We start from the raw sequence: 51048 nt of genomic DNA on the forward strand, positions 1-51048 counted from the left end.
ACCCGTTCCCATGTCGAACACGGAAGTTAAGCTCTTTAGCGCCGATGGTAGTTGGAGGTTTCCTCCTGTGAGAGTAGGACATTGCTACGCAAACGAAGAACCACTTGTAGAGTGGTTCTTTTTTTATATGCTTTTATGTTTTTAAGATAATAATATTGAATGTCCGCAGTATTGCTATGTGGGAAGCGGACAACTCCTTAAACTCTATGGTTTTCGTGATTTAGAACATAGTAATCATCCTATAGCCAAATCTTCAGCGTAGTGGAAAGTAACGACATGATCTCTGCAGAGAATCATTAATGAGTATTTTCAATTGAATTATAATTAGTTAGAATAAACTTACACATACGTCCTTTATAAAGCTTTTGATTGACACAATTCGTAGCGAAGTAGATATTTGAGTCTTGTATCTCTAGTAAATTTCGAATATCATGGTTAATAGACAAGTGATTTTCCCCTTAGTTTATTGTTTCGAGACTTTTATTCTATAGGGAAACTTCATGAACATTATTTATTGTAGAACCAAACAAAAAAGGACTTTGGCATGTGAAAATGCCGAAGTCCTTTTACTATTAGCTAAGATATTACCACTAATAATTTTTGAGATTCAATTAAACTTTAAGTCTTTGCTTCTCTTTTTTCATTTCAATAACAGTAGGTAGTGTCATACCAACCAGCACAACAAGGATCCCAACGATTTGAAGTGTAGAAAGAGATTCGTTAAGTACAATTACTGATGCCATAATAGCTACCGGTAATTCAGTTGCACTTAAGATTGAAGCTGTACCACCACCAACTTTAGGTACGGCAACGGTGAATAATAATATGGGAAGGATAATCCCGAAGAATCCAAGAGCTAAACCGAAGTAAAGTAGTTCACTTGTGAATAATTCACCGTTCCACATAACCTCTGGAGTTTGGAAAATCGAAACGATGATTAACGAGACAAGAGCCATAAATGTTAAACGAGAAATAGTTGTAATTCCTTCAACATGTTTCGAGTTGAATTGCATAAAGACTGCGAAACTAAATGCTGCAGCAAAACCGAATGCCCAGCCTTTCCAGCTTAGTCCTGATAAATCTACGTCTAATACACCTGCAGCTAATATAGTACCGCCTACTAAGAATACAAGGCTGATTAATTCGATACGCTTTGGCAAACGTTTGTGTAACAAGCAATCTAAGAATAATCCAATCCAAGTGAATTGGAAAAGCATAACGACTGCTAATGAAGCAGGAAGATACTGAACAGATTTACCGTAAACAATACCTGTAATACCGGTGAATAAACCAGCGCCTACTATGATGAAGAATCCCTTCATTGTGATTTTAGGTAGAGATCGTTGGGTAAATACAAATAGTATTAGCGCCAATAAAAAACCGATCGCATACTGACTCTGTACAGCCTGAGCTGTTGTAAAGCCATGTGCCATCGCTACCTTAACGATTGTAGAAAGTATCCCATAACTACTGGATGCAATCACAATTAAAAGAGGAAATATTAAATTTTTGTTCATAAAGCCAACTCCTATAGTAATTCTTTTTATAGTGTAACAAGGTGAGTTATAATAACATAGGACATATGTCCAGATTGGGGTTAATTCATGAAAATAATTGAAGATCCAGTTATTTTAAATCAATATATTCGACTACATCGATTTGAAGAAGTATTTAATATAGAAGAAACACCTTTTAAAATTATGGAACTCGCTGAAGGTGAGACATTAATGAATGAGGGAGAGGAATTAAATGAACTCTACTACCTAGTAGCGGGTAGAGTGAAAGTAACTTCCAGTGTGCATACAGGTAAATTTCTATTGCTTCGATTCAATCATCCATTAACAATCCTTGGCGATTTAGAATTAATTAGAAATGTTCCAGTGCAATCCCAAGTTACAGCGGTGATAGATAGTATAATTATGACTCTACCATTCGAGTATATTCGGAAAAATGAAATGGACAATCCAGCATTTTTAAAGCAAATGTTAAAGCATATCAGCTATAAACTTCAAACGAGTACGATTGCCTCCCGTGTGAATTTATTAGAGTCTGTAGAAAGTCGTTTTGCTAGTTTCTTATTATCGACAGTGAGTTCTGAACCAGACAATGATTTTGGTCAAGAGTTACAAACGATGCGTATTGCTGAAATAGCAGACTTACTAGGTACTTCGCATCGACATTTGAATCGGGTTGTTAAAAAGCTAAGTGAAAAAGAAATAATCGCGCGTGAGAAAAATCATTTAATCATATTAGATGAAGTGCGACTTGAAGAAGTATCTCAAGGCATACGATTTGAATAAAAAAAGTTGAATAGCGATAGATGCTATTCAACTATAATATGAAATTAAATGGGTTTAACCATATGGTCGAATTCTTCGCCAATGATCATCCACGGTTCAGAATAAACAAAGCCTCTTTTTTCATAAAGGTGGCGCGCACGGCCTTTCTCTAATTCAACACTCAGTGAAAGTTTGTGATAGCCCTTTTCTTTGCAAAGTACCTCTGCATATTTTAATAATGATGTACCAATACCTTTTCCTCTGAAATTAGCATCGACACAAACTGTATCAATATAATATTCATCAGGACGAGCTTCAAGTTCGATTGTTTGAATTGGAGCATTTTTAGCGGTAAGCCATCTCTCTAATTGCGCATCTAACTGAATCGCTTCATCACCACCATATACGATCATCATACCTGCTACTTCATCATTACATTGGGCGATGAATGTTTTTAGATAGGAGATCCGGTTATCTTGACGCTCAAATAATTCAATTAATTTTTGAATGATCAAGTCAGGTGAATCTTCTCCAGTAATGCGGTTTGCAATATCCCCAATCGCGTCAACAATTAATGGCGCGACAGCAGGACCGTCTGCTAATTTAGCTTGTCTAAGTTGGACTTCCATTTATATCAATCTCCATTTCTATTGTACAGTATATCAAATGTGTTTAATTATTAGTTTAATAAAGGTATTTTAATAAACAATTAAGTGTCATTTCTCAAATTATTTCCCGAAATAGTCTTTTGTGTTGTCAGACTTCATGGTACGATAGAAGGAAGATATTTTATGGAGGAGCTTATATATGTTAGAACCAACGAGAGAATTCATCTTGATTTATGGAGATGCATTCGTAGATTATATTGCCAATGATACGACAAATACATCATTCACGAAGTTTTTAGGTGGTACAACAATTAATGTAGCTGCAGGCATTAGTAGAATTGGTGCGCCATCTGCGATTATTACGGTTACAGGTGAAGATGAGACGTCTGAATTCGTCCGAAATGAATTGAAAAACGAAGGTGTAAATACAAATTACGCGAAGATTATTCCTGAAAAACGTGTAACGAGTGTAGAAGTACATCTGACAGAAAATCATGATCGAATCTTTACAAATTATCAAGATGAGCAGCCAGATATTCAAGTTGAATCGAGTCATTTAGTCGATGAAGCGTTTGAAAAAGCGTCAGTATTCAGCTTTTGCTCGAATACGATGTTCCAAGAAACGGCTTTAGAAACGACGAAAGTAGCTGTTAAAAAGGCGATTGAAAAGGATTGCTTAATTGCGATGGATGCGAATATTCGTCCATTGCGTTGGGAAAGCCCGCAGCAATGTTTAGATACAATTAGCGAATTCTTACCGTATGTAAATGTCATGAAATTAGCAGATGAAGAGTTATTCTTCATTACAGAGTCTAATTCAATTGAAGAGGGAATCGCAGCACTTGCGAAGTATGAGATTACTTTGTTAATGATTACTGTTGGTGCTGAAGGAACTTATGTAGTATTCAATGGCGAGATGCAACATGTACCATCAATTAAAATCGATTGTGTAGATACTACAGGTGCAGGAGATGCATTCATGTCAGGTATTTTACGCTCAATCCATTTAGATGGACTACCAAAATCAATGGATGAAGCCTATGACTATATTTACTTCTCAAACCAATTAGGTGCGATGGCGGCGACGAAAGCTGGAGCAATTACGGCTATGCCACATCTTCATGAAATCGAAAGTTTAATTAAACATAGATTATAAAATAAGCTCAAAAAATGCCCATCTTTCTATTTTGAAAGAAAGGCATTTTTTTAATACAAATAAATCTGAATATTGGTATAATAAAACGATTCATACATATATTTTAATGAGGAAGTGGAGAGATGTCATCAGCTACAGTAAAGTCTTCTGTACTAGGAAATCCGGTGTATCCAATTATGTTATTGATTGGCGTAAGTCATTTATTAAATGATACATTGCAAGCGGTTGTACCGGCGATGTTCCCGGTGTTAAAAAGTGAAACAGGCATTTCATTTACGCAGCTAGGGTGGTTGTCATTTGCATTGAATATGGTCGCTTCTGTATTCCAGCCGATTGTTGGCTTGATAAGCGATCGTAAGCCGAAACCATATGCATTACCGATTGGTATGTGTCTATCGTTAATCGGCATTGCAGGATTGGCGTTCATGCATAATTATTGGATGTTACTAGTGTCGGTCATCTTTTTAGGGATGGGTTCAGCAATTTTTCATCCAGAAGGGTCGAGAGTATCATTCATGGCAGCTGGCTCGAAAAGAGGGCTTTCACAGTCTGTTTATCAAGTAGGTGGGAATACAGGACAGGCATTAGCGCCATTAATAAGTGCATTTGTCTTAGTGCCTTTCGGACAAATTGGCGCAGCTTGGTTTTTAATTGTTGCTTCCGTTGGTATATTCACACTTTCTAAAATTTCGGTTTGGTATAAGAAACAATTGGAAATTGAGAAAGAAGCGAGACGAAAAAACCCGATTTTATCTTCATTGTCAAAATTGACGAAGAAGAAAATTGCTTATGCACTCGTAATTTTGATGTTAATCATCTTTGCGCGTTCATTCTATGTAACGAGTATTACGAATTTCTTTGTTTTCCATTTAACAGATCAATATGGATTAACAATTAAAAATGCACAGTTATTTATTTTCTTATTTTTAGCAGTGGGGGCAGTTGGTACGTTCTTCGGTGGTCCGATTGCTGATAAAATTGGCAAGAAGAATGTCATTTTATTATCAGTTTTAGTGCCGTTACCATTCGCTTTGTACTTACCGTATACTTCATTAACGTTACTACCGATTTTCATCATAATTATAGGCTTTTTCATTATGTTGAGTTTCTCCGTTACTGTCGTTTATGCACAAGAGTTAGTGCCGAATAAGATTGGGACGATGTCTGGATTTTCAGTTGGTTTCGCATTTGGTATGGGGGCAGTTGGAGCAGTTGTCATCGGTAGTTTCCTTGATCAAGTGGGCGTCATGACGACAATGACGTATATTTCGTACTTACCGATCCTTGGAATCATCGGATTTTTATTGCCGAAAGATCGAAAAATCGCATAAAAAAAGCGTCTTTGCATGGAGCAGAGACGTTTTTTGTATGTTAAAGATTTAATTGTCGTATAGTTTCATCGTCATGGATATAGCCGTCATTCACTTCAATTTCGTAGGATTTACCTTCGTACATAAATTTGAAGCGGCCATTATCGAAATCTGTTCCTAACTCTTTGAAGAATAGTCCTTCATATAGGAATTTTTCTGGTAGGTCAAAGTAGATGCGATAAACGCCAGCGTCATCCACTAAAAATGCACGAATCGCTTTTTCATACATATCATCTTTCGCCATAACTTGTCGTTCAACAGAGACAACATGAATGTCTACGTAAGGAATGGCCTTTAGAAGTTGATTAATGAATGAACCTTTTGTGATTTCTTCCCAACGATTTTGAGCAGTTTGACCAATCACTACTTGTGTAATATTTAAGTCATTACACACTTCAGCAACTACTTGTTGAGTAGGGCGATCTTCATTTGATTTTAAAATAAATTCATCTATACCAAGTTCTTCGACTAATGACTGCCAATGTAGTAAATCGGCTTGTTGAGAAGAGTCGAATTCGTCAGCTGATTGTCGGCTAATGTTCAGTACATAGAGAGGACAATCTAACATATTGGCAATTTTATGTCCTCGTCGAATAAGACGCTCACTGTTTGGACCATAATATACGCATACTAGAATGCTTTCATCCATACGCCCGTGCGATTTCAATAAAACCACCCATCCTTTTTCAGTAAAAATTATTATAGTTTCATCGTATAAAAGTTGATGATTACTTTGGTAAATTACATTTTAACATACATAGGAATTTATTGTATATTTCTTTCGTAGTGAATGAGTATAAAAAATGAATATAGACTGAATAATTGGTTAATATTTCTAATATTGTGGAGAATTTATCGGAAAAATAAAAAAACATTGCTATCGCAGGCTTACGAGCATGAAACAATGAGATGTATCGTGTATAATTTAGAAATATAGATGACTAAAATAGAATTATTAGTATACGACCCTTGAAATGAAGTTTTTCTTAAAATAGATTATTTTCTGGAGGTATTTAATCGCTTGATTACAAAATTGATGATCATCATTCCTTTGATTGCTGCAATAATTGTTCCCTTGCTACATAAAAGGTTTAAAACAATCCATATCGGTTGGTTTGTTTTAATTATTCCTACAATTCTTTTCGTTATGTTACTACGTTTTATCCCTTTAATTTCATCTGGAAGGACATTTACACACACGTGGGATTGGATCCCTTCCTATAATATTTCCTTTACAACATATTTAGATGGGTTGAGTTTACTGTTTGCGCTGCTTATAACAGGTATTGGCTCACTTGTCGTTCTTTACTCCATTTTCTACCTTTCAAAAAAAGAATCATTACACAAGTTTTATTGTTACCTTCTATTGTTCATGACCGCAATGTTAGGTGTAGTTTTTTCAGATCATCTCCTCGTTCTCTATTTCTTTTGGGAATTTACCAGTGTTTCATCCTTTTTATTAATCGCATTTTGGCATCACCGCAAAGCATCCAGAAGAGGTGCACAAAAATCAATGCTCATCACTGTTTCAGGTGGAGTAGCGATGTTAATTGGTTTCTTGATGGTTGCCGAGATGACGGATAGTTTTAGCATAAGAGAAATCATTTCGATTATGCCCACTGAATTAGACCACCGTTTATTTATGCCCGCTATGATTTTTATTTTATTAGGCGCTTTTACAAAATCAGCGCAATTTCCATTCCATATTTGGCTGCCAGATGCGATGGAAGCTCCAACACCAGTCAGTGCGTACTTGCATTCAGCAACAATGGTGAAAGCCGGTATCTACTTAGTAGCGCGATTTACACCCATTTTCGCGATGAATATGAATTGGTTTTGGATTGTTAGTATCGTGGGGCTTATTACGCTTTTCTGGGGTTCATTTAATGCTGGAAAGCAAAAGGACTTGAAAGCCTTACTAGCATTTTCTACGGTCAGTCAGCTCGGTCTAATCATGAGCTTACTCGGCATCGGTTCAATCGTATATGTTTTGGGCTATAGTGCGGAAACGGCGATTTATACACAGGCCGGCTTTGCTGCAATCTTTCATTTAATGAACCATGCGACATTTAAAGGTGCGCTATTTATGACGGTTGGTATTATCGATCATGAAGTTGGTTCACGTGATATTCGAAGACTAGGTGGATTAATGCGCGTCATGCCAATCACCTTCACAATCGCGTCAATCGGTAGTATGTCGATGGCCGGATTACCTTTCTTCAATGGTTTTTTGAGTAAGGAAATGTTTTTTGAAGCGACTTTAGCAATTAGACATTTAGACCTTCATTATGCAGCTTCACTATTCGTTGTCGTTGCATGGGTTGCTAGCGTGCTAACTTTTGTCTATTGTGCCATTTTCGTTGCTCAAACCTTCTTTGGCACGCGTGATTTATTGCCGAAGGATCGTGTCATCCATGAAGCGCCAAAAGGAATGTTAATTGCACCGAGTATTTTAGCTATTTTAGTTGTGCTAATTTTCATTTTCCCGAATTTCTTCGGAAAATATATTTTAGGAAGCACCATGTTAAGTATTTATCCTAATATGGGCTCAATCCAAGAAATGACGCCAACAATTTCAGCATGGCATGGTTTTAACACTGCATTAATTATGACAATTGGCGTGATAATCCTCGGAAGTATCCTGTATGCGACACGCAAAAAATGGTCGGGCATTTACGGCGTACTACCTGAAAAAATGACATTCAATTATTTATACGATCTAATAGTAGAGGAAATTCAAATTGTCGGTAAATTTGTGACGGATTTATATATGACGGGTTCTTTAAGACATTATTTAATCTATATTTACTTATTTATTTTCCTAGTAGTAGGCGGGTATTTCGTGAAAAGTAATAGTTTCGCGATCGATTTCTCTCAAAATGCACCCGTTGAATGGTATGAGATTATTTTAATGATTGTGATGGCTTTGGCAGCGGTTTTCATTATTTTTGCAAAGTTGAGATTAACGGCCGTCGTGTTAAATGGTGTTATAGGTCTTGGTGTAGCGATATTCTTCGTGTTATTTAGAGCGCCGGATTTAGCATTGACGCAATTAGTCGTTGAATCTGTAACAACGGTTCTTTTCCTCCTTTGTTTCTCGTATTTACCGGAGTGGAAAGTGGAGAAATCAGCGAAAATCACGAAATTGATCAATGCTGTAATTGCCATTGGAGCAGGCGTGTTAGTCGTAGTTATTTCATTCACAGTTCTTGAATATAGTGAATTCAAAACGATTTCAGGATTTTTTGAAAATGCGTATGAATTAGTTGGAGGGGCCAATATCGTCAATGCAATATTGGGTGACTTCCGCGCATTTGATACAATGTTAGAAGTGGTTGTTTTATTAACAGCTGGTTTAGGTGTTTATATATTAATCAAATCTAAGAGTAAAAAGGAGCGTAATAATCATGAAAATAAATGATGTAATATTACGCACAGTCGTACAAGTTGTCGTGTTTATAATCTTGACGATTGCCATTTACTTATTTTTTGCAGGACATTATACACCGGGTGGAGGTTTTGTTGCGGGCCTAGTATTAGCGTCAGCAGCAGTGCTTCTCTATTTAACGTATGATGCTGAAAAAATTAAAAAAGGTCTTCCGTTAGACTTTAAAGTTGTTGCGGCAATAGGTGTTACACTAGCATTAACAACAGGCGTCGCTCCTGTATTTTTCGGGCAGCCTTTTCTTAATATGAGTTCAATTTCAGTGCCGTTTCCTTTAATCGGGGAGAAAGAATTAGCTACTGTCATGATCTTTGAATTAGGTGTAGCATTAACGGTTGTCGGAGTTGTTATGACGATTATTTTGAGTATTAGCGAAGGAGGAGAAGACTAATGGAAACATTGATGGTTTTATTAATTGGTATTTTCGTATCAGTTGCGACCTACCTCCTTCTCTCTAAAAATATTATTAGAATCATAATCGGCACAGCATTACTTTCCCATGCCGTCCATTTATTGATTTTAACAATTGGTGAAGTAAAAAAGGGTGATGTTCCACTATTAAAAGAAAAGCCTGGCCCCTATACGGATGCTTTACCACAAGCATTGATACTAACTGCAATCGTAATTAGCTTTGCAGTGACAGCTTTTGTGCTTGTGTTAGCGTATCGAGCGTATGCCAAAAATGGAACAGATGATGTTGAAGAAATGAGAGGCGATGAACTTGAATAATCTAGTAGTCATGCCGATGTTCATTCCTTTATTTGCAGCAGTTATTCTCGTCTTTTTAAGATCGAAAGTAAGGTTACAAAAAATTATTTTATTTCTATCGATGTGTGCATTAATTGTTGTAAATATAGTGCTACTCGTGACAATAAAAAAAGAAGGAATTCAAACATTGGCTTTTGGAGGTTGGGAAGCGCCATTCGGAATATCGTTCGTAGCGGATTCATTTGCGATGTTATTCGTTACGACAGCAAGTGTTGTGTCCTTGCTCTGTATTTTATTTGCCTTCCGATCTTTTGAAGAATCTTTTGAAAAAATGTTTGTTTACCCGTTAATTCTATTGATGATTGCTGGGGTAAATGGTTCATTTTTAACCGGCGATATTTTTAATCTATTCGTATGCTTTGAAGTGATGCTTTTGGCTTCGTATGTGTTAATCACGATTGGTGGCGGTAAGGAGCGATTAAGAGAATCGTTGAAGTATGTCCTAATAAATGTGTTAGCTTCATGGGTGTTTTTAGTCGGACTTGCGATGGTTTATGGAAGTCTTGGTACTTTAAACTTTGCGCATATGGCGGAACGTGTAGATTTAGTACACCAAGGCCCCGTATTAACAACCATTTCATTAATGCTTCTAGTCGTTTTCTCATTAAAGGCAGGACTATTTTTATTTTATTGGTTACCGGGTTCATACCGTGTACCAACTGTTCCGATTGCCGCAATGTTTGGTGCGTTACTTACGAAAGTAGGTATTTACGCGATTTTTAGAACATTTACACTGATTTTCCCAATCCAAGAAGATGTGACACATACATTAATTGGCCTTTTAGCTTTAGCTACAATTATTTTAGGGATGTTTGGTGCAATTGGCTACCGAGATTTACGCCAAATTGTAGGCTATAACGTCATTATCGGCGTTGGTTTTGTGCTGATGGCTCTGTATGCGAACAATGCCACAGCTTTCGAAGGATCTATTTATTACTTAATACATGACATGATTATTAAAGCATTACTATTCCTAATGATTGGTACGATGATGTACATTACAGGTCGTACAAGTTTCGATGAAATAAAAGGATTGATCCACCAATTTCCGTTATTCGGATGGTTGTTCTTCATGATGGTTCTAGCATTGACAGGGATTCCACCATTCAGCGGCTTTTTAGGGAAGGTTTTAATCGGTCAAGGTTTGATTGAAAGTGGTTATTTAGTGGGCGCAGTAATTGCGATGTTATCAAGTATCGTCGTTTTATATTCATTAATTCGCGTATTTTTAAAGTCCATTTTTGGAGAAGCGACACTTAATGAAAATTATAAGAAAAAAATTCCGAAACAAATGATGTTTGCGATGACAGCATTAGGCGCTTTATCAATATGTTTAGGGCTTGGCGCAGAACTTTTAGCACCTTATGTGAAAGACGCTGTCAATGTCTTAGTCAATCCAACGGTTTATATTGATGCCGTATTATACAAATAAGGAGGGCGCATTATGCTACTACAATTATTGTTGAATATCGTAATTGCCGTCCTCTGGATGCTTTTAAAAGACGAAGATACGGTAAATGTTTCAACTTTTTTCACAGGATATTTAATTGGCATTATCGTTATGTACTTAATGCACCGCTTTTTCGGAAAACCATTTTACATTAAAAAAATGTGGGCGATTTTTAAATTATTCCTATTATTTAATAAAGAATTAGTAACATCGAGTGCAGTAGTACTCAAACAAATTTGTAGTCCGAAGCTAGCGATTAAACCTGGGATTTTCACATATGAAACGGCTTTGAAAGGAGATATTGAAGTAACGGTTTTAGCGATGTTACTGACATTAACTCCAGGATCAGTCGTCATGGAAATTGATGAATCAGGCAAAGTTTTTTATATTCATGCGATGGATATTGAACAATCAAAAGCGGATGTAATTCGGTCGATGACTCAATTTGAAAATGCCATTATGGAGGTGACAAGAACATGATTTCGCTCGTATTAAAAATTGCATTAGTGTTTTTCTCATTAACAATCGCCATTTCATTTTATCGAGTTGCGAGAGGACCATCGATGCCGGATCGAATTGTCGGATTGGATACAATTTCGGTTAATTTATTATCAATGGTAGCCATCATCTCCATTCTTTTTGAAACGACTGCTTATTTAGAAGCGATTTTAATCATTGGGATTTTGTCATTCATTGGCACGATTGCATTCAGTAAGTTTTTAGAGAGGGGTGTCCTCATTGAGCGGAAGTCAAATAAGTGAATGGATGGGCGCGGTTATTATTTTACTGGCAAGCATTATGGGGCTAGTTAGCGCACTTGGATTAATTCGAATGCCTGATGTTTATACACGCTCACATTCAGCAACGAAAAGTTCAACACTAGCTGTTATGCTTGCCTTACTTGGTGCATTTATATACTTTTGGGCGCATGAAGGTATCATTAGTGTTCGATTGCTTCTAGGCATCGTCTTCGTCTTTATGACTGCACCAGTAGCAGGACATTTAATCTGCCGAGCAGCATATCGCTCAGGAGTCCCACTATCAAAACAATCGGGCGAAGATGCATTGAAAGATGTCATTACGCCGAAGAATACTGGAGGAGAAAAATGAAAATCGCGGTATTTGGTAGCACAGGTCGTGTCGGAGCTTTTTTCACTCAAAAAGCAATAGCAGGTGGTCATGAAATTGTGGCACTCGTTCGGCAGGAGAAATTTTCAACCGATGAAATTACTTTTCATGTAGGTGATGCAAGAAATGAAAAAGACGTCGATCAAACGGTTGAAGGCTGTGATGTCGTTTTCGTCGCATTGAATACGGATAAAACGAATACTTTGTCAGTTGCGATCAAGTATATTATTCAAGCAATGGAGAAACATAATATTTCAAGAATCGTCACTATTGGCACAGCAGGTATTGTTGAAAGTCGAGTTGAGGCAGGTAAGTTACGCTATCAGTCTTCAGAGTCGAGGCAGAAAGTGAAGTTTGCAGCGTCTGAACATGAGTACGTTTATCGTGCATTGCAAAAAACAGCACTGGATTGGACGATCATTTGTCCAACTGCGTTAATAGATGATGAAAATATGGGTATATACAGATATGAAATCGATTATTTACCGAAAGATGGACGTAAAATTTCAACTTCACATACCGCTGAACTTAGTTATAAAGCTTTAGTTGAAAATTTATTTCATCAAAAAAGAGTAGGAATCGCCTATTAAAATAGGGAGTGTGAGTAAATGGAGAAATTAGGTTTTTTGGCAATACTGAAGCAATCTTTGGGTGGTGCTTTTGGTGGCGGCAATGAAAATCAATCTGTAAAAGCAGAGAAATTAGAGGATTGGTTCAAAGCGGCTCACACAGGCGATCGAGCATTACTTCGAAAACTACTTCGTTCGGGTATTCAAATCGATAGCCAATCTACTCAAGGGCGTACGGCACTTATGGTAGCGACCTATAATCGAGATGAACAAACAGTCGCGTACTTAATTGGTGAAGGTGCAGATGTTAATCTTCGTGATCAAAGATTAAACTCACCATTTCTGTTTGCAGCGGCGGAAGGATATGTAGAATTATTAAAGTTGATGACGGATACTGGAGACACAAAAATTGTTAATCGTTACGGTGGAATTGGCATAATTCCTGCGAGTGAGAGGGCACATTTTGAAACACTAGAATGGCTGCTCCTGCATACGGATAGCGATGTGAATCATTTAAATAATCTTGGGTGGACTGCATTACTTGAAGCTATTATTCTTGGGGATGGAACAGAAAAATATGTAAAAATCATTGAGCTTTTAGTCGCAAATGGAGCCAGTATAGATATTGCTGATCGAGATGGTGTGACACCAATTGAACATGCTGAGAAGCAAGGGTATCACAAAATTTTAGATGTTTTACAAAAATAAAAATCTTGTACAAAAGGACAGTTGTGAACCTTTTGTACAGGATTTTTTTAAGTTGCTTTACAAAATCACAGAAAATCTGTATAGTACATTACAACAGTAATGCACTGAGGAGGATGTGCGATGGATGAACAAAAACCTCCTATTTACATTCAAATAGGAGAATGGTTGGAAAATCAAATTATCGATGGTGAGCTTGAAGCAGATGAAAAGGTTTATTCACAGTATCAATTAGCTGAAATATTTAATGTGAATCCAGCAACGGCAGGAAAAGGGATCACAATTTTATTCGAGGAAAATCTTTTATATAAGAAAAGGGGATTAGGCATGTTTGTTGAAGCGTCAGCGAAAGAGAAAATTCTTGAGAAAAGAAGAACCTACTTTTTACATGAAAAAATCGAAAAACTGGTTGTTGAAGCAAAACGCCTTAATGTTTCGGAACAACAATTAATCAATATGATGAAAAAATTATATGGGGAGGGATGAAAATGAAAGTTGTCGAAGCAAATGAACTCAAAAAGAATTACGGTAAAAAAGAAGTTTTAACAAATGTTTCTCTATCGATTGAAGGCGAAAAAATCATCGGATTAGTCGGTCGAAATGGTGAAGGTAAGTCGACATTACTAAAATTAATTTCAGGTTTAATTGCTAAAGACAGTGGCGAATTATTCACATTCGGAGAAGAACCGTTTGATCATTTATTCGTATCTGCAAATACCATTTACATTCATCCAGAATTAATATTTCCATCAGGATTTACTGTAGAACAAATTTGTAAAACAGCACAGGAATTTTATCCATTTTGGAATCAAATAATTGCGACAGAACTAATCAAATACTTTGGCATCTCTTTGAAAAGTATTCCATCTAAATTATCTACTGGTGAGCGTCAAGCATTCTTCACAATTTTTGGTCTGGCGACACGCAGTGCATTAACTATTTTAGATGAACCTGTAAATGGTTTAGATGATGCAAAACGTAAAGATATTTACCGTGTCATTTTAAAAGATTATATGGCAGAACCGAGAACGATGATTTTATCGAGTCATTTAGTCGATGAGATGGAGCATTTGTTAGAGGAAATTGTGATTTTAAATGATGGAGAAATTGTCGAACATTGCACAATTGAGGAATTAACGAATAAATATAAGTGGCAGCATGGCGCAGCGGAAACACTTGTAGATGGCATTGGCCCAATCGAGCAAAATGCATTGGAAGGTGCGAAACGAATCGTAGGATATAGTGGTCAAAATAATACTCAAATGGCTACAGTGAAGGAAATATATTTAGCTGTGACGAGTAATGAGGATGGTGGAATCGATGGCATCTATAATAAGACCAAGTAAACGTCAGTTATTCCGCCCATTATTGAAAGTACAACTAAAATCAGCGACACGATTAATTAATATTACATTTTTAGTCTTATTAGCGGTTACACTTATTTTTAATAATAATTTTGCGACAGGAAGCATGGGAACTAGTGACGGATTTGGACTAGATTTCTACTTAATAACACCTTATAGCTTTAGCTTTATTCTACTAATCCCCGCTCTTATTATGGGCTATGATTTTGGAAAAAAAGCGAATGATATTTCTATGAATGCATTCATACAATCGAAAGTATTAAATTTCTTCGTGCAAATTGTTGTTATGCTAATTACGACTGTGATTTTAACGATTATCGCGCTTGGTATTTTATATGCGCAACAACTCGTCTACGACATAATTGGTCGAACGAATGTAAATGATCTTGAGTTAAAAGGAACATTTATTTTTCTAGGTTACTTTATTTTAGCCGTGTATTCAGTGATGATCGGTGGTTATTTACAATGTCGATTAGTCGAGAAAGGCACTGCTTACGGATTAATACTACCAGGAATAATCATTGGCTTTTTCGTAATAAAAAGTCTTTTAGGCATAGTAATTCCGACTGTAGTTTATATCATTGGAACGATTTTCTTAATTGCTATTATGTTGTTAGTCATTCGGAAAATGATTGAAGGCGAGGTAGATTAGATGATTTGGATTATTGTTATTGCGGTAATTATTGCAATTTTATTTTATTTTAGAAAATCAGTTTTATTTGATATCGGTTTAACAGTAAGCATTACTTTATTAGCGATCGTGGCAATTGTTGCTGGGACAATCATGAATTCAAAAGTTAAACCGATCGAAGCAATGACTGAAATGAAGGCCTTACAAACACTTCAAAGCAATCAAGAGTCCGATTTTCAAAAATATTTAAAGAAAACAGAGCAATTTGAAGCGAAAACTGGTTTTGTGAAATTCAATTTAGATCAAATCAATCCACTGTCAATTTACTTCGTTGAATCGAATCGACCAGGTAGCACAGTCGAAGTTCGCCAATATAATTTCCCTCTAGTAATAAATAATAAAGCAAAATTAAAAAATGACTTACTTCCCGCAAATGTGAAATTGAAAAAAGACGAAGAAATTGAAATCATTTTGGATGAAGAAGAAGTAAGTAACGAAGTGACATTTTTCTCAACGAAAGAATCAAGTTGGAATGAACTTTTTGATTTTGATAAAGACCTTTCATATACACGTTTAATCGTGATTGATCTACCGAAGGACGTAAAGGCGTTTTATGATGAAAGCATGTCTTTGAAAGGAGTATTTGAAGATGAATAGGCAATTAGCAGATGGTAAGGAATTAAAATTTAACCGATTTTTAAAATGGAAGTGGAAAATGAGCACACCACAAATGAAAACAATTTTTGTATTACTAAGTGTTCTAATCACTTTTATTGGTGGTGCAGGTGTTTCATTGTATCAAAGTGATCAAACGATTAATTTTTTTAGTCCTTTATCAGCGGGTATTCTGATTAGTATAGCGTTACTTTTTATTGGATTTGAATTTTCGAAAAGTAAAACACAAAATGAATTAGCACCTTTTTTAATCTCTCGAAAACGAATTTTCATACTAGATTGTATTATGATTTCGGCATACGGCATCTTATTTACATTAATGATGATATTTCTACCATATGTACAATTGACGATTGCATTAATCATTGATTCTTCGCCAGTTGTATTTGTGGATACAATTTTTAGCGCACCATTAATCGCTTTGAAAAATAGTGCGGAAATCTTTTTAATCATCATCAGCTTAATGTTTGCGGCATACACATTGGGCATTATGTATCGTGCGAATCAACTCGCAATGGTCATTGGATTACTCTTATTTATTTTCTATGCGAGTTTAATGAGTAAAGTAGATTCAATGCCTTTTGAAAATACGTTATTAATTTGGTCGACAATTTTATTAATTGTAACAGTTCCACTTAGTTACTTCATTCAAAGAAAGTGGGGTGGCCAACAATGACTACGATTTTAACGATGATCGTGTTCCTAGTTTTCTTTACTTTGATTATTTTCCAGCGTAAATTTACGAAATTTGTGTTGTTGAAGTCATGGATTACTGTTGCTGTATTAATAATCGGCTGCGTTGTCTATGTTGAAGCATTTGTAAAACCTGTTGGCGATACAGAGAAGATAGAAGAAAAAGATGCGACAGCTTTGAATAAGCAACTCATTGAGCGCATTAAAACTGCTTCAACGACTAAGGAAGATGAAAAAAATCTTGTGCAACAATTTGAATTTGACGCGCCTTCAAAAATTAAGATGAAAATTCCAGAAGATTCGTATATTCAAGTAGTTGTTCATCAAGATGCACAAATTGAAAAATCACGTGTCCGCGTATTTGCGACGGATCAAGTTTTTACGAGCAAAAAAGTAAAAAATTCGATGATCAAAAAAGTAAGTTATGCGGATGGTAAACTGAAAGTGCATAATACGGATGATTGGGATCGTTTATTTATTCTCGGTTCTACATTATTCGTATTCGACGAAGTAAACACGGAAGAAAATGAATGGAATAATAAACAAATCATTGAAATTACCGTTCCAAAAACGACGACTGTGCAAGTGAAAGAAATTGAATAATAAAGCAAAAGGTCAGCACATTTTAAATGATGTGCTGACCTTTTTGTTATTTTGAAAATAAAAACTTTAATCTTTTTAATAGAAGTGATGAAGGTACAAAAGGAAAAGCTACATCCCGCGCTTTCGCTAAAACTGGATTTTTCCATTGTGCGATCGATCCAATCTGGCGTGATAAAGTCGTTACTTTTTTCGTTTTGGGCATTCTTTTTTGCTCATAGGCAGCAGCGGCATCTTCGAAAGAATCATGCAAATCGAACATCTGAGAAAGTGCTAAAGCATCTTCAATCGCTTGCCCAGCACCTTGCCCCATATTCGGTGTCGTAGCATGAGCAGCGTCGCCAAGTAGGAGAATGCGGTTGAAATGGAATTGTTTCAACGGTGCAAGGTCATATAAATCATGGTGAAGAATCGTTGCTTGTTCGGTTGCTTGAATAATCTTACCAACTTGCTTCGGAAAATCTTTAAATAAATGAGCGATTTGTTCTTTTTCAAGTCCATGTAAAAATATGTCCTTTTCAGCAGCGTTTACGCAAGCAAACCAATATACCTTACCATCTTTCAGTGGCGCATAGCCAAAGCGTCCGATTGTATCCCAAATTTCAACAGAAGTATTTGGCTCGATTTGATCCGTTATTTCAGCAACACCACGCCAACACATATATCCGGCAAAACGAGGTTTACTAGTTGGTACGAGCTGTTGGCGAATGGGCGAATGAATGCCGTCCGCAGCAATGACATAGTCGAAGTTCACAATATTACCATCTGAAAAGGTGATTTGGCAATTTGAATCATCTTGATTTACCGCTATACATTTTTTATTTAGATGTAGGAGGTGTGCAGGAATCGCTTGGAAAAGTGAGCGATGGAGATCAGCTCGCTGAATCGTAATATTCGATTGATTATACAGCTTTTGAAGTGCGCCAAAATCAATTGTATTTAGTAATTTTCCGTTTCCAGCATAAAATTCCTGTGTTTTTAAAATAGTACCATCCGCATAAATTTCTTCACCGATCCCTAAGTCGACTAAATCCTGCATCGCATTTGAACCAATCCCGATCCCAGCGCCAATTGGCTTAAATGAATGTGCTGCTTCGAAAACTTCTACGTCGATCCCTTTTTGAAGCAGTGCATAGGCTGTACAAAGTCCGCCGATGCCACCACCGATAATTGCAATACGCATTTTACTTCCTCCTCCGATCATAATTCTCCTTCTAATCTAACATAGTCGATTGCAAAATAGCCTACTCAAAATTAATTAATAATTTTACGTTGGATTCCGAGTTGAATTATCAATTTTCTACTTTATTTGTCCGTTATTCATTCATTCAAAAATACCATTTCCCCCTTTTTAATTCCCGATTTTTGAAAAAGGGGGTATTATTGAATAAATAGGTATAAAAAATGATTCGAATATATTTTTAAGTTCGATTGTGGTTGAGGAGGACTGATGATGAGATGAAAGAAAAACATAAACAGAAAAAAACGCCAAATCATATAGAAGTCCGGACTATGCATGCGCCAAAAGTGCAAAAGATGAAAGCCAGATACATCCAAGACGCGAAAGAGCGTTTACCTAAATATTTTTCACCTGAAAAAAGAATGTTTACAGAAAATTTATCCATGGAAGAATTGAAGAAGGTAGGGCTTCCGAAAGAAATTTTTTGGAAAATGGTTGAATATAATTTAAGTGCGAAAGATGGTATGTCTGCGAATAGACTTAGTGAAATTGCGATTTATATCGACTTTTTAGCTTCGGAATATGTTGTATATGCGGAAAGAGTGCATCGCGATTTTGAAGGTGACGAGCTGAAAGAGCAGGTTGGCATTTTAGATGAAGTATTCAAAAGAAGTTTTGAACGCATGATGAATATTTATACCCAGTATGTGGGAAAATTTCTTGAAAGAAATGATTTTCCAAATGAATCAGAAGTAATTAAACAGTCCATTTCTGAATTATATTTGAGAAAAATCCATCAATATGCGGAATTCATACGATTAGAGCCGGACTATGCGATGATTGAAGGTACTGAAGATCAATGGCTTTTACGCGATTCATATTTTATGGGGGATGTCCTTCGCTTAATAGTGTCAAAATTATTTGAACAATGCATTATGATGCCGGCTGAACTATATAATGAAGCAGATTTATGTGCAGCAGGGGCGATTTTTCAATCTGCGAATACATGGTTGATTACACAAAAGGCGACTACTGTGAGTGAAGAACAATTGGGAGTCGATTTAGGATTACTGGCGATGAAATTCCAAGTTATTGCCGAGCAAGATGAACTGTCACCACAATTCCGAAAAAAATTAATGCCGATTTTCACGTCTTTCTACAATTATAAAATTGATGACCTTAATCAGCGTCATAAAGAAGCACAGGAAAATGTGTATAATCGCGAAAATGATCTGTATGGAGAGTTAGATGAGATCGTCGTGGAGTTTTGGACGCGTGAATTGCATAATTATGTGTTGGAAAAAGATATTGCAGGAGTATTTTTAGAAGCAATTCCAAAAGCGTTTGCGACTTTTAAACAAAAAGTAGAGTTTGGAAGTAGATTGGAACGTTACCAATTGAATAATGAATGGTACCAGTTTTATAATGAGTCAGAAACAGTGACACATAGGCATTCTAATGCATTTACATATAAATTACGCGTAAATGAATGGAATGATTTTATTGAAAAAGTGAACTTAGATTTAGACTGGCAATATTATGCTCCATAAAGTATTAAATTTTTTTAAAATACCATATTTTGTATTTGTGTTTTATGAGATGATTTATGGGTATATATAGAGTATACCTTGCTAGAAAAATGCAAAATAAGCCATCGCATTCGGCTTCAAAATAAATATGAGACGTCATATTTATTAAAGCGAATGTCACTAATATCAAAATGCTTTTCTACAAGGAAATCGATACTTCACAAGTACCCCAATGCTTTGAAGTACGTTGCGTGAAAGATATGGAGACCTCCTCCCATAAGGCTAGTCCTGTTCAACTAGCTTGAGGTTTTCATATCTTTACATACTAAAATAAGAATTTATACTATTTGATGTCCAAGATTCTTGGGCATTTTTTTATTTTCGTACCCCTTGAAACTTTACTAATTAAGAAATTACGTTATCATTATATAGATAAATAGTTGAAGGAGCGACCTATAAATGGAAATTTTATCCTATATGATGGAAGAAATTTTAGACCCAACAAATATTATTGAAGGTGAAAGATATGAATTCACCCTTGAATTAAATATTGAAGAAGATGATGAGTTGTATCAAGAAGGTGGCGTTGACCTTAGAGCAATTATTGCTAAAAAAGACAACGAAATCTCAATGGTAAACTACTTCCTAATCGCAAAATCTGATCAATCTTATTTGGAGTTTGGACTGGATGAAGATGAAGAAGCAGAAATCGTTGAATTTTGTAAAACGCATTTAATTGAAGTCGAATAAATACTATACAGCTATCTAGTCATACTAGGTAGCTCTTATTTTCTTAAAAAGGAGGAATCGGGATGTCTATGTATGCGACACCGATACTGACAGCAGCGATTGTTTTCATTATAATCGCATTTTTAGTGTGGATTCCGTGGATGGTCTATACATATCGTAAATACGGATTTCTACCATTATCAGTGACGATTATTTCATTTACATTTATTTTTTACATGTTATCGGCATTATTTTTAGTATTATTACCACTGCCAGCGACACGTGATACATGCGCGATGCAAAATCCGAATACAGTGCATTATTCACTCGTACCATTCCAATTTATTTCTGATATTTTAAAAGGAAATTGGCTACAAATTAGTAATCCCGCTACGTATGTCCTGTTATTTAAACAATCAGCGTTTTATCAAGTATTTTTCAACTTCCTATTACTCTTACCACTAGGTGTTTATTTACGTTACTACCTTGTTGATAAGAAAAAATGGTGGAAAGCTGGTCTAATTGTTTTCTTAGTTACTTTATTCTTTGAAATTACACAAGTAACAGGGATTTATGGCATCTACAATTGTGCTTACCGCCTATTTGACGTTGATGACTTAATGACGAATACTTTCGGTGGAATTATCGGTTATTTCATTGCGCCAGCTGTACTTGCGGTATTCCCTTCGAAGAAAAAAATCGAAGAACGTGCAGAATATTTGGTCCAAAAAGATGAAGTACGTTCAATGGCTGTCTTATTAGCAATCGCGATCGACTTCTTCCTAATGGATGTCGTGCGCCAATTAGTGATGAACTTTACAAATCAAAATGAAGTAACGAACTTTATCGTTATGTCGATTTTATTATTTGTTGGATTATTTATGATTCCAGCACTTTGGAATGGTCGCACGATTGGTTCGGCGATTTTACGCTTTAGATATAGTAGTAAAATCTCGAAGAAAGTAACGATTTCGAGGTTGGCGAAACGATTTGTCGCAATTTACGTCGCCTATTTCTTAACGGTGATCGCTTCTACAATGAATAATATTAAAGTAACGATGGATTCACCTTACTACGAAGCAGCTGTATTATTATCACTTGCATCAAGTATCGTGGCGCTCGTCTTAACAATCGTATTATTCATCCATATCATGCTTGTCGTATTTGGAAAAGGAAAACGAAGATTCTTCTTTGATGAATCGGCAGACCTTTATACGACGCGAAAAAAATAAACAGTACAAACCACAAGCTATTTTAGTAATAGTTTGTGGTTTTTCTATTTTTTTTAATCGAAGGTTTTATAAATTTGGTATTAAAAGTTAATAATCTACTACTTACAAATTATTTACCTAAAAAATGAATATTTTAGTGCAAAATAGGGTATTTATATAAAAGGTATGAGGAAGGAGTGAGTGAAAATGCTTAAACTAGAGCATCTTTCAAAAGTGTACCGAGGAGGAAAAAAAGCAGTAGACGACCTTAATATAGAGATAGAAAAGGGCGAATTCGTTGCTTTTATCGGTACTTCGGGAAGTGGTAAAACAACAGCACTTCGCATGATTAATCGGATGATTGAACCGACAAAGGGGAAAATCACCATCAATGGAGAGGATGTAACGAATAAGAATCCCGTTACATTGAGAAGAAGTATTGGATATGTCATTCAACAAATTGGTTTAATGCCACATATGACGATCCGCGATAACATAACCCTAGTCCCTAAGCTTTTAAAATGGGATAAGGACAAAAAGAATAAGGCAGCAGAAGAATTAATTGAGTTAGTCAATCTGCCTGAAAGTTACTTAGATATGTATCCTGCTCAACTATCTGGTGGGCAACAACAACGAATTGGCGTATTGCGCGCGCTTGCGGCCAATCAAGACCTTATATTAATGGATGAGCCGTTTGGTGCGCTTGATCCAATTACTCGAGATACTCTACAAGACTTAATGAAAGACTTGCAACAGCGACTTGGCAAAACAGTCGTTTTCGTTACGCATGATATGGATGAGGCGATCAAACTCGCTGACCGAATTTGCATTATGCATGATGGACAAGTTGTTCAATATGACACCCCTGATAATATTTTATCGAACCCTGCAAACCAATTCGTCAAAGAATTTATTGGTTCACATCGACTTGTACAAGAAAAACCAAGTGCAAAAATTGTCGATGACGTAATGATTACCCCTATTACAATTTCATTAGAGAAAAGTTTAGATGATGCCATTCGAACAATGGTGCAAAAGCGTGTAGATACGCTATTTGTCGTGGATGGACAAAATAAATTAAAAGGCTTTTTAAGCGTCGAAAATATTACTTCTGAAAGACATCGCACTTCGAGTGTAGCGGACGCTATGGAAAAGGATGTCTTTTACGTGATGAATGGCACGAGACTTCAAGACTCTGTACGCAGAATTTTACGCAGAAATCTAAAAAACATTCCGGTCGTTGATGCAAATCATCGTTTAGTTGGTTTAATTACGCGCGCCCATATTGTCGATATCGTGTACGACACAATTTGGGGCGATGAACAAATCGAAAACCTTCCAGAAGAAATTTAGATTGTAAAAAAAGAGGATGTGAACAGTATGGATACATTTTTGGAGGCGACGAAAGATTTTTTCGTAACAAATCGGCAAGATATTCTCATTAAAACGTGGGAACATTTATATATTTCAATTTTGGCGTTATTGCTAGGTGTCATTGTGGCAGTACCACTTGGCATTGCACTATCAAAAACGAAAAAGATCGCAAAAATTGTTATGGGAATTACGAGTGTGCTTCAAACACTTCCTTCACTGGCAATTTTAGCGTTAATGATTCCATTTTTAGGTGTCGGAAAAGTACCCGCAATAATTGCGCTTTTCATTTACACATTATTACCGATTTTGAATAATACATTTATCGGTATGGAGTCGGTGAATAAAGACTTAAAAGCGGCAGGGACGAGTATGGGGATGACAAAATTCCAAAGCATTTATTTATTGGAGTTTCCGTTAGCTACACCTGTCATCATGGCTGGCATACGATTATCCGCAGTGTATGCAATTTCTTGGGCGACATTAGCTTCTTACATAGGGGCAGGTGGACTTGGGGACTTTATTTTTAACGGATTAAACTTGTATCAACCAGAATTTATTATCGGCGGTGCGGTACTCGTAACGATTTTAGCATTGCTTGTCGATTTTATATTGTCAAAAGTTGAAAAAATAGCGACACCAAAAGGATTACGAATAGAAAGGTAGGAGAGCGACAAATGCGATCAATTGTGAAACTATTTATCGGTATTTGCAGTATGGCGCTAATCTTATCGGGCTGTTCGTCAGGTAAGGGAAGCGGAAATGAAGCGATTAAAGTCGCCACTGTCACAACGACAGAAAGTGCGATTATGGGCAATATGATTAAATTAATGATTGAGCATTATACGGATGAAAGTGTTGAGATGATCAATAATTTAGGTTCGAGTGTTGTCGTGCATCAAGCGATGGTCAATGGCGATGCCAATATTTCAGCATCTCGCTATACAGGAACAGATTTAACGGGTGCTTTAGGTGAAGAACCGATTAAAAGTCCTGAAAAAGCGATGAAAACCGTGCAAAAATTATTTGACGAAGATTATAATCAAACATTCTTCGATTCATATGGCTTTGCGAATACTTACGCATTTATGGTGAATAAAGAAACCGCCAAAAAATATAATTTGAAAAAAGTAAGTGATTTGAAGAAAGTTGCCGACAAAATGGAAGCAGGTGTCGACACATCATGGATGAATAGGCCCGGAGACGGCTACAAAGCATTCGTGAAGGACTATGGCTTTGATTTCGGTAAAGTGTATCCAATGCAAATTGGACTTGTCTATGACGCTGTAGAAGCGGGTAAAATGGATGTCGTACTTGGCTATACGACGGACGGACGAATTGCGAGCTATGATTTAGTCGTATTAGAAGATGATCTTCATTTCTTCCCGCCGTATGACTGTAGTCCACTCGCGACGAATGAGTTATTAAAGGCAAAACCAGAAGTGAAAAAGGTTCTCGAAAAATTAATTGATACCGTTTCAACGGAAGAAATGCAGAAATTAAACTATGAATCGGATAATAATTTACTTGAACCAGCCATTGTTGCAGAAAAATTTTTAGAAAAACATAATTACTTTGAAGACAAGGGAGGCGAGTAGTTATGGGTGATTTGAATACATTTCAACAGTTCTTCTACTACTTTTCCGAAAATGGTAGTTATGTGTTCATGCAGTTTCTACAACATTTTTTAATCTCCATTTACGGGGTTTTATTAGCAGCATTAGTAGGCATTCCACTTGGGATTTTAATTTCTAAGTATGCGAAGTTATCTGGATTTATTATTACGATCGCCAATATCATTCAGACGATTCCAGCGCTCGCATTGCTGGCAATCTTAATGCTTGGCATGGGATTAGGGCAATCGACAGTTGTGATTGCAGTATTCCTATACTCGCTACTGCCAATTATTAAAAATACGTATACCGGAATTAATAATATTAATAAAGATTTAATCGATTCTGGTAAAGGTATGGGTATGACGAAGGCACAGGTATTATATATGATTGAGTTGCCACTGTCACTATCCGTAATGATTGCAGGTATTCGGATCGCGCTTGTTGTCGCAATTGGTGTTACGGCGATTGGAGCGTTCATCGGAGCAGGTGGATTAGGAGATATAATTATCCGTGGTACAAATGCGACAGACGGAACAGCCATTATTTTAGCGGGAGCGATTCCAACTGCGTTAATGGCCGTTTTAGCCGATTTAATTTTAAGTTGGATTGAAAAGAAAATCGACCCAATTAAACGAAATAAAAAATTTACAAAACCAACAATTCAATCATTAAATGATTAGAATAAAGCCTTCAAACACTTGTTTGAAGGCTTTATTACATTTATTGTATTATAATGGATAGTGGGGGTGTAACGATGGAGAAATTATTCGCTTTTTTAAGCTTTTTTATTTTTTGCGGTATTATTTATTTAGATTTTTTCCAACATCAAATTAGTTTAGGAATTCCTCTCGTTGTTCTAATAGTATTCGTCATTATTAGTACTATTTTTTCTAAGATGGATCGCTTCGCATGGAAGATCAATGAAAACACAAAACTTTTGTTAGGTATTACAACGCCCATGATTCTTCTCGCACTAATTAATGTCTTTTATTTAATTGGTGGACGTTCAAGTCATGGTATTAATCCGACAAATATTATTCTTTGGATCCTAGGCGTGGTGTCTATAATCGCTGCTATTCGAAGATATAAAAAAACCAACGCGGAAACGACGTAAAATCGTTCGTGCGTTGGTTTTTCTTTTGATTAGTTTAATTTTTGAATGAAGCAAACTTTTAAATAGTTGAATTCTGGGAAGTCGCGGTTTGCTCGGAAATCTTTTGGAAGACCAAAATCTTCAACAATTTTATATTTTGTATTCGTATCTTTGAATGCTTTGTCGATGAATGTTTTGAATTTCTTCATACCGAAACTCGCATTATTCGTTGAAGCAACAATAATCCCTTTTTTAGCAGTAATCGCAATCGCATCTTCTAAAAGTTTTGGATAATCTTTCGCAGTTGAGAAAGTCATTTTTTTAGAACGAGCGAAACTTGGCGGATCTAAAACAACTAAGTCGAATTTTAAAGCATGACGTTGTGCATATTTGAAGTATTGGAATACATCCATTACTTTAATATCTTGTGCTTCAAAGTCAATTGAGTTTACGCTGAATTGTTCGATTGTTTTTGGTAATGAGCGTTTAGCTAAGTCTACAGAAGTCGTTTCAGTAGCGCCACCTAGTGCAGCGGCCACAGAGAAAGCACCTGTGTAAGAGAAAGTATTTAAAACATTTTTACCTTCTGAATAATGATCGCGAATTGTTTGACGAACATCGCGTTGGTCTAAGAAAATCCCTGTCATTGCACCATCATTTAAATCAATCGCAAAGTTCATGCCATTTTCTTTAATGATAATTGGGAAGTCGCCTTCAGTACCTTTGACGAAATCATCTTGGTCGATATACATCCCTTTCGTATCAAAGCGTTTTTTCTCATAAATCGCTCTGTAAGAAGTTAATGTATCTAATGCGTGGATCACATAATCCTTGTATTGATAGATGCCGTCGCTATACCAACTAATCATGAAGTATCCGTCGAAATAATCGATTGCAAGACCGCCGATGCCATCTCCCTCTCCATTAAATACGCGGAAAGCAGTTGTCATTGAGTCATTGAAGAACGATTCGCGGTGACGTAAAGCTGCTTTAATTTTGTTGATGAAATATTCTTGATCGATTTCTTCACCATCTTTAGTTGATAAGATCCAGCCGATCCCTTTGTTTTGGATACCGTAGTAAGCAGTACCTAATAATTTATTGTGTTGATCCACAATTTCAAAAAGTTCGCCTTCTTCTTCAAGTAGATCCTGGTTTGATACAGAGTCGCGGTGGACTAATGAATAGCCACGTTTGAAATCAGCAATAAACTCGGGTTTTACGCGTAATGTTTTCATATAATTAAAATTTCATCCTTTATTTTCGTAGTTTCTTCTATTATTGCATTTTTTGAAAAGAAAAGCGAAATACATCGCGTAAAGTAGTGAAGGTTTGATGTTGTTTTCGTCATCATTTTCAAAAAATTATAGTAGATAGAATCTTATCATTAGGAAAATAACGAATTTCTTTCTAAAATAGAGATATCAAGAATGTTAGAGGAGAGTTTGATGAGAACAGAAGCGAAGAAGAAAAGTATACAGGTAATAATCGGACGCGGAGTAATGGTTATGCTGGGCGCATTAATTGCAGCTTATGGATTAGAAGCCATTTTAATTCCCAATTTAGTATCTGATGGTGGGGTTACAGGGATTAGTATCGTATTATCACAATTAATTGGATTGCCATTAGGTATTTTAATTGCCATTATAAATATTCCATTCATATGGTTAGGTTATAAGCAGATTGGTAAAAGTTTTGCGATTTATTCCACATTAGGTATTGCTACTTTAGCAGTTGGAACGGTTGTTTTACATGATGTTCCGACAATTATTGAGGGCGATACATTATTAATTACGGTTGTCGGAGGGATCATTATCGGTTTCGGTATGGGTCTAGCCTTACGTAATGGTGGTGCATTGGATGGAATCGATATGCTTGCTGTACTTTTAGCACGTAAACTACCATTCGGTACAAGTGATTTAATCTTATTTTTAAATATGTTCGTCTTTATTTTAGTTTCTACAGTATTCGGATTAACAGGAGCCATTCTTTCAGGATTAGCTTATTTCATCGCTTCGAAAGTGATCCACATTGTGGAAGAAGGTTTGAGCGGTTCGAAAATTTTCAAAATTATTACGAAGGATCCAGATTTACTTGTGGAAACAATTCGTGATCGTCTTGGACGTAGCGCGACATTGACGGAAGTTTATGGTGGTTATTCGAATGAGAAATTTAAAGAAGTATCATGTGTAATCAACAGATTAGAAGATACGAAAATTAAATCAATCATTTTTGAAATTGATCCACATGCTTTTGTAACTGTATATGATGCAGCAGAAGTAAAAGGCGGTAACTTCAAGAAACAAGATATTCACTAAAAAAAATAACCCTGAAAATACTTATTTCGAGTATTTTCAGGGTTTATTTTTATGCTTCCGTTGTAGTGACAACTTCAGAGATTACAAGTGTGCTACCTAACATTGGTGATTCTTTTGGCGCTTCGCCTTCTTTTGCTTCAGGACGCTTATGAGCATTTTTGAAAACATCACTATTTTTCCATTCATGGAAACCATCAAGTGTTTCCCAGTGCATGTTTACGCTCATTTCATCATATTTTTCGAAGTCTTTAGAAATTGCTACTTCCGTTTTTACGAAGCCTTTAAATTGTTTAAGCGCTTCTCCACCTTTTGTAAAATTAGGTGCCATTTTTTCTGCGAAACCTTTTTTAACACGGATACGGTTTGATACGATAAACATAATTTTTTCGCTCCCTTTAAATGAATTATTTACACCTAAAGATTACTCCAATTGAATTATGAATTGCAAACCGTAGCATAGAAAAAGTGGAATCGTCATTTGGCGATTCCACTCTTTCTAATTTAATCTTCGTCAATATAGTTAATAATTTTTCGATGGCGCTTGATTAGAAGTACTGCGCCAAGAATAAATACCGCTCCTAAGATGATAGAAGCGATATAGGATTCCTCACTTGTTTGAGGGAGTTTTCCGCCCAGTGCTTGATCTTCATCAACAGCTGGTTTTCCTTGTTGGTCAGGTTTCGAATGGGTAGGCTTATTCGTCCCATTCCCTCCAGCTAGTGGATTTTCTGAATCTGGACCAAACTCATCATCGCCAGCTTCCCCTAATGGAGGAGGAGTGCCCTCGCCAGGTGGTGGTTTGGGTGGTACATACGTATTTGTTAATAAGAAATCCTCATCTGCTTCCACTTTGACAGAGTTCTTATAATGTGGAACTTTTGTCATTTATTTTCACTTTAGTGCCGTAAGTTTTTGAATCAGCATACAATTGAACAAATACGACCTCTGGGCGCTCTTTATGCTTATTGTTGAAATCGCTCCATTTTTTACTTACCGTTCGTTCAGTTGTTTTAGGTTTATAACTATTTGTAAAGTTGAATCCGTTCTGTGTGATGGTATAGCCTGGAACTTTTTCTTCTTCAACTGTATACGTGAAAAGTTCACCGTGAATATCATATTTGTGTAAGCGGTCGAAAGTATATTTCCAATCCGTTTTTGCCGAAACTACCTTTTAATCCGTTTTTACACCATTTGCAAATAAGTTTACAGTAATGTCATCCGGACGATTACCATCATCCCAATTTTTCTTACCAGAAATATTTATGAAGTTATCCACTTTTAGAGTGGTATCATCTTTGATTGCATGAGAAAGTGTTATGATATGAGCTGTAGCAACCAGTTGGAATTTTCTTTCGGTTACTGTTTTATATCCTTGAACAAAATTATCAGTAGCAGAAACATTTCCAAACCATTCTACAACAACTGAATAAGAGGGTACAAAGTTCAAGTAAAATAGTTCATCAATTGCAAGATTAATATTAAAATCAGATTCTGTTAAATGAACATGAGCGTTATTTGTTATATCTTTTTTTGAACCATTTTCAATTGAATAGACTTTAATATCTTCCATTTCAATTTTTTTATTTGTTGGTAATGCTTTAGTATGAGTAATTGTCGCTGAAATTTTACTTTTAAATAACTCATTTGCATGATATTGGACAAATTTAGTATTCGATAATTCTAAAGTAGTCTGCATAAGTTCTGCTTCAACATCAACATCTTCACGATGCTTTCTAGCTTCATCGATTAAGGCTTTTAAGTTTCCGTTATTTGAAACAATAGGATCGCGATAACTTGTTACGGCTGGATTGGTTAAGCACCAAATAGCAAGTTGTGTAAGAGCATACTGCGTTAGGTTGTTTTCGTTACTAATAAGTTCCTTGTCGCCATGGAAATTTTTGATTAACCATTTAACACCTTGATTCTCGGCATTTCGAGCAGGAACATAAGGTGGCGTAGTGGAATTTGGATAAGTCTTTAATTGATCTAAGCAAAAATAGTACCAATTTTCCTTATCAAAAAGTGTTCTAAATCCGGTTGGAATCGTTTCTCTATTTTTCAAATTGATATTTGGTGCGGTTTTTAAATCCTCACCAGAAAAAATATAAAGTTCTTCTGCTTTTGCGATGTTTGGATTATGTAGTAGGAGTGTGCAAAGGAAACCAATCGCAAATATTGTGGAAAATAATATTTTCTTCATAATAACCTCCTAAAAAATGTTTTAATAGTAAATAGTTACCCTGTTAAAGCGGGGAAATAACCTTTTATCACAAAATAAAACACCCTGCAAAACAGAAAAAATCTGAATTACAGGGTGCTTTTATATTTTAAGGAGAGTTCTACATTGGTGTGCGATATTTAGTAATGTCACAAGCTAACTTGGGGTATCAGCTAAGACCTAAATACGTAGAACATGCACTTGTCTAACATATTGAGCAATGTTAGAAGAAAAGAATATAGGGGGACTAAATCCTAGTATTCTAATCTACATGGAATTATATACCTATCTGCAAAAAATTCAATATATTTCTACTAAAAATAGTAAAATGAGGTCTAAATTACAAAAACGATGACAAGATATACCACAAAAAATTACATTTAATATTGCGAATAATCTATAATAAAGAGAAAATGAAAAAAGTGAGTAGATCATATGAAAATTAATCGGATAAAATTACAGTATTTAATTATTGGCGTTGCTTTATTAGCTTTTATGCTGACTAGTGTAGTGTCTATATGGAGTGGCTATAAACTAAATAAAGATAATTTAGGAGAGAGCGCTCTGGAGACGAACAGAGTGTATGCTCAAAAACTGGCAGATACAGCGAATAATTATTTGCAAGAACAAATCATGATGCTTTCAGCGAATGTACCAGAAATTGCTGAACAAATGAGTAATGAGGAAGTTTTAAAGAAAAAAGCAGATTTAATTCGCAATCAAACAGATGCATTCAATTCAATCGCAATCGTAAATGATCAGGCAGTGGTGCAGGCAACTTCGCCACAGACATTGGATTTAGTCGGTGTTAAATTGACTTCAAATGCTATGAAGGAAGCAATAAAAAAGAAAAAACCAATGATTTCGCAACCGTATGAAAGTGTGAGTGGACGATTAATTATTTTCATTTCGGTTCCGCTTTTCTCTAAAACGAATGATTATTTAGGATTAATTGGCGGCACAATTTATTTGAAGGAAGATAATGTGCTTTCGGAACTATTAGGTGTGCATCCTTATAGTGATCATTCGACGGTATATGTAGCAGCGAAGGATGGAACAATTGTCTATGATGAGAATAAAGAAAATATCGGTGAGGACTTTTCAAAAAATAAAATTATTGCGAAGGCACTAGAAGCGCATAAAACAGGTGTCATGAAAGGCGTGAATAATGCTGGTGAACAATCATTTGCGGGCTACTCATACATTAAAGAGTCTAATTGGACAGTAATTGCGCAAAGACCGGCAGATGCAGTAGAAGCGCCGGCTGGTAAGATGGTTCAAAAAATGTTGAATATCGCAATTCCATTATTATTTGTGTCATTGATTATAGTGATTTTTGCTGCATATAAAATTGCGAAACCTTTGCAAAGACTTGCTGAATTAACGGAGAGTAGTAAGGCGAAGGATGAGGAAAAGAATTTCAGAACAGTCCCGGCATGGTATTATGAAGCGATTCAGTTGAAAGAATCACTTATTATTAGCTTTGGTGCGTTGCATAATCGTGTACATGATTTGACGGATCAATCGCGTACAGATGCATTAACAGGCTTATTTAACCGAAGAACTTTGGATGAAGTGATGAATCGTTGGACAGAGGAACAAAAACATTTTTCACTCATTTTATTCGATGTTGATCATTTTAAAAAAGTAAATGACACTTACGGGCATGATGTAGGGGACGAAGTTTTAAAATATATTGCGATTACGATGGAGCAGCACGCAGATGTTTCGGATCTGTGCTTCCGATTCGGTGGCGAAGAATTTGTCATTTTATTACCAAAAACAGACGCAGAAGGTGCATTTAATTTTGCTGAAAAACTAAGAAAAAGTTTTGAGGAAAATAACAGCCCTACAGGAAAACCAATTACGATTTCTGCCGGAATAGCCGAGTGTCCGAAAAATGCGAATGATTATGGTACATTAATAAAAAAAGCGGATCAATCACTTTACTATTCAAAAGAAAATGGACGTAATCAAGTGAAAATAACAGAATAAAAATAGTAAACACCTATCAAAAACATGACTGATAGGTGTTTTTTTGTTAAAATGTAATATAATGGTAAGATAGAGAGGGGGCGGAGAAATGAATAATAAAACTTCATTCATTATGAGTATGACGTTTTTAGTAACTTCAGGAATTTTATATGGTATGGAGAGAATTGCCTTTTATTATCAAATGGTCAATCTTGATGGCGAAATCGAGATGAATATTTTTTTTAGAAATCCATTCATTATCGTATTTCTGGCATTAAGTGTGATGTTATTAATAGTTTTCATTATTTCAAATAGAAATAATTCACTAATAAAGAAATATGTAGTGTAACTTTCGATCTTTTTATGAACGATACGCGAAAGGTTGGACATCTGAATTTCACTAATGATAAGATTGATTTCTAGTGTAATCTTACACAAGAATAGAAAAGGTGAAATGGATGAATCAAGAGGAAATTATTCGAATTGTTTCGGAAAAATTAAAATTAATTCGTACCGAATACAATTTAACACAAGAACAAATGTCTGAAGTCGTGGGAATCTCTAAAAAAACACTCGTTCAAATAGAGAAACAACGAGTACAATGTGGTTGGACTGTAGCGGTCGCAATGTGTACATTATTTAAAAGTAGCGCGATCTTACAAGCAGCATTTGGTGGGAATCCATTAATCTTTATTGGACTATCAACAGGCGAAGGTGTTTTAGTGCCTGAACAACATTTAGTGAACGATAAACTTTGGTGGCGTACAATTGAAAGTGAACAAAATTGGCGAATCCAACAAAATCTCGTACATACGAGCTTTCGATTATTAAATCCAGCAAATGAAATTAAATTATACACATTATCTAAGGAAGACGCTGAAGATCATTTAGCTTCCTTCACAACAATATAGATGAATATTACCGTCTTGGAGCAACTTCCAATGGCGGTTTTTTTATTTAATGAAATTAATATTCTCGAATATGTGAAAGTTTAATTCTTTTTGGGTAAAGGTGAGTAGAGGAAGGGGAGAACCACTTGAAGAAAATAACAATGTTGTTCTTTATATTAATTATTTGTGTCGGCAGCATTTACTTAATTTTACAAAATAAAGAAAAACAAAAATCTGCTCCCGAAAAATTAATTACACAGGAAAAAGTGCCTGAATTAATTGCGAACCCTAAAATATATGTTGGTTATGAAGTAGAAGCGAGTGGTGTAGTAGACAGGTCTAATTATGTCAAAGGTGAAGGTGTATATTCAGCGTTATTACTTGAACCAAAGGAATATAAGGAACCTATCATCATATTGCAAAAAGATGAGAAGAAGCCATTAAAGCAACAATCCATTGTTAATTTTAGCGGGAAAGTTTCGAAAGTATATAAAGGAACGGATAAATTAGGAATGAAAGGGTCCTTGGCACAAGTTGATATCCAATCAATAGAAGTAGGAGAAGGAGAAACTTTTGAAAATGAAGTGCTAATCAATCTAGATGTTAATGAGAAAAGTGAAGTTGAAAAAGTGATGTTAGAGGTTGAAAAAATTAAAGTATATCAATCGGGTACACGTATTTCTATTTTCTTATACAATAAAAACAAGAAACGAATTTATTTAAATGACGCGACAATCAAATTATTAGCAGATGGTGTTGTAGTACCGACGAAGTTTGAGATTCTTGATCAAAAAGACCGACTTCTTCATACATTGGAACGTGATCAAGGGACGCATGGTGTTCTTTCTTTCAATCGAATCGCAAAAACGACGAAGAATTTAGAACTTAGTTTTCAAATAACATTAGTAAATGAGAAAAAGCCAATTACGATCAAAAAGAAAATTAAATTTTCCTAATGAGAAATCGCAGAAATGCGGTTTCTTTTTTTTCTTAAGAATTTCTTCATTTTTGTCATGGCTTTTTGTTAAGAATTAGCAGATATACTAAAGCTACAAAGCAAGAGGAGAGGAGTTCGTATGATTACTTTAACGAATATACAACATACTTTCTTGATCGGGAAAAAGGGTCAGGAGAAAAAAGTACCAGTTTTGAAAAATGTAGATTTACAAGTTGATGCAGGGGATATTGTGGCGATTGTCGGGAAATCAGGTTCTGGTAAGTCAACTTTATTAAATGCAATTGCAGGTTTCTTAAAAACAGATTCGGGTTCGATCAAATTGAACGGAATCGATACAACCGATTTATCGGAGGCAGAACATGCGAAATTCCGATTGAAAAATGTCGGATTCATCTTTCAAAACTTCCAATTGATGCCCGGTTTAACAGCGTTTGAAAATGTAGAGTTACCATTGAAAATTCAAGGAATGGGTAAATCAGCTCGATTCCAAGTTGTACGTCAAATTATGGATCGTGTCGGATTAAATGAAGTAATCGACCATTATCCGAATGAATTATCTGGCGGGCAACAGCAGCGTGTATGTATCGCACGTGCATTAGTGACGAAGCCTTCGATTATTTTAGCGGATGAACCAACAGGGAGTTTGGATTCAGAAACAGAATTAGAAATTTTAGATTTAATCAAATCATTAAATGAATCGATGGACATCACATTTGTTGTTATTACGCATGATGAAGAAGTAGCAAATAGCGCGCATAAAAAATACCGCATGCATGATGGTGAATTGAAGGAGGCGACGACAAGTGCAGTTTAGAGACCAGATTGATTTCGTAAGACAACATGTGAAGAAAAACCGCATGCGAATTTTTACAACGATTTTAGCAACAACAATGGGTTGTGCATTTTTAATCGTCCTTGCTTCGATTGCATTCGGATTACAAGGAACATTGAAGGATGAAGTATTATCAAGTGATTCACTAACTCGCATTGAAGTATATGATGGTGGAGATCAGCCATTAGATATTGAAAAAATCGCGAAATTAGATAATATTTCATCGATTTCTGAATCATATGCGATGCAATTAGATAATATTCAAAATAAAGCTACGATTGGCGCAAATACTGGTTATGCAGAAAGCTCATTCGTTAATTTTGATGCATTAAAAAAAGCCAAACTACCTTTATCGAAAGGTCATTATCCTACGACAGAAGATGGAATTGTCGTTGGGTATAATTTTGCACAAAATCTTCTATCTAAAGAAGATGAGAAAACTTTAGAAAAAGCTAAAGAAGGCGAAAAACCTAAAGTCGGTATTCAAGAAAGTGTTTTAGGGAAGAAAGTTCAATTAAAATGGACGGGTAAAAAAGGAACGAAACCTGTTATTCGTGAATTTACGATTGAAGGAATTGGACCAAAACCGAAACGTGAATGGGAAATGAACACATATCTTCAAATGAGTAATGAAGCGAAACAATCGATCGTGACAGATTTGAAGAAAAATTTTGGAAAAGCATTTAATGAAAAAGAAATGATCTATAAATCTACAGCAGTATATGCGACAGATTTAGAAGCAGTACCAGCATTGAATGAAGAATTAAAAGCGATGGAATACTCAACATACACAGTATCACAGCAATTAGAAGAAATGAATATGTTCTTCATCGCGTTAAAAGCCGGCCTAATCTTCGTAGGAACGATTGCCATCTTAATCGCATCTATTGGTATATTTAATACAATGACGATGGCTGTAACAGAGAGAACGCGTGAAATCGGCGTCATGAAAGCGATTGGGGCAAGTCCAAAACTAATTCAACGATTATTCGTTATGGAAAGTGCCTATATCGGTATTATCGGTACAGCAATCGCAGTAGTAGCATCCTATATTATTAGTTTCACAGCGAACTGGCTTATTCCAAAAATCCTTTATGCGGCGACGGAAGAGCAATCATTCAATAGTAGCGCTATTAAATTCTCCGCAATCCCTTGGGAACTTGTCGTAATCGCATCAGTTATTAGTATTGGTGTAGCAATAGTTTCAGGATGGAGACCAGCACGTAAAGCGACGAAAATCGATGTAATTCAAGCATTAAGACAAGACTAAAAAATAGGCATCTTTTAAGAAATCGAGTATTTCTTAGAAGATGCTTTTTTTGTGGAGAACTTTTTTCAAGATAGGACTCAATTGTATGCTTTTTCCGTTTAGAAAGGTTAAAATGAAATCGCCTAGTAAAGTTGTAAGAATTAAATAGTAGACAAAAATAGATTACTAAATTAAACTAGGTTACATAAAGTAATCTAAATAAAATGCAACGAGGGAATGAATATGAAAATAAATGATACTGTTTTAAATAAAATACAATTCACAAAAAGAAATGAAAAAGAAAATATTAGTGTAGTTGGGCCAGTGCGCTTACCTATTAAGCAAGGTGACTTTGAAGTGACATTCCAATGGTATTCTTGGCAAGAAGTAGCCGCTGGTTTATCGAAAGAGCAAATGATCGAGCAGTTACCACAGATGAATTTAGCTTTCGGTCAACAATCATCGGTATTAGTATATGGTGATTTTAAAAATGCGGATGACGCGATTGTGCGCATGCATAGTATTTGTCATACAGGAGATATTTTTGGCAGCCAAAGATGTGATTGTGGCTATCAACTGCATGAATCGATGAAGATGATTGTCGAGCATGGTTGTGGCGCTATTTTCTATTTAGCGAATCACGAAGGTAGAGGAATCGGTTTGTTTTCTAAATCAATCGCCTACCTTTTACAAGAGGATGGCATGGATACGGTAGAAGCAAATCATGCATTAGGATTTGAAGATGATACGCGATCATATGAAGATGCGATTAAAGTGTTAGAAGTTTTAAGAAAAAAACCAATTACATTAATTACGAACAATCCGAATAAATTAAAAGCGATGGAAGCGCATGGTTTATCTGTGGACAAACATATTCCACTTTGGGGCGGTGTTACAGAAACAAATCAATTTTATTTAGAAACAAAAGTAAAAAAAGCAGGACATATTTTAACGGAAAAAGGTGGCGTAGATAGTGAAGAACGATCAGTATTACATGAACCTCGCGCTTGAGTTAGCGGCGAGTGCTAAAGGGCATACGAATCCGAATCCATTAGTTGGCGCGGTACTAGTAAAAGGTGGCGTAATTGTTGGAACGGGTTTACATCGAAAAGCTGGAGAACCTCATGCGGAAGTTCACGCCTTCAATATGGCAGGTGAACATGCACAAGGAGCTACACTATATGTCACTTTGGAGCCTTGTTCACATTACGGCAAAACACCGCCATGTGCGAAACAAGTAGTGGAATCAGGTGTAGCTAGAGTGGTTGTTGCGACAGTGGATCCAAATCCGTCGGTAGCAGGTAGAGGAATTCGTATGATTCAAGAAGCTGGAATCGAAGTAGAAGTTGGCGTGCAAGAAAATGAAGCAAAATTTTTAAACAAGCGATTCATGCATAATATGATAAAGGGCTTACCTTACGTAAGGTCAAAATTCGCAATGACATTGGATGGCAAAATCGCAACATACAGCGGTCACTCTCAATGGATTAGTGGAGAAGAATCACGTGCGGATGTACACGAACTTCGTAATGAAGTAGATGGCATTTTAGTCGGAGTTGGTACTGTCATCAAAGACAACCCTGCATTAACGACGAGACTTCAAAATGGTCAAAAAGGAAAAAATCCGACAAGAATTATTATGGATCGCCAATTGAGAACACCCGTAGATGCGCAAATTACAAACCGAGAAATCGCTCGTACAATCATTGTAACTGCAAAGGGTAATGAGCAGCTGATTGCAAAATACGAAGGCGTAGATTTCTTATTTGTAGATGTTGTACACGGTCAACTAGACTTACAACAAACTTTAGAAATGCTTTATAAAGAAGGTATTACAGATTTATTAGTTGAAGGCGGAGGCACGATCAATGCTTCATTTTTACGTGCGAATTTAATTGATGAGTACATCGTCTATATCGCGCCGAAAGTATTAGGCGGCAAAGATTCCATTGCACCATTTACAGGTGAGAATGTTGATACGATTGATGAAGCGGTCGAGCTAACTTTCGGTGAAGTAGAAAAATTTGGTCATGATTTACGTGTACTTGCCTATCCGAAGAAGGATTGATTGAAATGAGAGAAAAAGTAGATGTATGTATTGTTGGTGGAGGTCCAGGAGGCTTGCTGTTAGCATACTTATTAGCGCAAAAAGAAGTGAATGTTTTATTGTTAGAAAGTGCTTCTCACATTGCGAAAACATTTAGAGGTGAGCATATTAATGAAGAAGGCGAAGCCATTTTAAAAAAACATCATTTGTTTGAAGCTATTGAACAAAAAGGAATGTTAAAAATGGAACGTCTTGAGTATTGGCGAAATGGAGAGCTACAAAAATCTATTGAAGCAGATCCACAGATTGGCCATTTAGGTATTCATGTACCACAAGTTAATTTACTCGAAGCCATTTCAGAAAAAGCACAATCGCTTCCTCATTTCACATGTTTTTTAAATGCGCGTGTTACGGAATTAATTCAAGATGACTCTGGTACATTTATCGGTGTGAAAGCGAAACATGGCGACGAAAAGATAGAAGTCGCATGTGATTTAATTGTTGGAGCGGATGGGAGATATTCCACAGTTCGAAAAAAAGCGCATATTGCGACAGAAATTCGAAAACATGGTTTTGATTTACTTTGGGCGAGAATTCCAGCACCAAAAGGCTGGCAACCTTCAATTAAAATGGCTTTAGTAGATGGGATGCAAATTTCATTATTCACTCAAACCTATGATTTTGTTCAAATCGGCTGGAATATCGCAGAAGGAAGTTATCCACAATTGCGTAAACAACCGTTCGAACCTTTCATAGAAAAATTAATTGAAGCTTATCCACAGTTGGCAGATTCAGTGCGTGAAAACATTCATTCATGGAAGGATTTTGTGTTACTTGATGTCTTTAGTAGCCAGACAGAATCATGGGGGAAGGATGGACTGGCTCTAATAGGAGATGCTGTTCATGCGATGACACCAACTGGGGCGTTCGGATTGAATAGCGCGATGAAAGATGCGGATGTTCTTGCAGAATTAATTGATCAACAATGCATTGACCGCATTCAAGCGACACAATGCGAAGTGAAAAGAAGAGAAGAAGTTGAAAAATTACAAGCAATTCAAATCGAGAAAGAGCAAGGTTTTGCATCGCAATTTGCTTTGCAAGTGTAGGAGGTTACGATGAGATTAGGTTTTGATATAGATGACACATTAATTGATTTACGCAGACACGCATTCCGTTTATATAATGCGCAGTTGGATCAAAATATTCCTGAATCTGTTTTTGAAGAAATTCCAACTGTCGAGATTCACAAACCATTCGGCTTAACGGATGAAGAAGGTTATGAAATGTGGAAAGCGAATATGCGTGATATTTACTTTACGGATTGTCCAGCTTTCCCAAATGCAGTTGAAGTGTTAAATCGCTTAAATGATGAAGGGCATGAGATTTTTTATATTACATCTCGTCCAAAAGGTTTTTGTAAGGAATCAGAGGCATGGGTGAGGGAGAAGGGGTTTCCTGTGAAGGGAGATCAATTTTTCTGCGGTATGGAAGATCATGAGAAAATTGCGACAATCGAGAAATTGCAATTGGATTTCTATATTGATGATAAACCGAAAGTATTAAATACTTTAAAAGAATTATCAACGACATTGATTATTCGAGATCAATCCTATAATCAAAAAGAATCTTTTTTACGATTAGAACATTGGGCAGATTTCGAAAAAATAATCGGCGAAAAATAAATAAAGATTTAAAAAAGGTGAGTGAAATTTGGAATTCAATTTCATTCACCTTTTGTTATTTCTAAAGTAAGAGAATAAAAAAAGAAGCTATGCAGTTTAGTTACATAGCTCCTCTTACTAATCATTAACGATATTGAATTATTTTATTTAAGTCGATTTTAGAAATGTCTAGACCAACTGCTTTCGCAACACCTTCACCGTATGCTGGATCTGCTTTGTAGCAGTGGATTACATGACGTTCTTTAATGAAGTCAGCGACACCTTCCATATTACGACCAGTGTTTGCAAATAGGCGTTCTTTTTCATCATCGCTCATAATATTGAATAGACGCCCCGGTTGTTCGAAGTAGTTATCATCATCTTCACGGAAATCATAAATATCCGCTGGGCCTGCTTCTTCCGCAGGGTTTTTGAATGATGGTTGTTCTTGCCATTCGCCGTAGCTGTTTGGTTCATAGTGTAATGTGCCACCTAAGTTGCCGTCCGTACGCATCATACCATCGCGGTGGAAGTTATGAACTGGGCATTTAGGAGCGTTCACTGGAATTTGGTGGTGGTTAACACCTAAACGGTAACGCTCTGCATCTGCATAAGCAAATAGTCGAGCTTGTAGCATACGGTCAGGAGACCAGCTAATACCAGGTACTACGTGAGAAGGAGCGAATGCAGCTTGCTCAACATCAGCGAAGTAGTTTTCTGGGTTACGGTTTAATTCGAATTCACCAACAGGAATTAGTGGATATTCGCCTTTGTACCAAACTTTTGTTAAATCGAATGGATTATCGCGGTGGTTTTTCGCTTGTTCATCTGTCATCACTTGGATTGACATCGTCCATTTAGGGAATTTACCAGCTTCGATATCACCGAATAATTCAGTTTGAGAAGATTCGCGGTCTTTACCAACTACGATTTCTGCTTCTTGGTCTGTTAAGTTTTCAATACCTTGCTGTGAAGTGAAGTGGAATTTCACATAAACACGTTCGTTATTCTCATTAATCATTGAATATGTGTGAGAACCGAAACCATGCATATATTGGTAGCCACGAGGAATACCACGATCACCCATAATGTACGTAACTTGGTGAAGTGCTTCCGGTAAGCTTGTCCAGAAATCCCAGTTGTTATTAGGAGAACGTTTATTTGTTTTTGGATCACGTTTTACAGCGTGATTTAAGTCAGGGAAGTGCATACCATCACGGAAGAAGAATACAGGTGTGTTGTTACCAACCATGTCCCAGTTACCTTCTTCAGTATAGAATTTTAATGCAAAACCACGAATATCGCGTTCTGCATCAGCTGCACCACGTTCACCAGCTACAGTTGAGAATCGAGCGAACATTTCTGTCTGCTTGCCAACCTCTGAGAACATTTTTGCTTTTGTATATTTTGAAATATCATGTGTAACAGTGAAAGTACCGAAAGCACCAGAACCTTTTGCATGCATACGACGCTCTGGAATAACTTCACGGTTGAAGTTTGCTAGTTTTTCGATCAACCATACATCTTGTAAAAGGACAGGACCGCGTTTACCAGCAGTCATACTGTTTGTGTTGCTGACAACTGGAGCACCAGCAGCAGTCGTTAATTTTTGATTATTGTTATTGTTTGTCATAAGATTCTTTGCCTCCCGGATTTTTAAATTGCCAATGCGAAAGCACGACAGGGTTAAAGCTGAACTTCTTAAATTAACTGTAACATACAAAAATGAGAAATTGAAGTAGTTTATAATAATTCTTTTTAAGGAATTTGTATCAATAAGCAATCCATACAATATTCCACACATTATAGTACCCGATTCTTCGAAAAATAAACGTCAAATTCATAGAGTGATATGTACTTATGCTTATGTTAAAGATACCATATTTTAATCGAAAAAGAATGGAAAAAGCTTTCTCAATTAATGTATTAATAGATTCTAATTGAAAATATGAACAAATGATTACAAGTATGTAAAGTACATCTTTTTTCTTAGGATTCTTTTCTTTTTTCTTCCGTTTATCTAATTTATGATAGAGAGTGAAGGAGTTGGACGTATGTTAGACGAAGCGAAGAAATTTATCGAACAATATTATAAAGAGTGCGATTTAGAGCAAAATGCATTGAATGAGCGTATCCAACAAATTGAAATTGAAATCAAAAGTACAGGTACTTATGCACAAACGACAGACGAATTAACGTATGGCGCAAAACTAGCATGGCGCAATAGTAATAAATGTATTGGAAGACTGTTTTGGAATAGCCTTACCGTCTTTGATCGTCGAGAATTGATTGACGAAGAGGAAATATTCCAAGCGCTTCTCCAACATATTAAGTTTGCGACAAATGATGGGAAGATTCGCCCAACAATCTCTGTTTTCGAAACGAAACGCGTGCGAATTTGGAATGACCAATTAATTCGTTATGCAGGGTATGAAGTAGACGGCGAGATTATTGGCGATTCACTTTCAATTGAAATAACGAAGCAGTGCATGAACCTTGGATATACGCAAAAACCGGGGAAATATAACATTCTTCCATTAATTATTCAAGTGGATGAACGCCCACCTCGCATGTTTGAAATCCCAAGAGAGTATATAGTAGAAGTACCAATTAAGCATGCTGAATATGATTGGTTTAAAGAATTAGATTTACGTTGGTATGCGGTTCCGATTATTTCAGGAATGGGCTATGAAGTTGGGGGAATTACGTATGAAGCTTCACCATTTAATGGTTGGTATATGGGAACTGAAATTGGCGCGCGAAATTTAGCTGATGAAGACCGTTATAATATGCTTCCAACAATCGCTGAAAAAATGGGATTATCTACGAATAAAGCGAGTAGTTTATGGAAGGATCGCGCATTACTAGAGTTGAATATTGCTGTTTTAGAATCATTTAAAAAACAAGGAGTTAGCATTGTCGACCATCATACTGCAGCTCAACAATTTGCATTATTTGAAGAACAGGAATGCAAAAGGGATCGTGAAGTGACAGGGAATTGGACATGGCTAATCCCACCGATGGCACCAGCTACGACGCATATATTCCACAAACCATACGATAATACGAAGAAATCACCAAACTATGTGTATCAGAAATGCCCTTTCAAATTCTTATAATAGAATACTGTTTTTGGTATAATATAGAAAATAAATAAAATATTTCAATTACACGTTTTGACCAAATTTAGTATGTATAAGGGGCGATACATGATGAATTCAAACAGAGATAAAATCGTTCAAGAATTTTGCAATTTAATCTGTAAGGTGAGTAAATATTTGAATTGTACTTCAGTGCAGCTAGCTGACCCAGTTTTTCATAATAATTGGTCTCCGAAACAACTACTTGTTTATCTGACGAGTAGGGATCGTTTCGTTCTGAAAAAAAGAATACCGCATATGATGAAGGGAATGGGTTTTCCAGAATGCTCCGATTTTGAAAGATTTCATCAGTCCGTGTCGAACGCGCTTGGAAATCAGTTCATAGAAGAACTCTTTAGAGATTTTATTTTGATTCGAAAAATGCTCATCCGCCAAATTCAGCATATTCCAGAATTTGAATGGTCGAGGAAATTAAGCTTCGAGTCTTTCGAATTTACATTCCAAGAATATTTTGAGCATATGCTTAAACAAGAGCAACCATATTTCATAGCAATCGACGAGATTTTATTCGAGAAAAATTAAAAAATGAGAGAGCGCAAATTTTGCGTTCTCTCATTTTTATTTATAGTTTAGGATCATTACCTGTTACAAATTTGTTTTGCGCAGCGATTAAACTGGCTGCGATACAGATGACTGTGACGAATAGATACATAATATTCGCTACGTCGAAACTGTTGTATTTATCATAAATATAGCCGTACAAGACAGGTCCAATAGCAGCGATTAAATAGCCTAATGACTGTGCGAAACCGGATAAATCAGCGGCTTCGAAAGCATCTCTAGAACGAAGTGAGAAGAACATCATACACATACTAAATGATGAACCACCAGCGATTCCTAATAGAACCATCCATAAAATTGATAAGTCAGTCCAACCCATGATTAGACCAGTGAAACCAAGTAAGTAGAAGACAGAGAAGATTAATACAATCGGTCTTTGATCTTTTAACTTACCTGCAACAATCGGTGTAATGAAAGTGGCTGGTAATTGCGCTAATTGCATTGTAGAGAACATTAGCCCTGCAACACTTGCGCTCATACCTTGTGCTTTAAACATCTCTGGAACCCATGCCGCTGTTGTATAGAACAACATTGATTGAAGCCCCATTGCAAGCATTACTGCCCAAGCAAGTGGATACTTCCACATCGGTTTTTTCTTCGGAATATTTACGGAAGTTTTTATTTTTTCTGGAGCGGGTTGTTTGGTTTGAGGAATCCAAATAAGAACAGCAATAAATGCTAGAATCATCCAAAGACCTAATGATCCCTGCCAACCTGCAAATGTTGAAACGGGGTAACTGATCCCCGCAGCAATACTAGCAGAAGCGTTCATAGCAACTGTGTAGCAAGCTGTGATTAAACCCACTTGAAGCGGGAATTTTAGTTTGATTAAACTTGGTAGTAGTACGTTACCAAAAGCGATTCCGACCCCGATTAAAGTAGTACCTAGGAATAGCATGGAAACTGAACCTGTTGAGCGGATTAAAATCCCGACTGTTAAAATAATCGTAGCCATCATTAATGCTTTCTCAACGGTGTATTTACGTGATATTTTCGGAACGATTGGTGATACGACTGCGAAAGCTAAAAGGGGAATAGTTGTAATAAATCCTGCTAGTACATTTGAAATATGTAAACTTTCTTTAATTTCTTGAATGACTGGTCCTACAGCTGTAAGGGGTGATCGCAATGTTAAAGCGATAAATATGATCCCAATAGCAAGTAACCAAGATGTGGCAGTCCATTTCTCTTTCTTCGAGACGACTGTATTGGACGCTTCGTTCATGTGTTTCCTCCTATTAATAACAAATTATTTATTTAGCGTAACATTGTCTAAGCAATCGTTCAAATTTTCTATTGTAATAAAGTGATTAAATTGAAATATTATCAGCGCAATTTACGTCTTGAAAAAAGGTCGGACTTGTATTAGAATGAGTACTATACTAATAAATAAATATTGCAATGCCTCATCCAGTCGATGAGGTAGAGGTCGCGAAAAATAATAGTAGTGTTTGAGAGATGTAAAAGCATCGATGATCAAATATGAAAGGATTTTTTGCCGAAGTGTGGTCGGTCTTTTAGCCGATTATGCTGGGGCTGTCGCTTAATAAGTGCAGAACTGTCACATCTGAGAAGGTGTGTTGAGCTATCTTTTTCAAGGTTGATGAGTAATTGTTTAACAAACAACCATCCAAGATTGCTTGCGATGGTGTTTTTTTATTTCCCCGGAAATAATTTGAAATTAAACACCTCAACCAACATATTCCCTGCAATAGAAGGAAAGAGGAGAAATAATGAGTCGCGAGAAAGTCGGTCAAGATACAGAACTTGGCTTAAATAGAGGATTAAAAAGCCGTCATTTAACGATGATTTCCCTAGGCGGAACAATCGGTACAGGTCTACTATTAGCAAGTGGTAACTCCATTGCTGAAGCAGGACCAGGTGGCGCACTACTAGCATATGGCTTAATTGGGATTATGGTTTTCTTCCTAATGACAAGTCTTGGTGAAATGGCTGCTTATATGCCAGTCGCCGGTTCTTTTAGTACATACGCTACTAAATTTATCGATCCAGCATTAGGTTTTGCACTAGGGTGGAACTATTGGTACAACTGGGCAATTACGATTGCAGCTGAAATTGCAGCAGTATCAATTGTCATGAAATACTGGTTCCCAGACACAGCATCATGGATCTGGAGTGTCGCATTTTTAGCGATTATCTTCTTATTAAATTATGTATCGGTTAAAACTTTCGGTGAAAGTGAATATTGGTTTGCTTTCATTAAAGTCGCTACAATTATTATTTTCCTCGGTGTCAGTGTACTTATGATTTTCGGGATTTTAGGTGGCAAAGCACCAGTAGGATTCACGAATTTCTTCGTAGGAGATGGCCCATTCCATGGTGGATTCTTCGCAACGCTAGGTATTTTCCTAGCAGCAGGATTCTCATTCCAAGGGACGGAACTATTAGGTGTTGCAGCTGGTGAAACAAAAGATCCAGGCAAATCGATTCCTAAAGCCATTAAACAAGTTTTCTGGAGAATTCTTTTATTTTATATTTTAGCTATTTTAGCAATTGGTTTATTAATTCCTTACACGGATGCTCGTCTGATCAATGATGGTGAGACAGTCACAACTAGTCCATTTACACTTGTTTTTGAAAATGCTGGGATCGCATTCGCAGCTTCAATTATGAATGCCGTTGTATTAACAGCCATTCTTTCAGCTGGTAACTCAGGTCTATACGCTTCATCTCGTATGCTTTGGGATTTAGCAATGGAAGGAAAAGCACCGAAAATCTTCAAAAAATTAAACAAACAAGGTGTTCCATTTGTCGCTTTAATCACTACTGTAATTGTCGCGAGTCTATCATTCCTAACTTCTGTATTCGGAGAACAGGTGTATATCTGGTTATTGAGTGCGTCTGGTATGTGCGGCTTCATCGCATGGCTCGGAATAGCAGCAAGTCATTATCGATTCCGAAAAGCTATGGCAGCGCAAGGTAAGAATTTAGATGAGGTACTACCATATAAATCAAGATTCTTCCCATTCGGTCCAATTTTCGCCTTTCTATTATGTGCTTTCATTGTCGTTGGACAAAGCTATTTTGCATTCCAAGGCGGGGAAATAGACTGGTATGAACTGACAATTTCTTATATCGGTTTACCAATTTTCTTCGTGCTATGGTTTGGCTATAAAATTAAACATAAAACAAAAGTCGTAAAATTAACTGAAGCAGATGTAGAACCAACTAAATACTAATCGAATGAACCAATGATTTTTTCAGAAATCATTGGTTTTTTTTATTGGTTTTATTAAATGTGAAATTTTTTACCCAATTTATGTCTTAAAATTTTAGAAGTAGTCCATACTTTCCGCTCGGAGTCCTTATTAACTTTTCAGATAAGGATCCTATTCATTTGTTTCTTTGATAAAGCACTTATGAGTAAAGAGAAATACTGATTGAATTATAAATAGTAACAAAAAAGAATTTCATGAAATAGAGTGGGACATTTTCAATTATTTCCGAATACAAGAATAGATGATTTTTAAGAATTATAATGTTTTCTTGTGAAAAAACATAAATGGAAGAAAGATGTCGAAAAATGTTTTTTTTTATCAAAAAAGTAGTGAATTACGAACGAAAATGGAATATAATTAATTAATGTTAGTGATAAGGGGATATTTAACTCATTTGCACTGAAATATGCTGAATTCATGTCAGAATATTTTTAATTTAAGCATAGTGGTTGTATTAATTATTTCCCGTGATATAATTTGTACATTCTTTATAAAAAATAAATAAGCATTCACTCATATAATAGTGGGAATAAGGCCCACAAGTATCTACCAATTTGCCGTAAACGAATTGACTATGGGAAGCATACCTATACTATTTTTTAAAATAGTTCATTTAGACATATCAACCTAAGGGTAATTGCTCCACTCGTAGCCGAACTGGAAGTAATTATTACTTAGGTTTTTTATATTCTTTTTGAGTAGAGTATGCAGTGAAGTCAAGAAGGGAGTTCCTTATTGTGAAAGCATTACAGGACAAAATTATTAAAGACGGTAAGGTATTATCAGGCGATGTATTAAAAGTAGATTCATTTTTAAATCACCAAATTGACCCAGAGTTAATGCAAAAAATTGGTCAAGAGTTTGCAGATTTATATAAAGACGCAGGTTTAACTCGTATCGTAACAATCGAATCATCAGGTATCGCTCCAGCGGTAATGGCTGGTCTTATTCTTGGAATCCCTGTTGTATTTGCTCGTAAACGCAAATCAGTAACTTTAACAGATAATTTCTATTCTGCAGAAGTTTACTCATTCACGAAGAAAGTATCAAGTGACATTTCAGTTTCTAAAGACTTTTTAAATAAAGATGATGTAGTTCTAATCATCGACGATTTCTTAGCAAACGGAGAAGCTGCAAAAGGTTTACTTAGTATCGTAGAACAAGCTGGTGCAACTACAAGTGGTATCGGTATCGTAATCGAAAAAGGTTTCCAACCAGGTGGTAAAGTACTTCGTGATCAAGGGCATCGCGTTGATTCATTAGCAATTATTTCTTCATTAGACAACGGAATAGTACAGTTTGCTTAGGAGGCAACTTTTCAGATGAACAACCTTAAACTATCGACTCTTGCAATTCAACACTTATTAGCAATGTATGCTGGTGCGATTCTAGTGCCGCTAATCATTGGAGGTGCATTAGGTCTTTCACCAACAGAATTAACGTATCTAGTATCGATTGACATTTTAATGTGCGGTGTCGCTACTTTACTACAAGTAATGCGCGGTAAAGTATTTGGCATTGGTTTACCATTAGTACTAGGGTGTACATTCACAGCAGTGACACCTATTATCAGTATTGGTAAGGAATATGGTTTAGGTTCAATTTATGGTGCTGTCATCGCATCAGGATCGATCGTTGTATTAATTGGTGGAGCATTCGGTTTACTCGTTAAATTTTTCCCACCAATCGTAACGGGTTCAGTCGTAACAATTATCGGTATCACATTAATTCCTGTAGCATTCAATAATGCTGCTGGTGGAGATTCAACTGCTGCAAACTACGGTTCAATGGAAAATGTCATGTTAGCCTTTTTAACATTAGCAATCATCATTCTATTCTACCGATTCTCAACTGGTTTCATGCGTTCAATCGCCATTCTAATCGGTTTAGTTGCCGGTTCAGTCATCGCAGGATTTATGGGCTTCGTGAGTTTTGATAACGTACGAAATGCAGAACTAGTTCATATGGTTAAACCATTTTACTTTGCTACTCCTGAATTTCATTTAGTACCAATCATTACAATGACAATTGTCGCAATCGTTTCTTTAGTTGAATCAACAGGTTCTTATTTTGCCCTTGGTGAAATGACAAAAACACCTGTAAATAGTAAAAATTTAGCTCGCGGTTATCGTTCAGAAGGACTTGCTTCAATTATCGGTGGTATTTTCAATGCCTTCCCATATACAGCATTTTCTCAAAACGTAGGTTTAATGCAATTAACTGGCGTGAAAAATCGTTCAGTAATCGGTATTATGGCCATCATGCTAATCGCTTTAGGATTCTTACCAAAAGTAGCCGCTTTAACAACTGTAATTCCAACACCTGTATTAGGTGGAGCTATGATCGCCATGTTCGGTATGGTCATCTCACAAGGGATTAAAATGTTAGGCCGCGCAGTAGTAGAATCTGAAGGGAATGCGATGATTATTGCGTGTTCAGTAGGTATGGGATTAGGCGTAACAGTTCAGCCGGAAATCTTCTCTTTCTTACCGAATGCAGTAAAAATTCTTACAAGCAATGGTATCGTAGCAGGATCACTAACAGCGATTTTATTAAATATTATTTTCAACATGATTCCTTGGAAAAAGGAAGAGCCAGTAGTTGCTACTGAAACAATTGTTGAATCAAAAGAAGAGAAAGTTTCAACATCTGAAAAACATGCTTAATCATAAAGAAGATCGTCCTAGAGTGCGAATTCGCATTTTAGGACGTTTTTTTATAAAATAGTAATATGTATGGAATTTTCAAAATTCATTGAATTTTAATTTGGGGTGATTCATTTGGAATTAGGGAGTATATTAAAGGAAATTCGTATTAACAGAGGGTATAGCCAATTAGGTGTAGCACATAAAATCATTTCGCAAGGCGTATACTCTAAAGTGGAAGCAGGTACGCGTGATTTAGATGCCGTTTCATTTTTACAAATTGCGAATCGAATGAACGTCACGCCGGATGAAATCGAATTTATTAGTAATAATTATGACTACAATCACAAGCAAAGAATCGTGAATGATTTTTTCAAATTAAGCTATAATCAACCAGACCTTTTAACGGCGATTAAAGATCGTGCGATGGACTACTTAAAAGTGGAAGATGATCTTGAATTGAGAGAAATTCATATGCTATGTGAGGCGCTTTTAATCGTATCTGATTCAGAAGATTACACAAAGGCAGTCGATTTGATTGAACCAATTTGGAAGCGAGTAATCACTTATGATCAGTGGTATTTATACGATATTCGATTAATTAATATGATTTTATTTATGTATCCTATCGAAACAACAATCGCGATTTCTGAGCGCGTTTTGAAAAGATTAGTCGACTATTCAAAGTACGATAAAGTAGAAAGTATGAAGGATATTTATAGTATCAATCTATCTTTATTGTATATTCGTTCTGAGCGTTATGCGGATGCATTATATTTAGTTGAAGAGCGATTAACAGATCGTCATCATATGAATTACACGATGCTTTCATTGTTTTTATCACGCCGAGCATTATGCAAAAATATATTACACTTAGGTGATTATGAAGAGGATCAAGCGAGTGTACGCCATGTGTTACAAGCGTATGGTGCAATTGATTTACTTAGTCGTATTGAAGAGGAATTTGAAAAATACGCGATCATAGAATGAACGCGTATTTTTGATTTAAAATTATGATCATAGAATGAACGCGTATTTTTGATTTAAAATTATGATCATAGAATGAACGCGTATTTTTGATTTAAAATTATGATCATAGAATGAACGCGTATTTTTGATTTA

Annotated in this window: 54 protein-coding genes, 1 rRNA gene, 1 pseudogene and 2 riboswitches; of the genes and pseudogenes, 44 read left to right on the top strand and 12 right to left on the bottom strand. The window is 36.1% G+C overall.

Translation table 11 applies throughout. The features are described 5' to 3' along the window. Positions 1-90: ribosomal RNA gene (gene rrf / locus DF281_RS08685) — 5S ribosomal RNA — on the top strand; the annotation flags it as partial. A gap of 521 nt (positions 91-611) precedes the next feature. Here the strand turns inward: rrf and DF281_RS08690 are convergent. Further along, positions 612-1517, bottom strand: a complete 906-nt coding sequence (locus DF281_RS08690) for an EamA family transporter (protein WP_109349862.1) — start codon at positions 1515-1517, stop codon at positions 612-614. 87 nt (positions 1518-1604) lie between these two features. Between DF281_RS08690 and DF281_RS08695 the strand changes: the two genes are divergently transcribed. Next, entirely contained in the window at positions 1605-2300 is a 696-nt protein-coding gene (locus DF281_RS08695; RefSeq protein ID WP_109349863.1) for a Crp/Fnr family transcriptional regulator, read from the top strand. Positions 2301-2344: 44 nt separating this feature from the next. Here DF281_RS08695 and DF281_RS08700 read toward each other — a convergent pair whose 3' ends face one another. Then, positions 2345-2908, bottom strand: coding sequence for a GNAT family N-acetyltransferase (locus tag DF281_RS08700; RefSeq protein ID WP_109349864.1), 564 nt, complete (start codon positions 2906-2908; stop codon positions 2345-2347). Between the two features lie 178 nt (positions 2909-3086). On the opposite strand from DF281_RS08700, the gene DF281_RS08705 reads away from it, so the two are divergent. Further along, positions 3087-4043 (top strand): carbohydrate kinase family protein, encoded by a 957-nt coding sequence (locus DF281_RS08705; RefSeq protein ID WP_109349865.1) that lies wholly within the window; start codon positions 3087-3089, stop codon positions 4041-4043. A 122-nt stretch (positions 4044-4165) separates the two neighbouring features. Continuing rightward, positions 4166-5374 (top strand): MFS transporter, encoded by a 1209-nt coding sequence (locus DF281_RS08710; protein ID WP_109349866.1) that lies wholly within the window; start codon positions 4166-4168, stop codon positions 5372-5374. A gap of 40 nt (positions 5375-5414) precedes the next feature. On the opposite strand, the gene DF281_RS08715 is transcribed toward DF281_RS08710, so the two are convergent. Continuing rightward, positions 5415-6089, bottom strand: coding sequence for an adenine nucleotide alpha hydrolase family protein (locus DF281_RS08715; RefSeq protein ID WP_307725167.1), 675 nt, complete (start codon positions 6087-6089; stop codon positions 5415-5417). A gap of 360 nt (positions 6090-6449) precedes the next feature. Between DF281_RS08715 and DF281_RS08720 the strand changes: the two genes are divergently transcribed. The 15 genes from DF281_RS08720 (at position 6450) to DF281_RS08790 (ending at position 17444) form a co-directional block, all read left to right on the top strand. After that, positions 6450-8834, top strand: a complete 2385-nt coding sequence (locus DF281_RS08720; protein ID WP_109349914.1) for a Na+/H+ antiporter subunit A — start codon at positions 6450-6452, stop codon at positions 8832-8834. Continuing rightward, on the top strand, positions 8821-9249 hold the full coding sequence (locus tag DF281_RS08725) for a Na(+)/H(+) antiporter subunit B (RefSeq protein ID WP_109349867.1): 429 nt from the start codon (positions 8821-8823) through the stop codon (positions 9247-9249). Before DF281_RS08720 ends, DF281_RS08725 begins: the two co-directional genes overlap by 14 nt. Further along, positions 9249-9587: a Na(+)/H(+) antiporter subunit C gene (locus DF281_RS08730; protein WP_109349868.1), complete on the top strand. Its 339-nt coding sequence runs from the start codon at positions 9249-9251 to the stop codon at positions 9585-9587. The genes DF281_RS08725 and DF281_RS08730 overlap by 1 nt, the downstream gene beginning before the upstream one ends. Continuing rightward, complete coding sequence (locus DF281_RS08735; protein WP_307725168.1) at positions 9574-11058, top strand: Na+/H+ antiporter subunit D; 1485 nt, start codon at positions 9574-9576, stop codon at positions 11056-11058. The genes DF281_RS08730 and DF281_RS08735 overlap by 14 nt, the downstream gene beginning before the upstream one ends. A gap of 12 nt (positions 11059-11070) precedes the next feature. After that, complete coding sequence (locus DF281_RS08740) at positions 11071-11556, top strand: Na+/H+ antiporter subunit E (RefSeq protein WP_109349870.1); 486 nt, start codon at positions 11071-11073, stop codon at positions 11554-11556. Beyond that, positions 11553-11837 carry a Na(+)/H(+) antiporter subunit F1 gene (locus DF281_RS08745; RefSeq protein WP_109349871.1) on the top strand — a complete coding sequence of 95 codons (285 nt, stop codon included), beginning with the start codon at positions 11553-11555 and terminating at the stop codon, positions 11835-11837. The genes DF281_RS08740 and DF281_RS08745 overlap by 4 nt, the downstream gene beginning before the upstream one ends. After that, positions 11815-12186, top strand: coding sequence for a Na+/H+ antiporter subunit G (locus DF281_RS08750; protein WP_109349872.1), 372 nt, complete (start codon positions 11815-11817; stop codon positions 12184-12186). The genes DF281_RS08745 and DF281_RS08750 overlap by 23 nt, the downstream gene beginning before the upstream one ends. Further along, on the top strand, positions 12183-12794 hold the full coding sequence (locus DF281_RS08755) for an NAD(P)-dependent oxidoreductase (RefSeq protein WP_109349873.1): 612 nt from the start codon (positions 12183-12185) through the stop codon (positions 12792-12794). The genes DF281_RS08750 and DF281_RS08755 overlap by 4 nt, the downstream gene beginning before the upstream one ends. Before the next feature lie 18 nt (positions 12795-12812). Then, complete coding sequence (locus DF281_RS08760) at positions 12813-13481, top strand: ankyrin repeat domain-containing protein (RefSeq protein WP_109349874.1); 669 nt, start codon at positions 12813-12815, stop codon at positions 13479-13481. Positions 13482-13601: 120 nt separating this feature from the next. Beyond that, on the top strand, positions 13602-13964 hold the full coding sequence (locus tag DF281_RS08765) for a GntR family transcriptional regulator (RefSeq protein ID WP_109349875.1): 363 nt from the start codon (positions 13602-13604) through the stop codon (positions 13962-13964). A gap of 2 nt (positions 13965-13966) precedes the next feature. After that, positions 13967-14824, top strand: a complete 858-nt coding sequence (locus DF281_RS08770; RefSeq protein ID WP_166636106.1) for an ATP-binding cassette domain-containing protein — start codon at positions 13967-13969, stop codon at positions 14822-14824. Continuing rightward, positions 14799-15494, top strand: a complete 696-nt coding sequence (locus tag DF281_RS08775) for a hypothetical protein (protein WP_109349877.1) — start codon at positions 14799-14801, stop codon at positions 15492-15494. The genes DF281_RS08770 and DF281_RS08775 overlap by 26 nt, the downstream gene beginning before the upstream one ends. Continuing rightward, entirely contained in the window at positions 15495-16130 is a 636-nt protein-coding gene (locus DF281_RS08780; protein ID WP_109349878.1) for a hypothetical protein, read from the top strand. Next, positions 16123-16824, top strand: a complete 702-nt coding sequence (locus DF281_RS08785) for a hypothetical protein (protein ID WP_109349879.1) — start codon at positions 16123-16125, stop codon at positions 16822-16824. The genes DF281_RS08780 and DF281_RS08785 overlap by 8 nt, the downstream gene beginning before the upstream one ends. Further along, positions 16821-17444 carry a hypothetical protein gene (locus DF281_RS08790; protein ID WP_109349880.1) on the top strand — a complete coding sequence of 208 codons (624 nt, stop codon included), beginning with the start codon at positions 16821-16823 and terminating at the stop codon, positions 17442-17444. The genes DF281_RS08785 and DF281_RS08790 overlap by 4 nt, the downstream gene beginning before the upstream one ends. A gap of 46 nt (positions 17445-17490) precedes the next feature. Here the strand turns inward: DF281_RS08790 and DF281_RS08795 are convergent, their stop codons facing one another. Further along, positions 17491-18624 (bottom strand): FAD-dependent monooxygenase, encoded by a 1134-nt coding sequence (locus DF281_RS08795; protein ID WP_166636107.1) that lies wholly within the window; start codon positions 18622-18624, stop codon positions 17491-17493. Positions 18625-18899: 275 nt separating this feature from the next. Here DF281_RS08795 and DF281_RS08800 point away from each other — a divergent pair, with 275 nt between their 5' ends. The 8 genes from DF281_RS08800 to DF281_RS08835 all read left to right on the top strand — a co-directional run bounded on the left by DF281_RS08800 (position 18900) and on the right by DF281_RS08835 (position 26191). Beyond that, positions 18900-20171 (top strand): hypothetical protein, encoded by a 1272-nt coding sequence (locus DF281_RS08800; protein WP_109349882.1) that lies wholly within the window; start codon positions 18900-18902, stop codon positions 20169-20171. A 438-nt stretch (positions 20172-20609) separates the two neighbouring features. Then, positions 20610-20900: a DUF6509 family protein gene (locus DF281_RS08805; RefSeq protein ID WP_109349883.1), complete on the top strand. Its 291-nt coding sequence runs from the start codon at positions 20610-20612 to the stop codon at positions 20898-20900. Between the two features lie 62 nt (positions 20901-20962). Beyond that, the gene (locus DF281_RS08810; RefSeq protein WP_109349884.1) at positions 20963-22111 is read left to right on the top strand and encodes a VanZ family protein; all 1149 of its coding nucleotides are present in this window, start codon (positions 20963-20965) and stop codon (positions 22109-22111) included. 186 nt (positions 22112-22297) lie between these two features. Beyond that, positions 22298-23443 carry a betaine/proline/choline family ABC transporter ATP-binding protein gene (locus tag DF281_RS08815; protein WP_109349885.1) on the top strand — a complete coding sequence of 382 codons (1146 nt, stop codon included), beginning with the start codon at positions 22298-22300 and terminating at the stop codon, positions 23441-23443. 18 nt (positions 23444-23461) lie between these two features. Beyond that, complete coding sequence (locus DF281_RS08820; protein WP_370447829.1) at positions 23462-24127, top strand: ABC transporter permease; 666 nt, start codon at positions 23462-23464, stop codon at positions 24125-24127. Between the two features lie 11 nt (positions 24128-24138). After that, complete coding sequence (locus tag DF281_RS08825; RefSeq protein WP_109349887.1) at positions 24139-25059, top strand: osmoprotectant ABC transporter substrate-binding protein; 921 nt, start codon at positions 24139-24141, stop codon at positions 25057-25059. A 2-nt stretch (positions 25060-25061) separates the two neighbouring features. After that, a complete protein-coding gene (locus tag DF281_RS08830) occupies positions 25062-25757 on the top strand; it encodes an ABC transporter permease (protein WP_109349888.1) in 696 nt (231 codons plus the stop codon). Between the two features lie 74 nt (positions 25758-25831). Further along, positions 25832-26191: a hypothetical protein gene (locus tag DF281_RS08835; protein WP_109349889.1), complete on the top strand. Its 360-nt coding sequence runs from the start codon at positions 25832-25834 to the stop codon at positions 26189-26191. A 29-nt stretch (positions 26192-26220) separates the two neighbouring features. Here DF281_RS08835 and DF281_RS08840 read toward each other — a convergent pair whose 3' ends face one another. Continuing rightward, positions 26221-27408 carry a class I SAM-dependent rRNA methyltransferase gene (locus tag DF281_RS08840; protein WP_109349890.1) on the bottom strand — a complete coding sequence of 396 codons (1188 nt, stop codon included), beginning with the start codon at positions 27406-27408 and terminating at the stop codon, positions 26221-26223. A 210-nt stretch (positions 27409-27618) separates the two neighbouring features. Here DF281_RS08840 and DF281_RS08845 point away from each other — a divergent pair, with 210 nt between their 5' ends. Further along, positions 27619-28488, top strand: coding sequence for a YitT family protein (locus tag DF281_RS08845; protein ID WP_109349891.1), 870 nt, complete (start codon positions 27619-27621; stop codon positions 28486-28488). 49 nt (positions 28489-28537) lie between these two features. Here the strand turns inward: DF281_RS08845 and DF281_RS08850 are convergent, their stop codons facing one another. The 5 genes and pseudogenes from DF281_RS08850 to DF281_RS08865 form a co-directional block, all read right to left on the bottom strand. After that, complete coding sequence (locus DF281_RS08850; RefSeq protein WP_109349892.1) at positions 28538-28867, bottom strand: heme oxygenase; 330 nt, start codon at positions 28865-28867, stop codon at positions 28538-28540. Positions 28868-28989: 122 nt separating this feature from the next. Then, a complete protein-coding gene (locus DF281_RS08855) occupies positions 28990-29373 on the bottom strand; it encodes an LPXTG cell wall anchor domain-containing protein (protein WP_109349893.1) in 384 nt (127 codons plus the stop codon). Beyond that, complete coding sequence (locus DF281_RS15085) at positions 29351-29542, bottom strand: Cna B-type domain-containing protein (RefSeq protein ID WP_370447847.1); 192 nt, start codon at positions 29540-29542, stop codon at positions 29351-29353. The genes DF281_RS08855 and DF281_RS15085 overlap by 23 nt, the downstream gene beginning before the upstream one ends. Next, a pseudogene (locus tag DF281_RS15090) lies at positions 29522-29644 on the bottom strand (Cna B-type domain-containing protein); the annotation flags it as partial. The gene DF281_RS15085 and the pseudogene DF281_RS15090, both read right to left, overlap by 21 nt. A 15-nt stretch (positions 29645-29659) precedes the next feature. Further along, positions 29660-30688 (bottom strand): Cys-Gln thioester bond-forming surface protein, encoded by a 1029-nt coding sequence (locus DF281_RS08865; RefSeq protein ID WP_109349894.1) that lies wholly within the window; start codon positions 30686-30688, stop codon positions 29660-29662. Positions 30689-31141: 453 nt separating this feature from the next. Between DF281_RS08865 and DF281_RS08870 the strand changes: the two genes are divergently transcribed. From DF281_RS08870 to DF281_RS08915, 10 genes are all read left to right on the top strand, one after another. Then, positions 31142-32701 (top strand): sensor domain-containing diguanylate cyclase, encoded by a 1560-nt coding sequence (locus DF281_RS08870; protein ID WP_109349895.1) that lies wholly within the window; start codon positions 31142-31144, stop codon positions 32699-32701. 88 nt (positions 32702-32789) lie between these two features. Next, a complete protein-coding gene (locus DF281_RS08875; RefSeq protein WP_109349896.1) occupies positions 32790-33029 on the top strand; it encodes a hypothetical protein in 240 nt (79 codons plus the stop codon). A gap of 109 nt (positions 33030-33138) precedes the next feature. After that, positions 33139-33591: a helix-turn-helix transcriptional regulator gene (locus DF281_RS08880; protein WP_109349897.1), complete on the top strand. Its 453-nt coding sequence runs from the start codon at positions 33139-33141 to the stop codon at positions 33589-33591. A 125-nt stretch (positions 33592-33716) separates the two neighbouring features. Then, entirely contained in the window at positions 33717-34526 is an 810-nt protein-coding gene (locus DF281_RS08885; RefSeq protein ID WP_109349898.1) for a hypothetical protein, read from the top strand. A gap of 120 nt (positions 34527-34646) precedes the next feature. Further along, complete coding sequence (locus DF281_RS08890; RefSeq protein WP_109349899.1) at positions 34647-35342, top strand: ABC transporter ATP-binding protein; 696 nt, start codon at positions 34647-34649, stop codon at positions 35340-35342. After that, the gene (locus DF281_RS08895; RefSeq protein ID WP_109349900.1) at positions 35332-36630 is read left to right on the top strand and encodes an ABC transporter permease; all 1299 of its coding nucleotides are present in this window, start codon (positions 35332-35334) and stop codon (positions 36628-36630) included. The genes DF281_RS08890 and DF281_RS08895 overlap by 11 nt, the downstream gene beginning before the upstream one ends. A gap of 216 nt (positions 36631-36846) precedes the next feature. Continuing rightward, complete coding sequence (gene ribA, locus DF281_RS08900; protein ID WP_109349901.1) at positions 36847-37620, top strand: GTP cyclohydrolase II RibA; 774 nt, start codon at positions 36847-36849, stop codon at positions 37618-37620. Next, positions 37583-38677 (top strand): bifunctional diaminohydroxyphosphoribosylaminopyrimidine deaminase/5-amino-6-(5-phosphoribosylamino)uracil reductase RibD, encoded by a 1095-nt coding sequence (gene ribD, locus DF281_RS08905; RefSeq protein WP_109349902.1) that lies wholly within the window; start codon positions 37583-37585, stop codon positions 38675-38677. The genes ribA and ribD overlap by 38 nt, the downstream gene beginning before the upstream one ends. Before the next feature lie 5 nt (positions 38678-38682). Next, on the top strand, positions 38683-39765 hold the full coding sequence (locus DF281_RS08910; RefSeq protein ID WP_109349903.1) for an FAD-dependent monooxygenase: 1083 nt from the start codon (positions 38683-38685) through the stop codon (positions 39763-39765). Between the two features lie 9 nt (positions 39766-39774). Further along, on the top strand, positions 39775-40341 hold the full coding sequence (locus tag DF281_RS08915; RefSeq protein WP_109349904.1) for a 5' nucleotidase, NT5C type: 567 nt from the start codon (positions 39775-39777) through the stop codon (positions 40339-40341). Between the two features lie 124 nt (positions 40342-40465). Here the strand turns inward: DF281_RS08915 and DF281_RS08920 are convergent, their stop codons facing one another. After that, positions 40466-41953: a catalase gene (locus DF281_RS08920; protein ID WP_109349905.1), complete on the bottom strand. Its 1488-nt coding sequence runs from the start codon at positions 41951-41953 to the stop codon at positions 40466-40468. Between the two features lie 421 nt (positions 41954-42374). Here DF281_RS08920 and DF281_RS08925 point away from each other — a divergent pair, with 421 nt between their 5' ends. Then, positions 42375-43439 carry a nitric oxide synthase oxygenase gene (locus tag DF281_RS08925; RefSeq protein ID WP_232025975.1) on the top strand — a complete coding sequence of 355 codons (1065 nt, stop codon included), beginning with the start codon at positions 42375-42377 and terminating at the stop codon, positions 43437-43439. 90 nt (positions 43440-43529) lie between these two features. Next, positions 43530-44003, top strand: a complete 474-nt coding sequence (locus tag DF281_RS08930; protein WP_109349907.1) for a hypothetical protein — start codon at positions 43530-43532, stop codon at positions 44001-44003. Between the two features lie 40 nt (positions 44004-44043). Here DF281_RS08930 and DF281_RS08935 read toward each other — a convergent pair whose 3' ends face one another. Further along, positions 44044-45267 carry a CynX/NimT family MFS transporter gene (locus tag DF281_RS08935; protein WP_109349908.1) on the bottom strand — a complete coding sequence of 408 codons (1224 nt, stop codon included), beginning with the start codon at positions 45265-45267 and terminating at the stop codon, positions 44044-44046. 190 nt (positions 45268-45457) lie between these two features. After that, positions 45458-45638: riboswitch (Lysine riboswitch) on the top strand. Positions 45639-45775: 137 nt separating this feature from the next. Between DF281_RS08935 and DF281_RS08940 the strand changes: the two genes are divergently transcribed. The 4 genes from DF281_RS08940 (at position 45776) to DF281_RS08955 (ending at position 50916) form a co-directional block, all read left to right on the top strand. Continuing rightward, on the top strand, positions 45776-47242 hold the full coding sequence (locus tag DF281_RS08940) for an amino acid permease (RefSeq protein ID WP_109349909.1): 1467 nt from the start codon (positions 45776-45778) through the stop codon (positions 47240-47242). Positions 47243-47774: 532 nt separating this feature from the next. Beyond that, positions 47775-47876: riboswitch (purine riboswitch) on the top strand. Between the two features lie 142 nt (positions 47877-48018). Further along, on the top strand, positions 48019-48588 hold the full coding sequence (locus tag DF281_RS08945) for a xanthine phosphoribosyltransferase (protein WP_109349910.1): 570 nt from the start codon (positions 48019-48021) through the stop codon (positions 48586-48588). Positions 48589-48603: 15 nt separating this feature from the next. Beyond that, positions 48604-49947 carry a nucleobase:cation symporter-2 family protein gene (locus DF281_RS08950; protein WP_109349911.1) on the top strand — a complete coding sequence of 448 codons (1344 nt, stop codon included), beginning with the start codon at positions 48604-48606 and terminating at the stop codon, positions 49945-49947. A gap of 114 nt (positions 49948-50061) precedes the next feature. Further along, positions 50062-50916 carry a helix-turn-helix domain-containing protein gene (locus tag DF281_RS08955; RefSeq protein WP_166636108.1) on the top strand — a complete coding sequence of 285 codons (855 nt, stop codon included), beginning with the start codon at positions 50062-50064 and terminating at the stop codon, positions 50914-50916. Positions 50917-51048: the final 132 nt, after the last annotated feature.

Source organism: Kurthia zopfii (assembly GCF_003143955.1).
GTDB classification, from domain to species: Bacteria; Bacillota; Bacilli; order Bacillales_A; family Planococcaceae; genus Kurthia; species Kurthia zopfii.

Excerpts from the sequence above, each read along its gene's own strand:
- DF281_RS08690 (WP_109349862.1), bottom strand. The coding sequence starts at position 1,517 with ATGAACAAAAATTTAATATTTCCTCTTTTAATTGTGATTGCATCCAGT.
- DF281_RS08695 (WP_109349863.1), top strand. The coding sequence starts at position 1,605 with ATGAAAATAATTGAAGATCCAGTTATTTTAAATCAATATATTCGACTA.
- DF281_RS08700 (WP_109349864.1), bottom strand. The coding sequence starts at position 2,908 with ATGGAAGTCCAACTTAGACAAGCTAAATTAGCAGACGGTCCTGCTGTC.
- DF281_RS08705 (WP_109349865.1), top strand. The coding sequence starts at position 3,087 with ATGTTAGAACCAACGAGAGAATTCATCTTGATTTATGGAGATGCATTC.
- DF281_RS08710 (WP_109349866.1), top strand. The coding sequence starts at position 4,166 with ATGTCATCAGCTACAGTAAAGTCTTCTGTACTAGGAAATCCGGTGTAT.
- DF281_RS08720 (WP_109349914.1), top strand. The coding sequence starts at position 6,450 with ATGATCATCATTCCTTTGATTGCTGCAATAATTGTTCCCTTGCTACAT.
- DF281_RS08725 (WP_109349867.1), top strand. The coding sequence starts at position 8,821 with ATGAAAATAAATGATGTAATATTACGCACAGTCGTACAAGTTGTCGTG.
- DF281_RS08730 (WP_109349868.1), top strand. The coding sequence starts at position 9,249 with ATGGAAACATTGATGGTTTTATTAATTGGTATTTTCGTATCAGTTGCG.
- DF281_RS08735 (WP_307725168.1), top strand. The coding sequence starts at position 9,574 with ATGAACTTGAATAATCTAGTAGTCATGCCGATGTTCATTCCTTTATTT.
- DF281_RS08740 (WP_109349870.1), top strand. The coding sequence starts at position 11,071 with ATGCTACTACAATTATTGTTGAATATCGTAATTGCCGTCCTCTGGATG.
- DF281_RS08745 (WP_109349871.1), top strand. The coding sequence starts at position 11,553 with ATGATTTCGCTCGTATTAAAAATTGCATTAGTGTTTTTCTCATTAACA.
- DF281_RS08755 (WP_109349873.1), top strand. The coding sequence starts at position 12,183 with ATGAAAATCGCGGTATTTGGTAGCACAGGTCGTGTCGGAGCTTTTTTC.
- DF281_RS08760 (WP_109349874.1), top strand. The coding sequence starts at position 12,813 with ATGGAGAAATTAGGTTTTTTGGCAATACTGAAGCAATCTTTGGGTGGT.
- DF281_RS08765 (WP_109349875.1), top strand. The coding sequence starts at position 13,602 with ATGGATGAACAAAAACCTCCTATTTACATTCAAATAGGAGAATGGTTG.
- DF281_RS08770 (WP_166636106.1), top strand. The coding sequence starts at position 13,967 with ATGAAAGTTGTCGAAGCAAATGAACTCAAAAAGAATTACGGTAAAAAA.
- DF281_RS08775 (WP_109349877.1), top strand. The coding sequence starts at position 14,799 with ATGGCATCTATAATAAGACCAAGTAAACGTCAGTTATTCCGCCCATTA.
- DF281_RS08780 (WP_109349878.1), top strand. The coding sequence starts at position 15,495 with ATGATTTGGATTATTGTTATTGCGGTAATTATTGCAATTTTATTTTAT.
- DF281_RS08785 (WP_109349879.1), top strand. The coding sequence starts at position 16,123 with ATGAATAGGCAATTAGCAGATGGTAAGGAATTAAAATTTAACCGATTT.
- DF281_RS08790 (WP_109349880.1), top strand. The coding sequence starts at position 16,821 with ATGACTACGATTTTAACGATGATCGTGTTCCTAGTTTTCTTTACTTTG.
- DF281_RS08795 (WP_166636107.1), bottom strand. The coding sequence starts at position 18,624 with ATGCGTATTGCAATTATCGGTGGTGGCATCGGCGGACTTTGTACAGCC.
- DF281_RS08800 (WP_109349882.1), top strand. The coding sequence starts at position 18,900 with ATGAAAGAAAAACATAAACAGAAAAAAACGCCAAATCATATAGAAGTC.
- DF281_RS08805 (WP_109349883.1), top strand. The coding sequence starts at position 20,610 with ATGGAAATTTTATCCTATATGATGGAAGAAATTTTAGACCCAACAAAT.
- DF281_RS08810 (WP_109349884.1), top strand. The coding sequence starts at position 20,963 with ATGTCTATGTATGCGACACCGATACTGACAGCAGCGATTGTTTTCATT.
- DF281_RS08815 (WP_109349885.1), top strand. The coding sequence starts at position 22,298 with ATGCTTAAACTAGAGCATCTTTCAAAAGTGTACCGAGGAGGAAAAAAA.
- DF281_RS08825 (WP_109349887.1), top strand. The coding sequence starts at position 24,139 with ATGCGATCAATTGTGAAACTATTTATCGGTATTTGCAGTATGGCGCTA.
- DF281_RS08830 (WP_109349888.1), top strand. The coding sequence starts at position 25,062 with ATGGGTGATTTGAATACATTTCAACAGTTCTTCTACTACTTTTCCGAA.
- DF281_RS08835 (WP_109349889.1), top strand. The coding sequence starts at position 25,832 with ATGGAGAAATTATTCGCTTTTTTAAGCTTTTTTATTTTTTGCGGTATT.
- DF281_RS08840 (WP_109349890.1), bottom strand. The coding sequence starts at position 27,408 with ATGAAAACATTACGCGTAAAACCCGAGTTTATTGCTGATTTCAAACGT.
- DF281_RS08845 (WP_109349891.1), top strand. The coding sequence starts at position 27,619 with ATGAGAACAGAAGCGAAGAAGAAAAGTATACAGGTAATAATCGGACGC.
- DF281_RS08850 (WP_109349892.1), bottom strand. The coding sequence starts at position 28,867 with ATGTTTATCGTATCAAACCGTATCCGTGTTAAAAAAGGTTTCGCAGAA.
- DF281_RS08855 (WP_109349893.1), bottom strand. The coding sequence starts at position 29,373 with ATGACAAAAGTTCCACATTATAAGAACTCTGTCAAAGTGGAAGCAGAT.
- DF281_RS08865 (WP_109349894.1), bottom strand. The coding sequence starts at position 30,688 with ATGAAGAAAATATTATTTTCCACAATATTTGCGATTGGTTTCCTTTGC.
- DF281_RS08870 (WP_109349895.1), top strand. The coding sequence starts at position 31,142 with ATGAAAATTAATCGGATAAAATTACAGTATTTAATTATTGGCGTTGCT.
- DF281_RS08875 (WP_109349896.1), top strand. The coding sequence starts at position 32,790 with ATGAATAATAAAACTTCATTCATTATGAGTATGACGTTTTTAGTAACT.
- DF281_RS08880 (WP_109349897.1), top strand. The coding sequence starts at position 33,139 with ATGAATCAAGAGGAAATTATTCGAATTGTTTCGGAAAAATTAAAATTA.
- DF281_RS08890 (WP_109349899.1), top strand. The coding sequence starts at position 34,647 with ATGATTACTTTAACGAATATACAACATACTTTCTTGATCGGGAAAAAG.
- ribA (WP_109349901.1), top strand. The coding sequence starts at position 36,847 with ATGAATATGAAAATAAATGATACTGTTTTAAATAAAATACAATTCACA.
- DF281_RS08910 (WP_109349903.1), top strand. The coding sequence starts at position 38,683 with ATGAGAGAAAAAGTAGATGTATGTATTGTTGGTGGAGGTCCAGGAGGC.
- DF281_RS08915 (WP_109349904.1), top strand. The coding sequence starts at position 39,775 with ATGAGATTAGGTTTTGATATAGATGACACATTAATTGATTTACGCAGA.
- DF281_RS08920 (WP_109349905.1), bottom strand. The coding sequence starts at position 41,953 with ATGACAAACAATAACAATAATCAAAAATTAACGACTGCTGCTGGTGCT.
- DF281_RS08925 (WP_232025975.1), top strand. The coding sequence starts at position 42,375 with ATGTTAGACGAAGCGAAGAAATTTATCGAACAATATTATAAAGAGTGC.
- DF281_RS08930 (WP_109349907.1), top strand. The coding sequence starts at position 43,530 with ATGATGAATTCAAACAGAGATAAAATCGTTCAAGAATTTTGCAATTTA.
- DF281_RS08935 (WP_109349908.1), bottom strand. The coding sequence starts at position 45,267 with ATGAACGAAGCGTCCAATACAGTCGTCTCGAAGAAAGAGAAATGGACT.
- DF281_RS08940 (WP_109349909.1), top strand. The coding sequence starts at position 45,776 with ATGAGTCGCGAGAAAGTCGGTCAAGATACAGAACTTGGCTTAAATAGA.
- DF281_RS08950 (WP_109349911.1), top strand. The coding sequence starts at position 48,604 with ATGAACAACCTTAAACTATCGACTCTTGCAATTCAACACTTATTAGCA.